The organism is Mameliella sp. CS4, from assembly GCF_019392335.1.
Classification (GTDB): domain Bacteria; phylum Pseudomonadota; class Alphaproteobacteria; order Rhodobacterales; family Rhodobacteraceae; genus Antarctobacter.
On the sequence record NZ_JAHXRQ010000019.1, the window covers coordinates 54582 to 107131 of the forward strand.

At 65.4% G+C, this 52550-nt stretch carries 73 protein-coding genes (2 of these 73 cut by a window edge); 36 read left to right on the plus strand and 37 right to left on the minus strand.

Going from position 1 to position 52550, the window contains the following annotated elements; translation table 11 throughout:
• The 24 genes from KZZ07_RS19640 to KZZ07_RS19755 all read right to left on the minus strand — a co-directional run.
• On the minus strand, positions 1-72 hold the 5' end (the start) of the coding sequence (locus KZZ07_RS19640) for a 3TM-type holin (protein ID WP_219516597.1). It extends 474 nt beyond the left edge of the window; the window shows 72 of its 546 coding nt (coding positions 1-72); its start codon is at positions 70-72; its stop codon lies beyond the left edge, outside the window.
• Positions 63-689: a holin-associated N-acetylmuramidase gene (locus KZZ07_RS19645; protein WP_255564466.1), complete on the minus strand. Its 627-nt coding sequence runs from the start codon at positions 687-689 to the stop codon at positions 63-65. The genes KZZ07_RS19640 and KZZ07_RS19645 overlap by 10 nt, the downstream gene beginning before the upstream one ends.
• A gap of 65 nt (positions 690-754) precedes the next feature.
• Positions 755-1138, minus strand: coding sequence for a hypothetical protein (locus KZZ07_RS19650; RefSeq protein WP_219516598.1), 384 nt, complete (start codon positions 1136-1138; stop codon positions 755-757).
• Complete coding sequence (locus tag KZZ07_RS19655) at positions 1135-1356, minus strand: hypothetical protein (protein WP_219516600.1); 222 nt, start codon at positions 1354-1356, stop codon at positions 1135-1137. Before KZZ07_RS19655 ends, KZZ07_RS19650 begins: the two co-directional genes overlap by 4 nt.
• On the minus strand, positions 1353-1799 hold the full coding sequence (locus tag KZZ07_RS19660; RefSeq protein ID WP_219516602.1) for a gp16 family protein: 447 nt from the start codon (positions 1797-1799) through the stop codon (positions 1353-1355). Before KZZ07_RS19660 ends, KZZ07_RS19655 begins: the two co-directional genes overlap by 4 nt.
• Positions 1796-2032 (minus strand): hypothetical protein, encoded by a 237-nt coding sequence (locus tag KZZ07_RS19665; protein WP_219516604.1) that lies wholly within the window; start codon positions 2030-2032, stop codon positions 1796-1798. The genes KZZ07_RS19660 and KZZ07_RS19665 overlap by 4 nt, the downstream gene beginning before the upstream one ends.
• A complete protein-coding gene (locus KZZ07_RS19670) occupies positions 2029-2169 on the minus strand; it encodes a hypothetical protein (protein ID WP_219516605.1) in 141 nt (46 codons plus the stop codon). The genes KZZ07_RS19665 and KZZ07_RS19670 overlap by 4 nt, the downstream gene beginning before the upstream one ends.
• Before the next feature lie 62 nt (positions 2170-2231).
• Positions 2232-2447 (minus strand): hypothetical protein, encoded by a 216-nt coding sequence (locus KZZ07_RS19675; RefSeq protein WP_219516606.1) that lies wholly within the window; start codon positions 2445-2447, stop codon positions 2232-2234.
• Positions 2447-2671, minus strand: a complete 225-nt coding sequence (locus tag KZZ07_RS19680; RefSeq protein ID WP_219516607.1) for a hypothetical protein — start codon at positions 2669-2671, stop codon at positions 2447-2449. Before KZZ07_RS19680 ends, KZZ07_RS19675 begins: the two co-directional genes overlap by 1 nt.
• Positions 2671-2925, minus strand: coding sequence for a DUF2312 domain-containing protein (locus tag KZZ07_RS19685; protein WP_219516608.1), 255 nt, complete (start codon positions 2923-2925; stop codon positions 2671-2673). Before KZZ07_RS19685 ends, KZZ07_RS19680 begins: the two co-directional genes overlap by 1 nt.
• Positions 2926-2936: 11 nt before the next feature.
• On the minus strand, positions 2937-3575 hold the full coding sequence (locus tag KZZ07_RS19690) for a DUF3164 family protein (RefSeq protein WP_219516609.1): 639 nt from the start codon (positions 3573-3575) through the stop codon (positions 2937-2939).
• Positions 3572-3781, minus strand: a complete 210-nt coding sequence (locus KZZ07_RS19695) for a hypothetical protein (protein ID WP_219516610.1) — start codon at positions 3779-3781, stop codon at positions 3572-3574. Before KZZ07_RS19695 ends, KZZ07_RS19690 begins: the two co-directional genes overlap by 4 nt.
• Positions 3778-4008 carry a hypothetical protein gene (locus KZZ07_RS19700; RefSeq protein WP_219516611.1) on the minus strand — a complete coding sequence of 77 codons (231 nt, stop codon included), beginning with the start codon at positions 4006-4008 and terminating at the stop codon, positions 3778-3780. Before KZZ07_RS19700 ends, KZZ07_RS19695 begins: the two co-directional genes overlap by 4 nt.
• Complete coding sequence (locus KZZ07_RS19705; RefSeq protein WP_219516612.1) at positions 4001-4369, minus strand: hypothetical protein; 369 nt, start codon at positions 4367-4369, stop codon at positions 4001-4003. Before KZZ07_RS19705 ends, KZZ07_RS19700 begins: the two co-directional genes overlap by 8 nt.
• A complete protein-coding gene (locus KZZ07_RS19710; protein WP_219516613.1) occupies positions 4366-4908 on the minus strand; it encodes a hypothetical protein in 543 nt (180 codons plus the stop codon). The genes KZZ07_RS19705 and KZZ07_RS19710 overlap by 4 nt, the downstream gene beginning before the upstream one ends.
• The gene (locus tag KZZ07_RS19715; protein ID WP_219516614.1) at positions 4905-5672 is read right to left on the minus strand and encodes an AAA family ATPase; all 768 of its coding nucleotides are present in this window, start codon (positions 5670-5672) and stop codon (positions 4905-4907) included. Before KZZ07_RS19715 ends, KZZ07_RS19710 begins: the two co-directional genes overlap by 4 nt.
• Positions 5669-7780, minus strand: a complete 2112-nt coding sequence (locus tag KZZ07_RS19720) for a transposase domain-containing protein (RefSeq protein WP_219516615.1) — start codon at positions 7778-7780, stop codon at positions 5669-5671. The genes KZZ07_RS19715 and KZZ07_RS19720 overlap by 4 nt, the downstream gene beginning before the upstream one ends.
• Entirely contained in the window at positions 7781-7996 is a 216-nt protein-coding gene (locus tag KZZ07_RS19725; protein WP_219516616.1) for a helix-turn-helix domain-containing protein, read from the minus strand. It lies immediately after the preceding gene.
• Positions 7993-8868, minus strand: coding sequence for a ParB/RepB/Spo0J family partition protein (locus KZZ07_RS19730; RefSeq protein WP_219516617.1), 876 nt, complete (start codon positions 8866-8868; stop codon positions 7993-7995). The genes KZZ07_RS19725 and KZZ07_RS19730 overlap by 4 nt, the downstream gene beginning before the upstream one ends.
• On the minus strand, positions 8861-9100 hold the full coding sequence (locus KZZ07_RS19735; RefSeq protein ID WP_219516618.1) for a hypothetical protein: 240 nt from the start codon (positions 9098-9100) through the stop codon (positions 8861-8863). Before KZZ07_RS19735 ends, KZZ07_RS19730 begins: the two co-directional genes overlap by 8 nt.
• On the minus strand, positions 9097-9363 hold the full coding sequence (locus KZZ07_RS19740; RefSeq protein WP_219516620.1) for a hypothetical protein: 267 nt from the start codon (positions 9361-9363) through the stop codon (positions 9097-9099). Before KZZ07_RS19740 ends, KZZ07_RS19735 begins: the two co-directional genes overlap by 4 nt.
• A complete protein-coding gene (locus tag KZZ07_RS19745) occupies positions 9356-9613 on the minus strand; it encodes a hypothetical protein (RefSeq protein ID WP_219516621.1) in 258 nt (85 codons plus the stop codon). Before KZZ07_RS19745 ends, KZZ07_RS19740 begins: the two co-directional genes overlap by 8 nt.
• Before the next feature lie 10 nt (positions 9614-9623).
• A complete protein-coding gene (locus tag KZZ07_RS19750) occupies positions 9624-10070 on the minus strand; it encodes a hypothetical protein (RefSeq protein WP_219516622.1) in 447 nt (148 codons plus the stop codon).
• An 85-nt stretch (positions 10071-10155) separates the two neighbouring features.
• A complete protein-coding gene (locus KZZ07_RS19755; protein WP_219516623.1) occupies positions 10156-10407 on the minus strand; it encodes a hypothetical protein in 252 nt (83 codons plus the stop codon).
• An 86-nt stretch (positions 10408-10493) separates the two neighbouring features.
• Between KZZ07_RS19755 and KZZ07_RS19760 the strand changes: the two genes are divergently transcribed.
• From KZZ07_RS19760 to KZZ07_RS19775, 4 genes are all read left to right on the plus strand, one after another.
• On the plus strand, positions 10494-11240 hold the full coding sequence (locus KZZ07_RS19760) for a S24 family peptidase (protein ID WP_219516624.1): 747 nt from the start codon (positions 10494-10496) through the stop codon (positions 11238-11240).
• 68 nt (positions 11241-11308) lie between these two features.
• On the plus strand, positions 11309-11728 hold the full coding sequence (locus KZZ07_RS19765) for a hypothetical protein (protein ID WP_219516625.1): 420 nt from the start codon (positions 11309-11311) through the stop codon (positions 11726-11728).
• Positions 11729-11918: 190 nt separating this feature from the next.
• Positions 11919-12203, plus strand: a complete 285-nt coding sequence (locus KZZ07_RS19770) for a hypothetical protein (protein WP_219516626.1) — start codon at positions 11919-11921, stop codon at positions 12201-12203.
• 260 nt (positions 12204-12463) lie between these two features.
• Positions 12464-12748 (plus strand): hypothetical protein, encoded by a 285-nt coding sequence (locus tag KZZ07_RS19775; RefSeq protein WP_219516627.1) that lies wholly within the window; start codon positions 12464-12466, stop codon positions 12746-12748.
• A gap of 533 nt (positions 12749-13281) precedes the next feature.
• On the opposite strand, the gene KZZ07_RS19780 is transcribed toward KZZ07_RS19775, so the two are convergent.
• Positions 13282-13734 (minus strand): hypothetical protein, encoded by a 453-nt coding sequence (locus KZZ07_RS19780; protein ID WP_219516629.1) that lies wholly within the window; start codon positions 13732-13734, stop codon positions 13282-13284.
• 41 nt (positions 13735-13775) lie between these two features.
• Positions 13776-13952 carry a hypothetical protein gene (locus tag KZZ07_RS19785; RefSeq protein ID WP_219516630.1) on the minus strand — a complete coding sequence of 59 codons (177 nt, stop codon included), beginning with the start codon at positions 13950-13952 and terminating at the stop codon, positions 13776-13778.
• A gap of 187 nt (positions 13953-14139) precedes the next feature.
• Here KZZ07_RS19785 and KZZ07_RS19790 point away from each other — a divergent pair, with 187 nt between their 5' ends.
• The 8 genes from KZZ07_RS19790 to KZZ07_RS19825 all read left to right on the plus strand — a co-directional run bounded on the left by KZZ07_RS19790 (position 14140) and on the right by KZZ07_RS19825 (position 20587).
• Positions 14140-14802: a MotA/TolQ/ExbB proton channel family protein gene (locus KZZ07_RS19790; RefSeq protein WP_255564469.1), complete on the plus strand. Its 663-nt coding sequence runs from the start codon at positions 14140-14142 to the stop codon at positions 14800-14802.
• Positions 14803-14804: 2 nt separating this feature from the next.
• The gene (locus KZZ07_RS19795; RefSeq protein ID WP_219516631.1) at positions 14805-15182 is read left to right on the plus strand and encodes an ExbD/TolR family protein; all 378 of its coding nucleotides are present in this window, start codon (positions 14805-14807) and stop codon (positions 15180-15182) included.
• Positions 15183-15186: 4 nt separating this feature from the next.
• The gene (locus KZZ07_RS19800; RefSeq protein WP_219516632.1) at positions 15187-15588 is read left to right on the plus strand and encodes a biopolymer transporter ExbD; all 402 of its coding nucleotides are present in this window, start codon (positions 15187-15189) and stop codon (positions 15586-15588) included.
• Entirely contained in the window at positions 15585-16463 is an 879-nt protein-coding gene (locus KZZ07_RS19805) for a hypothetical protein (protein WP_219516633.1), read from the plus strand. The genes KZZ07_RS19800 and KZZ07_RS19805 overlap by 4 nt, the downstream gene beginning before the upstream one ends.
• A gap of 64 nt (positions 16464-16527) precedes the next feature.
• The gene (locus tag KZZ07_RS19810) at positions 16528-17331 is read left to right on the plus strand and encodes a TatD family hydrolase (protein ID WP_219516634.1); all 804 of its coding nucleotides are present in this window, start codon (positions 16528-16530) and stop codon (positions 17329-17331) included.
• Positions 17328-18128, plus strand: a complete 801-nt coding sequence (locus KZZ07_RS19815) for an MBL fold metallo-hydrolase (RefSeq protein WP_219516635.1) — start codon at positions 17328-17330, stop codon at positions 18126-18128. Before KZZ07_RS19810 ends, KZZ07_RS19815 begins: the two co-directional genes overlap by 4 nt.
• Before the next feature lie 481 nt (positions 18129-18609).
• The gene (locus KZZ07_RS19820) at positions 18610-19545 is read left to right on the plus strand and encodes an AEC family transporter (protein ID WP_219516636.1); all 936 of its coding nucleotides are present in this window, start codon (positions 18610-18612) and stop codon (positions 19543-19545) included.
• 106 nt (positions 19546-19651) lie between these two features.
• Positions 19652-20587, plus strand: coding sequence for a DMT family transporter (locus KZZ07_RS19825; protein ID WP_255564470.1), 936 nt, complete (start codon positions 19652-19654; stop codon positions 20585-20587).
• Positions 20588-20591: 4 nt separating this feature from the next.
• Here the strand turns inward: KZZ07_RS19825 and KZZ07_RS19830 are convergent, their stop codons facing one another.
• Both KZZ07_RS19830 and mgtE read right to left on the minus strand, forming a co-directional pair.
• Positions 20592-21155, minus strand: a complete 564-nt coding sequence (locus KZZ07_RS19830) for a 5-formyltetrahydrofolate cyclo-ligase (RefSeq protein WP_219516638.1) — start codon at positions 21153-21155, stop codon at positions 20592-20594.
• Positions 21152-22537 (minus strand): magnesium transporter, encoded by a 1386-nt coding sequence (gene mgtE, locus KZZ07_RS19835; RefSeq protein WP_219516639.1) that lies wholly within the window; start codon positions 22535-22537, stop codon positions 21152-21154. The genes KZZ07_RS19830 and mgtE overlap by 4 nt, the downstream gene beginning before the upstream one ends.
• Positions 22538-22645: 108 nt before the next feature.
• Here mgtE and guaD point away from each other — a divergent pair, with 108 nt between their 5' ends.
• A complete protein-coding gene (gene guaD / locus KZZ07_RS19840) occupies positions 22646-23932 on the plus strand; it encodes a guanine deaminase (protein ID WP_219516640.1) in 1287 nt (428 codons plus the stop codon).
• 3 nt (positions 23933-23935) lie between these two features.
• Here the strand turns inward: guaD and KZZ07_RS19845 are convergent, their stop codons facing one another.
• Genes KZZ07_RS19845 through nthA form a run of 3 tightly spaced genes read right to left on the minus strand, consistent with a single transcriptional unit; the run spans position 23936 to position 25529 of the window.
• Entirely contained in the window at positions 23936-24241 is a 306-nt protein-coding gene (locus tag KZZ07_RS19845; protein WP_300439252.1) for a nitrile hydratase accessory protein, read from the minus strand.
• Entirely contained in the window at positions 24238-24912 is a 675-nt protein-coding gene (nthB, locus tag KZZ07_RS19850) for a nitrile hydratase subunit beta (protein ID WP_219516641.1), read from the minus strand. The genes KZZ07_RS19845 and nthB overlap by 4 nt, the downstream gene beginning before the upstream one ends.
• The gene (gene nthA, locus KZZ07_RS19855) at positions 24909-25529 is read right to left on the minus strand and encodes a nitrile hydratase subunit alpha (protein ID WP_219516642.1); all 621 of its coding nucleotides are present in this window, start codon (positions 25527-25529) and stop codon (positions 24909-24911) included. The genes nthB and nthA overlap by 4 nt, the downstream gene beginning before the upstream one ends.
• 129 nt (positions 25530-25658) lie before the next feature.
• Here nthA and KZZ07_RS19860 point away from each other — a divergent pair, with 129 nt between their 5' ends.
• Positions 25659-25943 carry a hypothetical protein gene (locus KZZ07_RS19860; protein ID WP_219516643.1) on the plus strand — a complete coding sequence of 95 codons (285 nt, stop codon included), beginning with the start codon at positions 25659-25661 and terminating at the stop codon, positions 25941-25943.
• Between the two features lie 96 nt (positions 25944-26039).
• Positions 26040-26423 carry a preprotein translocase subunit SecG gene (gene secG, locus KZZ07_RS19865; protein WP_219516644.1) on the plus strand — a complete coding sequence of 128 codons (384 nt, stop codon included), beginning with the start codon at positions 26040-26042 and terminating at the stop codon, positions 26421-26423.
• A 79-nt stretch (positions 26424-26502) separates the two neighbouring features.
• Here secG and KZZ07_RS19870 read toward each other — a convergent pair whose 3' ends face one another.
• Positions 26503-26904, minus strand: coding sequence for a phage tail protein (locus KZZ07_RS19870; RefSeq protein WP_219516645.1), 402 nt, complete (start codon positions 26902-26904; stop codon positions 26503-26505).
• 333 nt (positions 26905-27237) lie between these two features.
• Between KZZ07_RS19870 and pyrG the strand changes: the two genes are divergently transcribed.
• The 3 genes from pyrG (at position 27238) to KZZ07_RS19885 (ending at position 30562) form a co-directional block, all read left to right on the plus strand.
• Entirely contained in the window at positions 27238-28881 is a 1644-nt protein-coding gene (gene pyrG, locus KZZ07_RS19875) for a CTP synthase (RefSeq protein WP_219516646.1), read from the plus strand.
• 7 nt (positions 28882-28888) lie between these two features.
• Positions 28889-29632: a hypothetical protein gene (locus KZZ07_RS19880; protein WP_219516647.1), complete on the plus strand. Its 744-nt coding sequence runs from the start codon at positions 28889-28891 to the stop codon at positions 29630-29632.
• Between the two features lie 270 nt (positions 29633-29902).
• Positions 29903-30562, plus strand: a complete 660-nt coding sequence (locus KZZ07_RS19885) for a DUF2306 domain-containing protein (RefSeq protein ID WP_219516648.1) — start codon at positions 29903-29905, stop codon at positions 30560-30562.
• Here KZZ07_RS19885 and KZZ07_RS19890 read toward each other — a convergent pair.
• Positions 30543-31034: a hypothetical protein gene (locus tag KZZ07_RS19890; RefSeq protein ID WP_219516649.1), complete on the minus strand. Its 492-nt coding sequence runs from the start codon at positions 31032-31034 to the stop codon at positions 30543-30545. The two genes, KZZ07_RS19885 and KZZ07_RS19890, sit on opposite strands and share 20 nt — an antisense overlap.
• Before the next feature lie 125 nt (positions 31035-31159).
• On the opposite strand from KZZ07_RS19890, the gene KZZ07_RS19895 reads away from it, so the two are divergent.
• From KZZ07_RS19895 to KZZ07_RS19920, 6 genes are all read left to right on the plus strand, one after another.
• Positions 31160-31951, plus strand: coding sequence for a 23S rRNA (adenine(2030)-N(6))-methyltransferase RlmJ (locus KZZ07_RS19895; RefSeq protein ID WP_219516650.1), 792 nt, complete (start codon positions 31160-31162; stop codon positions 31949-31951).
• Between the two features lie 52 nt (positions 31952-32003).
• Positions 32004-32447, plus strand: a complete 444-nt coding sequence (locus KZZ07_RS19900) for a tellurite resistance TerB family protein (protein WP_219516651.1) — start codon at positions 32004-32006, stop codon at positions 32445-32447.
• Between the two features lie 40 nt (positions 32448-32487).
• On the plus strand, positions 32488-32928 hold the full coding sequence (locus KZZ07_RS19905; protein WP_219516652.1) for a tellurite resistance TerB family protein: 441 nt from the start codon (positions 32488-32490) through the stop codon (positions 32926-32928).
• A complete protein-coding gene (locus KZZ07_RS19910) occupies positions 32925-33695 on the plus strand; it encodes a phosphate/phosphite/phosphonate ABC transporter substrate-binding protein (RefSeq protein ID WP_219516654.1) in 771 nt (256 codons plus the stop codon). The genes KZZ07_RS19905 and KZZ07_RS19910 overlap by 4 nt, the downstream gene beginning before the upstream one ends.
• A gap of 98 nt (positions 33696-33793) precedes the next feature.
• Positions 33794-34567 carry an ABC transporter ATP-binding protein gene (locus tag KZZ07_RS19915; RefSeq protein WP_219516655.1) on the plus strand — a complete coding sequence of 258 codons (774 nt, stop codon included), beginning with the start codon at positions 33794-33796 and terminating at the stop codon, positions 34565-34567.
• A 65-nt stretch (positions 34568-34632) separates the two neighbouring features.
• Entirely contained in the window at positions 34633-35358 is a 726-nt protein-coding gene (locus tag KZZ07_RS19920) for a transporter substrate-binding domain-containing protein (protein ID WP_219516656.1), read from the plus strand.
• Between the two features lie 39 nt (positions 35359-35397).
• On the opposite strand, the gene KZZ07_RS19925 is transcribed toward KZZ07_RS19920, so the two are convergent.
• Positions 35398-35640, minus strand: coding sequence for a hypothetical protein (locus tag KZZ07_RS19925; protein ID WP_219516657.1), 243 nt, complete (start codon positions 35638-35640; stop codon positions 35398-35400).
• A 135-nt stretch (positions 35641-35775) separates the two neighbouring features.
• On the opposite strand from KZZ07_RS19925, the gene KZZ07_RS19930 reads away from it, so the two are divergent.
• From KZZ07_RS19930 to KZZ07_RS19965, 8 genes are all read left to right on the plus strand, one after another.
• Complete coding sequence (locus KZZ07_RS19930) at positions 35776-36657, plus strand: ABC transporter permease (RefSeq protein ID WP_219516658.1); 882 nt, start codon at positions 35776-35778, stop codon at positions 36655-36657.
• On the plus strand, positions 36654-37460 hold the full coding sequence (locus tag KZZ07_RS19935) for an ABC transporter permease (protein WP_219516659.1): 807 nt from the start codon (positions 36654-36656) through the stop codon (positions 37458-37460). The genes KZZ07_RS19930 and KZZ07_RS19935 overlap by 4 nt, the downstream gene beginning before the upstream one ends.
• 41 nt (positions 37461-37501) lie before the next feature.
• Positions 37502-37921, plus strand: a complete 420-nt coding sequence (locus tag KZZ07_RS19940) for an acyl-CoA thioesterase (protein WP_219516660.1) — start codon at positions 37502-37504, stop codon at positions 37919-37921.
• Between the two features lie 220 nt (positions 37922-38141).
• Positions 38142-39488 (plus strand): glutamine synthetase family protein, encoded by a 1347-nt coding sequence (locus tag KZZ07_RS19945; RefSeq protein WP_219516662.1) that lies wholly within the window; start codon positions 38142-38144, stop codon positions 39486-39488.
• A 55-nt stretch (positions 39489-39543) separates the two neighbouring features.
• Complete coding sequence (locus tag KZZ07_RS19950; protein ID WP_219516664.1) at positions 39544-40242, plus strand: type 1 glutamine amidotransferase; 699 nt, start codon at positions 39544-39546, stop codon at positions 40240-40242.
• Between the two features lie 17 nt (positions 40243-40259).
• Positions 40260-41633 carry a glutamine synthetase family protein gene (locus tag KZZ07_RS19955; RefSeq protein ID WP_219516665.1) on the plus strand — a complete coding sequence of 458 codons (1374 nt, stop codon included), beginning with the start codon at positions 40260-40262 and terminating at the stop codon, positions 41631-41633.
• 111 nt (positions 41634-41744) lie between these two features.
• Entirely contained in the window at positions 41745-43046 is a 1302-nt protein-coding gene (locus tag KZZ07_RS19960; RefSeq protein WP_219516666.1) for an NAD(P)/FAD-dependent oxidoreductase, read from the plus strand.
• Between the two features lie 173 nt (positions 43047-43219).
• A complete protein-coding gene (locus tag KZZ07_RS19965; protein WP_255564472.1) occupies positions 43220-44425 on the plus strand; it encodes a DegT/DnrJ/EryC1/StrS family aminotransferase in 1206 nt (401 codons plus the stop codon).
• A 63-nt stretch (positions 44426-44488) separates the two neighbouring features.
• On the opposite strand, the gene phaR is transcribed toward KZZ07_RS19965, so the two are convergent.
• Both phaR and xseA read right to left on the minus strand, forming a co-directional pair.
• Positions 44489-45025, minus strand: coding sequence for a polyhydroxyalkanoate synthesis repressor PhaR (gene phaR, locus KZZ07_RS19970; protein ID WP_219516667.1), 537 nt, complete (start codon positions 45023-45025; stop codon positions 44489-44491).
• 101 nt (positions 45026-45126) lie between these two features.
• Positions 45127-46668 (minus strand): exodeoxyribonuclease VII large subunit, encoded by a 1542-nt coding sequence (gene xseA, locus KZZ07_RS19975; RefSeq protein WP_219516668.1) that lies wholly within the window; start codon positions 46666-46668, stop codon positions 45127-45129.
• 140 nt (positions 46669-46808) lie between these two features.
• On the opposite strand from xseA, the gene purD reads away from it, so the two are divergent.
• The 3 genes from purD to KZZ07_RS19990 are packed head-to-tail and all read left to right on the plus strand — an operon-like array spanning position 46809 to position 49643.
• Positions 46809-48074 carry a phosphoribosylamine--glycine ligase gene (gene purD / locus KZZ07_RS19980; RefSeq protein ID WP_219516669.1) on the plus strand — a complete coding sequence of 422 codons (1266 nt, stop codon included), beginning with the start codon at positions 46809-46811 and terminating at the stop codon, positions 48072-48074.
• The gene (locus tag KZZ07_RS19985; protein WP_219516670.1) at positions 48067-48645 is read left to right on the plus strand and encodes a hypothetical protein; all 579 of its coding nucleotides are present in this window, start codon (positions 48067-48069) and stop codon (positions 48643-48645) included. Before purD ends, KZZ07_RS19985 begins: the two co-directional genes overlap by 8 nt.
• 47 nt (positions 48646-48692) lie before the next feature.
• On the plus strand, positions 48693-49643 hold the full coding sequence (locus KZZ07_RS19990) for a DMT family transporter (protein ID WP_219516671.1): 951 nt from the start codon (positions 48693-48695) through the stop codon (positions 49641-49643).
• Here KZZ07_RS19990 and KZZ07_RS19995 read toward each other — a convergent pair.
• Entirely contained in the window at positions 49564-50250 is a 687-nt protein-coding gene (locus KZZ07_RS19995) for a thiamine diphosphokinase (protein ID WP_219516672.1), read from the minus strand. The genes KZZ07_RS19990 and KZZ07_RS19995 overlap by 80 nt on opposite strands.
• A 139-nt stretch (positions 50251-50389) precedes the next feature.
• On the opposite strand from KZZ07_RS19995, the gene KZZ07_RS20000 reads away from it, so the two are divergent.
• Positions 50390-52550, plus strand: partial view of a hypothetical protein gene (locus tag KZZ07_RS20000; protein WP_219516675.1) — the 5' portion only. It continues 38 nt past the right edge of the window; the window shows 2161 of its 2199 coding nt (coding positions 1-2161); the start codon lies at positions 50390-50392; the stop codon falls past the right edge of the window.

Here is a 52550-nt window from a genome sequence, read left to right on the forward strand (position 1 = left end):
CTCGGCCATCTCGCGCACCGCGTTGCGGTCACCACCGAAGAGCGTGGAGAGGATCTGGCCGATCAGCCCCATGCCGCCACCCGCGCCTGAAACTCGGCATCGGTCATGTGGTACTCGGGCGAGATGAACTCCTCGGCGCGCTTGATCCAACCACCCTTGCCGCCGGCGCGGGTGCGGGCGTATTTGCGGCTGGCCCGGCGCCGGTCGGCGATGCGGAAATAGAAGTTGCGCCGCTCGATCCCGTAGGCATCGACCAGGTGCTGCCCGGCCCGCTCCCAGGCACGGTTGGCGGCGGAGATGGTCTGGGGACCGATCACGCCATCGATGGCGATCGCGGGCGGGGCCATCTCGCACAGCAGCCGCTGGAGGAGCTTCACCGCGTTGGCGCCGGCATTGACGTACATGTCGAAGACGGTGGCCTGCAGCGGCTCGGGCAGCTCGTCGATGCGCGGCCCGAAGAAATAGCGCTCCTCGAAGATCAGGATCGCGTGATCCTGCGACAGCGCACGCACATCCATCACGTCGATGTCGCCGTCACCATCCAGGTCGCCCCAGGGGATGTTGCGCAGCGTGTGGATGGTGACGCCGTACTTGGTCGCGCCACCCGGATCGTCGGGATCGTTCACGAACGCGCCCTCGCGGGCGACGATCTCCTCGGCCATTCGGCGCACGTCATGTTTCGTGGACATCTGATACCCCCGTTGAACGGGGTCAGAATGCCGGGTTGAAACGGGTGCCTACATTGGGAAGGTTGTCAGAACAGAGACAGCTGATCGGGATCGGCTGGAGGCTTGTCGCCACCGGCCTCGCGCAGGGTCCGCTTGACGTTTGTGCTGCTGGTTTTCAGGGCGCGGCAAATCTGCCCGACCGACAGGCCCTCCGCGTGCAGCGCGCGGATCAGCCAGTTTTTTGGCATCGGGATCTCGGTCAGGTTCGACCGCATGCGCGCGCCGAGCGCCCGCATCTTGTCGGCGCCGATCAGATGCTCGGCCGCACTGCGGCCACGGGGGTCGTCCGGAAACCAGAGAGGCGAGCCGCCGAACATGACCAGGAAGCTGACCGCCATGCGCGGCCCCAGGACCTCGATATAGGGATCCAGGTGCGCCGGGTGGCGAGGATATGCCACCGGGTCGGTCATTCCCGCGCGTTCTTCGCTCTGACGCCACAGACAGTGCCGCCGGACGCATAGAAGCGGAGATCCTCGGATGCCAGTTCATACATGCCTGCATTGGCGGTACCGGCAGCATCCGCACGGGCGGCGATGACTTGGCGCAAGGCTTCGACCTCTACGCCTGTGACGGTCTCGATGTACTGCAGGAGTGCATAGTCCGAGACCCTGTGGCGCGGCTTCTTCATTTTCCGATCCTCGACCAGTCAAAGTCGATCCGGGAGCGCTTGCCCCATTGGATCAGCGCTTGCAGCACCGCGTCGATCTTGTCGTGATCGCGCAGCCCGTCGATGTCGGCCGGGACAAAGCCCCAGGCCTCGCCGAAGCGTTTCTGGATGAACTTGTTCAGCCCCTTGCGCGTCGGGTCCTTCAGCTCGCCCGCATGGCCCAACTTGGCCCAGAGGACGTGGACCAGGCGCAGGTCCGCGCGGGGCGCCTTGGCGCGCTTGCCGGAAGAGGGCCGGAACCCGCGCGCCTTCAACTCGTCCAGGACACGCTGCCGCTCATCGTCGGACATATCCGAGAGGCTGGTCTTGCCCACCAGGCGCAACTGCAGATCATGTCGGGTGTCTGCGTCGATCCCGAGCTGGCGGCAACCGACGTGGATGGCGCGGATCATATTGGCGGTCATGGATACACCTCGTCTTCGAAACAGACATCCAGCGGGTGCCAGTCCCAGGCGAGCCTGAGCAGCGCTTCAAGGTACTTCGGTTCCGGCCCCGCGACCTGGAAGCCGCAGGCCGGGCAGCGGATGATCACGCCGTCGGCCAGGTCGTCGCTCGTGAACTCGCCGACCAGCATCAAGGGTTCGTCATCGCAGGCCGGGCAGTTTAGCTCATCCTGATTGATCTGCTCGGCGGTCATTGCTTTTCCTCCGGCGCAGGAAGTGCGAGCCGCCTCTGGCGTTTTGGCGGGGTCTTCGCATTCGCGATCATCTCGTCGAGCTCCTTCATGTCGAAGCCCATGTGCGAGGGGTCCTGGTACTCCAGCTCGATCTTCAAAACGTGCTTTCCGGACCTGCTGGTGGAGCTGTAGGATCGGACCTTGGCCCAGTGAGAAATCATCATTGGCGGGCTCCGATCATGCGTTGGACCTCGGCGGTCACGGCGCGGCCGTGAACCGGGCACAAGGGATCGAACAGGTGGCCACCGCAGGACAGCACGACAGCGGGGAACGTCGGGCTGCCACAGTCTTCTGGTGACGGGCAAACACAGCCGCGATCACGGGCATCTTCCGACGCCGGGACGATGACGCTGAGATCGATTGCCGCAACAGCCATCACGCCCGCTCCTTCGCCCTGTCGACCTCATCGTCCATCGACGCCTTGAGTGCCGTGAAGCCTTGGCCGAGATCGTCCAGCAAGCGGTCGATATCGGCACTGACCGGCCCTTCCTCGAAGAACCCGGCGATCTCGTAGAGCGTGCTCCTGGCCCGCTTCTCCAGCGCCTTCAGCTTGCGAAGCGACCGGGCGCGGGCGTCCTTTTCACTGCGAGGGTATGCCATCACCCCATCCCCAGCGCAGCTTTGTACATGTCCAGCACCGCCTCTTCCTCGGCGATGTCGTCGGCCTCGCGCTTGCGCAGGGCGATCACCTTGCGCATGACCTTGGTGTCGTAGCCGCGCCCCTTGGCCTCGGCCATCAACTCCTTCTGCTGCTCGCCGATCTCGCGCTTTTCTTCTTCGAGGCGCTCATAGCGTTCGATGAGCTGTTTGAGCTCTCCTGCGGCAATGCCGTAGCTGTCGGTCTGGTCCTGCATCACATCCTCCCTCACGCCTTGGCCAGATCGATGGTGATGGCTTCCCAGGGCGCCTCGCCGTGGTCACGCTGGTAGCAGCGGACATAGGTCTTGGAGCCGACGACGCGCATGGCATCCCGGATCGCTTCCATCGCCCGTTTCCAGCGCTCGTCCGCAATCTCCAGGCGCAGCAGCATGAAGATCTCGGCGCGGTTGATCTGGCCCGCCTTGTCGGTGTTGAAGGCGCGGGTCACGACAGCGCGCAACTCGTCGCCGGCATCCGCCGCCCATTCGTTCAGGCACTCGTCGATCAGGTCTTTCGCGATCTGCAGCTCGGGGCCGAAGTCGATCTGATCGGCCACCTGGACCTGCACCTTCATGCATCCGTCAAAGCTCATGAAGGTCTTGTTGCCTTTCGCGCCGCCCTTGGTTTCACCGTACTCCTGCGCCAGCAGCGCCTCGAAGCCGGAGAGGTCCTCGAAGGTGTGGTTCTTGAACCGGCTGACCTGGCAGCTCAGTTCCTTTGCGTACCCAATCACCTTGCGGACCACCTCGTCCTGCAGTTGGTCCTGGGCCTTGACGGTCGTGAGCGGCTGCAGCCGCCCCTTGGCGTCCTTCATGTGCGGGGTGCCATCGATGTCGATGACGCCGGGTTTGCTGAAAGCGTTCATTGGTCGGTTTCCTCTTCTTCTGCTTCGATCAGCGAGCAATGGCACGCTGGCTCCATTTCGACGGTGCAGCGGATCGGGCGGTCGCAGGTCGGGCAGACATGTTCGCCCTCCCCAACGTCGCCGAGGTCGGAGTAGCAACCGGGACAGGTCCAGTAGTCGTAGCGGTTCGGGTTGCTGCAGTGGGTTGCGATGGGTTTGCTGGTCACAGCGCTACTCCCGCCGCCCGCGCGGCATCGACGGTGTCGATCTGACCCTCGTGATAAGCCCGCTGGCAGATCGGGCCTGCGCCCAGGCATTCGATCAGCGCGGCCATCGCGATGGTCTCCGCCATCGTCACCATCGAGGCGCCACGCATTCCACTGCGGTCGATCTTGGCGATGGCCGAGCCAGCCTTGGCCAGCATCTCGGCCTCGGTCATGGGGGGGTTAGGCATTCCGGGTCTCCTTGTTCATGGAGCAGCGATTGCAGGCGCGGAACATCTGGACCGCGCGGGTGTTGCGCGACGAGAAGGCGGTCGAGCGCCCGCGCCAGTCGCGACAGACCTTCTTGTCGATCTCGCCCAGGACCGGGCAGACCAGCGTCTCGCCCATAAGGGCGCCGCGCACCCGCTCCTCGACCGCCGCCATGTCGCCGGAGTAGGTCCGGGACAGGACGGTCGAGACCAGGGAGGCACTACGCCCGATCCGGAGCGCCGCCTTGTTCTGGCTGGTGCGGTCGCACTCCTCGGCCAGTTCGCGGATCCATGCGGGCATCTCCACGCCCCAGCCGATGCGGGCTTTCTCCAGCGCGCTCATGACGCCCCCCCGTTCAACGGCAGGAATTCGCCCTCGTTCGGATCCACCAAGCCCTTGACTCGACGCACCACGGGTGCTTGCGGACCTGTGTTCCGGATCAACTGGTAGCGGGGCTGACGCCGTCCCGGGATCGCCGTCTCCCGCACCTTCAGGTAGCCAGCCGCCAGCAGCGATCGGCAGTAGGAACGGGCTAACTCGACGGTGACATCAACGCCCCCGGCATTGGCGTGCGCCGCCAAGTCGGTCGGGGTGAAGTTCGGCATCCGGCGCATGGCCCGCCACATGTTCCCCTCGGGGGTCGGGTCGGCCTTGACCGACGGCACAACGGGGATTGCCCGGGCTGCGTTGACGTAGATCTTGCGATGGCCGTCCTTGCGGGACACCCGGATCCAGCCCAGGCGCGCCCAGCGGCGCATGAACTTCTGCGCGGTCTCGGCGCACATGTTCATCGCCTCAAGATCGGTCCAATGGAACTCGGCCAGCCCTTCGACTTTACGCCAGGCATCGCGCTCCATCGGGCTGCGGAAGTCCTGGCTCATGCCGCCCCCCGCTTGCGCTGGTTGCCCAACTGGGCGCTGATCGCGCCGCCGATCCCGTGGAGCTTCACCAGCGGCAGGAAGTCTGTGTCGACCTGGCGCTGCCCCCGCCGTCGCGCGGCTTCACGGATCCTCTCGAAGTTGACGCTCAGCTTGCGCGCGCTGCCATCGGTCAGGCGCAGCAACTCGTCCAGGGCGTCGGGCGAGACCTCGACCCCGGCGCAGTAGATGCGTGCCAGGTGGCCTGCATCGGTGGCGTTGCAGGGCAGTGTCTCGGTGCTGACCAGGACACGGTCGTAGATGTTCGGCCACTTGGTCAGGTTCGCTTCGAAGTCCGGCTCCCCCACGAAGATCAGCGGCGTGAAACAGCCCTCGTAGATGTCTCGGGCCACGTCCATCATGCCACTCTTCATGAGGTACTGTGCGTCGTCGATGATCAGCGGGCGGTCGGAGAGCGCCAAGGCGCGGCTGATCGCGTCGGCCTTGCGGGGCAGCGTGCCCTTCACGCCCTTGAGTTCCAGCTCCTCCAGCAGCACGTCGGCCATGTGCTGGCGGGTCCAGGTGCTTTTGGCCTGTACGATATGCGCGTTGTACTCGTTCGCGGCGAGCGTCGTTGCCGAGGTCTTCCCAGCGCCATGCCGCCCGAAGAAAACACCGATCCCAGGAAGGGTAACGCTGCGGTGCTGTAGTTGATCGACCATTTCCAACAGGGCCGCGACGTTACGGAGGGGGGCCAGATCGCCTTGCATGTTCTGCTCCTTTTTCATTCGTTGTTCTTGCCCAGCGCCCGGTGCATCCGCACACGGGAGCGGTATTCCGACGTGGTCTGGTACTGCGCGAGCCAGTCCGCCTGCTCTGCCGTCATGGGCTGGCCGTCGACCTGCATCTGCTCCAGCTCCAGCGCTCGTGCGAAATCCTCATCCGGATCGCGCTCGTCCGGTTTAGGTGAGGCGCGGCGCTGTTCCAGCTTCGTGACCCGGGCCGTCAGGCGCTCTTCCTCCTCGGGAACCTCGGCACGGCGCCGCCCGCCCTTGGGCGCAGCCGGATGGATCTTCGGCAGGCGGATCACGCCCGCATCCGGCAACCCATCGCCCGGCGCATCCTGTCGCGCTGCTGCCAGCCGCTTGGCCGCGGCCGCATCCGTCATCTTCTTTTCGATCCGGGCCTGTTCCCGCGTGATCCGCTTGAATGCTTTCTTGTCGCGCGCGTGCTCCTTGGCATCCGCCACCGAGAAGAAGTCGCCGGGCTTCAGGACCGGTGCGTCGCCCAGGAAGGTGCCGTCCATCTCGTAGACAGACAGGCCCGCTTGCAGATCGTCCGGATCGAACCGGACGGTGACGTCCTTGCCCGCGATCTGCCACATCCACTCGGCCCAGTAACGCGAGCCGTAGATCGAGACTTCGCCATTCTTGCGATCTGCCCGGACGCCCTCGGCACGCATCAGCCAGAGGCGCTGTTGTTCCTCGGTCGCCTTGGTAATCGGCGAGGCCGCGTAGCTCTCGTTGAACACCTCGTTGAAGGACCGTTGATTGGCCACTTCCGACCGCCGTCCCCGCCGTGCGTTGTGCGCCGCGATCTCGCGCTCCAGGACCGCGCGGAACTCTTCAAGGGTGACCGCCCGAGCGCCGTGGTTCTCCGGCTTCTCGACCGTGTTGCGCCCGGTGTAGGCCCCGACAAAGGCCGGGTTCTTGGCCACGCGGTCGCAAAGGTCGCGGAAGGCGCGCTCGATCGGCTTTGCCTGGCCCCAGCCCGGCTGCGCAAAATGCAACCCGATCCCCAGCAGCGGGAACAGGCCCAACACCTCGCCCTGCACCAGCTTGAACCGCTTCCGATGCTCGGTCTGGCCGGTCATCACCTTGTTGACGAATTCGTGCCCGTTATCCATCAGGCAGTGCTGCGGGATGCCATAGCGGCGCACCAGGTCGCCGAACGCCAGCTGCACCGTGTGCCCGTTCGCCGTCTCCGACAGACGGTAGGCCAGGAACTTGCCGCTGTAGATGTCCGAGATCGCGATCATCTGGATCCGCCCCGGCTTCTTGCGGTCCGGGAATTGGATGAAGACGTCGAACTTGTGATAGTCGGTCTGCACCGCCTCCATCGCGTGCATATAGGTCTTGTCGCGGGTCTGGTGCGGGAAGTAGCGGCTCAGCGCATGGGCGCCCTTCCGCAGGTAGACCTGCACATGCTCTGGCACGGTCTCGGCAATGGTGCGGCGCACCTTCCAGAGCGGCGCAACGGCGATCCCCTCTTTCCGCGCCACCTCCTCGGCCCAGTCATAAGCGGCGGTCAAAGGCGGCTGCGACTTGGTCAGGAAATACTCTTTGACGAGGTCGAGGAACTTTTCATCCGGCTGGGTCTGGGATCCGCGCGGCCTGCCGGAGGACGGCGCCAGGTAGGGCAGCCAATCCTCGGGCGCGATGCCCTCGATCAGGGCCAGCCAGTTCCAGATCGTCTTTTCCGATTTGCCGGTCTGCCGGACCACGGCGCGGACCGCCTCGGTGCGGGTCATGCCCGCGCGTTCCAGCGCATCGACCTCGCGCAGCGCCGCAAGGCGCGTCTCGGCGATGCCCTTTGCCTTCGCCTTCAACTTGTCGAACTCCGCCCAGGCCTGGTCGCGGGACCGCTTGGGCGCCTCCGCCCGGGCCTCCTGTCCAAGCCGCGTGAGCGCCACCTTGGCCCGCGTCGGGAACAGGCTGACGTGATATTCCAGGCCCCCGCCCTGACCCTTGCGGCGGCGCACCTTGCCGGGCTGGCTGGCCCAGCCTTGACGACGGGCGAGATCATTCACGCGCCGCTTGGTCGTGGGCATGTCGGGCAGCCGGGCCTCGGCAATCTCGGCGGCGGTCCACCAGGTCTGGGTGGGGGTGGTCGTCATTCAGAGAGCCCCCAAAATGGGAACCGTCACACAGACCCTTGCTTCTATCTCGAAGAGGGCGCGCGCGTATCGCAATGCGTCTTCAGGCACGGACTCTCGCGAGCGCCACGAGCTGACAGTCTGCTTCGAAACGAAAAGAGCCTCGGCGAGATCGCTGTCCGTCGTGACGCCGAAGCGGTTCTTCATTTTTGAAATTGCGCCTTCTACGTCCATCATGCGCCCCCCTCGATCTCGTCCAGCAGGGCACGCAGGTCTTCGGCGAAATCCTCGACAAAGCGACGGCGCGCCGCCTTGTTGGCGCGCGTCCAGGCATCGGCCAGGCGGGTGTGAGCGGCGTCGGTGGCGTCCTTCGGCGCAGGGCCTTCGCCGCGCGCAGCCTTCACCTGGCGGACAGCGTCGGCGGCGCTCTTGGCCTCGCCTTTCGACATGAGATCGACCACGTCGTAGCGCTCGGTCACCTCTGAGATCTTCGACAGCTCCATCAAATCGGCCAGCGCGACCGGTTTCGGCGCGCTCCGCAGCAGTTGAATGTCGCGCGGGTCCAGCACCGTCCCGGCACGCACGAGGCGGCGCACATGGCGGTCAGATACGCCCATTGTCTGTGCCACAGCGGCGGCAAAGGATACGACGGACATCGTGTCCGCCGTATCCCAGCGCTTGGCCACCAGGCCCGCCCCGATCTGGGCCTTGGCCTCCGGGTGCATCCGCTCATAAACCGCCTTGCGGCGCGCCAGGAAGACAGCGGTATCCAGGGCCGACAGTTCCGCGCCCGCCAGGTTGTCGTCGATCTCCATCAGCTGGGCGAAGTCGTCGGTGCAGCTCCAGCAGGTGACCTTGATCGTCTCGTAGCCCTCGACCCCTTCGTCGCGCAGCTCGCGCGCGGCGGTCAGCCGGTGCCCGCCCGCCAAAAGGACGATCTTGCCGCCCTTCTTCAGTTTGCGGACATGGATCGGGTCCTTGATCACCCCCAACTCGCGGATAGAGGTCTTGAGCGCCTCGACCCCGGCGGCGCTGACCGGTCGCAACCGGCTGCCCATTTTGATCTCGTCCACCGGCAGTTCGGTGATCGTTGTGAGGATCTTACCCATCGGCGCGCGGCCCTTTCGTCATCTTGTAGTACCAGCGGGGCTCACCGTTCGGCCCGTCGTGGCGGCGGGTGCAGTCGATCCGGGCGCCGATGCACCGCAGCTCGGAAATGATCGCGCTGACGGCGGGCGCGCTGGCCCGTGTCATGATCTCCAGCGTGGAATGCTCCCGCTTGTCGCTCAGCACCTCGAGGACACGCTGCAACCGCGCCGACTTGATCGTGGCGTGCTTCATGCAGACAGCCCCTGGCGGCGGTCGAATGGATCGGCTCCGCGCCGACATCTGTCGCACATGCGGTTGTGCGGTCCTTCGCTGAGGAAGGGCGAGCCGCAGCAAAGACAGGGGCGGAGACGCCGCCGCGCCTCGCGGTTCAAATCCCTGCAGAAATCCTCGGCGGCGCGGAGCGAACTGACCTGAGGGCTGACTTTATTGCGCGTCCGGCGGTCGAACACCGCCCAGCCGTAACCGGACTTCTTGACTTCAAACGGATCAGACATGGCGCCGCTCCCTTGCATAGCTGGTGGCGCTCGCCACCAGGGCCTCGATGGCGATCAGGGTGCCGCTGGCTTCCAGCGCGTCCAGCCGGTCGAGGGCCTCGCGCTCCAGCGCCAGGGCAAGGCCCATGTGGCAGGCGGCGGTGGCCATCCGGTCCAGGGCGCGGGCCTCGTCCGACTTGCGGCGGTTGGCACGCGCCCTGGACATCAACAAGCGCAGGGTGATCAGGTCCGTCCGGGTTTCAGGGGGCATGAACACTCCTTCAAACGGGCAGGAACAGCGGCGCGAAGAGCGCGGCGAAGAGCAAGATCACCAGGCAAAATCCGCCGATCCCGTGACCCAGCGGGTGGTCATCCATCCGCGAGGCGGCCTCGAAAATCTGGTCCCGCACCGCGCGCCGCCGGGAGGAGATGGCGGCACGCGGGGCGGGCTGCGGCACCGGGGCACCGCAGGATCCGGACAGGCCCATCTGCTCGTGATTGGTGGCCTTGCCTGTGCCAGGCCCATCCGGTGTTTCGAGGTCAAAGAACGCATCCCGCTGCGCCTCGGCATGGTCGCGCAGATGCGTGACCGTGTAGGCAAGCTCGGGGTGATAGCGGGGGTCGATCACCGTCTCGATCAGCGTCGCACCCAGGGCGATCCGCTCGCGGTCGGTGAGGCCCGCGCCGATCATGTGCGCGCGCAGGACGATGTCGGCACGGGTCAGCATCACAGCACCCCCGTCAGCTTGAGAAAGGCCAGCCACAGGCAAAGCCCGGCAATGGCCAAGGGGATGATCCACCAGCCGTGGGACATCACGCGGCTCCTTTTGTTGAGGGCTGGGCCATAGGACGCGGAATGTCCGACGGCCATTCGAGATCGGACGGCCAGTTCTCCGAGAACCAGCGCAACACGCGCTGATAGCGCTTTAGTGTGCAGCTCGATCCCGCCTGGATGTTCTTGAAGAAGACGCCTGCATCTGCGGCGTAGGTGGACACCGTAGCCAAAGTCAGTCCGGTGTGTCCTGAGTAGACGCTTGCCAGCTTTAGAAGGTGTTCGGTTGCCATGACTGCTCTCGGATTACTTTCCGACTATACAGCCGGAAAGTTTTCCGATAGTCAAGGGGCATTGTATTCGGATAATTCTCCGACAAATGTCTAGTGCAGAAGATCTCTTTAAGGCCGCGATCAAGGCCAGCCTCGGCCCCTACGGCGACAAGCCGTTCGCCGCTGAGAAGGCTTTGGGTATGCCGCAAGACTCGATCCGCAGCCTCTTTCGAGGTGAACGGAAAGCTGGAACTTCTTTGAATCGTGCCAAAGAGCTGTGTGACGCATTGGGCTTGGAGTTTTACATCGGTCCGCCTCGCCCCCAGCCAAGCGCGAGCGGATTCGCCGAAGCAGCTAAGGCGTACCTCACCGTGGATGGCGACAAGTCAGTCTTTGATCAGGGCTTCATTCCGATTCCCTATCACCGTGCCGACTATGCCCATCGGGATCTGTCACACGTCGCCCTCTCACGCTCCTGGCTGGAGGCGGAAGGCCTCGACCCGGACACCCTCTATGCCATTGGTATGCCAAATGACGATATGCATCCGGCGATTTCTCAGGGCGCCCTGCTCCTCGTCGATACAAGGGCCAAGCCCGACCCTGAGGCGGATCTTATGGCCTGCACCATCGACGGCCACCTTGGGGTCGGCTGGGTCGTGCTGCCAAAGGCCGGCAGCCTGGTCATGTTTGCGAACCGTCCGTACAGCCCTCCAGCCGTCATGAACGGCACAAAGGGCGCGCGGATCGAGCCACTGGGCCGCATCGCCGCCCGGCTCGACCTTGACCCCGCCCCCTGGATAGACCGCGAAGAGAAGTCGCGCCTGTTCAAGATTGCCAAGGACCTGACGTCATGAACGCGATCTCGCAGAACATCCTGGGAGAGGTTGTGTGGTCAGGGCATTTGTGGAAGTGAGGAAAGAACGTGAAGCTCTCCGCCACTATAATTGGAACATCTGCGATCCTTGCGGCTGCCGTCGCCGTCGCAGCACTTGGAGAACTGAAACCAGAAGCGCCAACCCGCGCACCCGGGAATTTTGAGCCGACCAGGGCCGAAAAACGCACAATTGAGAAAGCTCTGGCCGAACGATTTTACTATCCGCGCGGCGTGGAACTTGGCTCTGTAACGGGGCGGTTTGAGGCAGGCAAACCACCGTACTTCTGCGGCTTTGTCAAATCGGAGAACGAGCACGGTGGCAATCGCCGCACGTCAATCTTCCACGGCTTCATCTCATCTAAGAACTTCATCCCCATGCAGATCGCCAGTGGCGGAACAGCAGCAGATGAGGCTTTGACAATATGCTGCCTGAGAGGCCTGTTTGAGGGCGATATATGCAGCAGGTAAGCCAACCAGAGAACGCTTTCGTCACCGCAAAACACCCAAAAATCGCGTCTCACCTATGTCGAAGGCAGCCTATGCGGCAAGTAGCCCGGCACGGTGTCACATCTATTTATCGGTTGACAGCTAGGGCCATTGGCCCTACCTTGATCCCGTCAGTAGGGCAATGGTGCCCGCCTAGATAGGAGACGCTGAAATGACCCGAACCCCCGAACAGATCACCGCCGAAATCAAATCTTGGAACACCAAGCATGTCTCCGTCCTGCGAGACTTGATCTCCGAGCTTAACCGCTGCCGTGACGATCTCGGAAATGCCATCGACCCGCAGGCATTTATCGACATGTCTGCCCTGCCTACGGCTGATATCCCCGGCGATATCGACACGAGCTACCCTGTTTGGGCCGTGGACCGGAACGGCTATGCGCTGGTCGGCGATGACGCGACTGATATTGAAACGCTCGATGAGGTGCGCGGAGAATGACGCCAGAAGAACTGCACGAGGCCCATCGCAAGATGGGTCTATCTGCCGCAGCCGCAGCCCGTCTTTTTGAGGTTTCAGATGGGCGTACGGTGCGACGTTGGTGGAGTGGGGAGCGAGACATACCCGGCCCCGTTGTAGTGCTGACGCGCGCCCTTCTCGCCAGCAAAGCGGTCCGAAATTTTTTCGGTCTCGATCTGGCCGAATAAACCACCAATTTCGGATACCCGTCAGGAAGAACCCATTCCAATCCAGAGATCAACATGAAATTCGCACAAGCACTTTTGGTCATCGCGGCCTCGACGCTACCTGTTTCCGCCCAGTCCCCAGATGAGGTGAAGGAGGTTGCCGGGCTTATCATCGAACAGGCCGAATGCCGCAGCATGATCATCCACTGGAATGCCGGCATCCGCGGCGACATCGAGCGCAGGTATGGCAGGTTGGCAGAAGATTACGTCCAGCTTTGCTGGCTTGGGTTGCCGTCCCGCAAGTTCCAGATTGACGAATATCTGGAGAAGTATCCAGATGCCTTAAACTCGCTCAAATAAGCTTGTATCCGCCAAAATCGCGTCCCACTTAACCCAAAGGCCTGGCAGGGCACAAATCCTGTCAGGCCTTTGTTTTTGCGCCCATAATCGCTATCTGGGACGTTGATAGAGAACTGGGCGCCCACCGTCCCAGTTCCCGGCGCTCAGAACGCCTGCTCAATGCCGGTTTACAGCCCCCTGAAACGCCGATTAAACCAGTATTGAAAGGGGTTTGCGCGTTCCGGCCTTCCACCACCCTGGTTTCGGCCCCTGATGCCTGGATCCGCCCGATTTGCCCGTTTTCAGGGGTTACTGAAAAACTCCGGTGCGGCGCGCTGGGTCACTCTCTATCCCTGTGAAAGTCCTTATTTTATTGGCCGATCCGGCTTCTGCCGCCTTCATCGAGCCTCTTCCGCCTTCACTGTAAGAATAAGTGTCACCTAACAACCAGGTTTTACAGCGACGCAATTTCGATGACCCTCCCCGGCCTAAGCCGGCTTTCCGCCGGGGACGCCCTCTTCAACACCCTTTTCACGCCCCGATGGTGATGCCCCTCACGCCTGCCGCAAACGCCACCAGCCCTGCAGCGTAGTTGGACAGGTCGGCGTCGCTGATCGAGACGTTGTGGGCCGAGAGTAAGGCGAACTCGCCATAGAGTGAGAAGGCGTCGCTGGTGCGCCCGACGACGGGGACGTGATGGCGGCGGGCGTGGCCGAGTAGTCGACCCAGTTGACGGCCCGGATGGCGCCGCCGTTGTGGACCAGGCGCAGCCCGGTGTCGTCCTCGATCACGACCACGCTGTTCCAGACATTGGGCGCGATCGAACTGACGTCCACGTTCTGGTTGGCGCCGTCGTTGAAGTTCAGCGTCAGGCTGTCGCTGGACAGCAGGTTGACTCCGTTCGATGTGCCGAAGATGGTCTGCGCCCGGCTGGTGTCCGCCAGCGTGGCAATCCCGTCCGCCCAGGTGGCGACATTGCCGCCGGTTACGGTGGACTGGTCGGTCATGACGGGGCCGCCCGTGACGCTGTTCGCGGTGATGTCGGCCGTCATCTTGATGCTGTCGATCCGGTCGGGGTGCGGGTCAGCGCCTCGCTCCAGCTCACGCCATCCCAGCCGGGCGCGTCGCGCTGCATCAGGGCGCTGAGCTGGTCGAGCCTGCCGGAGAGCCGGTAAGCCGCATTCATTCGGATCGCGCGAAGAGCCAGCAGCACGCACAGGCTCACTGTTGCCGCCCCTCGCCAACCCTGTGGCCTTTCGCTTATCCGCGGTCGACAGGCAACCTAGACCCGCTTCCGCCTTCCGCTGTAAGAATAAGTGCTCTTTAAAAGGGGAACGGCAGGTCTCGCCCCGCGGGCGGTTTCGTGAGAACACTGTCACAGGCCCCGATCGTTGCGCCAGAAAGACCAGACCATGATGTCCAGCCTGAGCAGCCTCACACAGCTTCTTGATCGCGGCGGCCCCGCACTCTGGGCCATCGCGATCCTGTCGGTGTTGACGCTTACCCTCATCCTTTGGAAACTCTGGCAACTCCTGCGTCTGGGCACCTGGAAACGCGCCGGGGCCGAAACTGCCCTGCGCTTTTGGGGCCAGGGGCAGACCACCCTGGCAATGAGCCACATTTCCTTTGATCCGGCGCCGCGGTCCCGCGTGGCCCAGGCCGCCATGCAGGCGCGCCTGTCGATCCCCGAGGAAGACGCCCGTGAAGAGGCCGCACGCCAGGCGCGCGCGGTTCTGAACGAAACCCGGCTGGGCCTGCGCATGCTTGATCTGGTCGTGACCATCGCGCCCCTGATCGGGTTGTTGGGCACGGTGCTGGGCATGATCGACGCCTTCCAGGCGCTGCAGGACAGCGGCCAGCAGGCCGACCCGGCGGCGCTGGCCGGCGGTATCTGGGAGGCTCTTCTGACAACCGCTGCCGGCATGGCCGTTGCCATTCCAACCAGCGTCATGCTCTCGGTCTTTGACGGCATGGCGGATCGGCTGGCCCATGATCTCGAGGACATCGTGACCCGTGTCTTCACCACCCCCTGGGCCTATGCCGAGGAAGAAGAGGAAGAGCCGGACACCGCCTGACCATGCCGAACCTTCCCACTTCACCGCGCCGCCGCCGCCCCAGCCTGACGCCGATGATCGACGTGGTCTTTCTGCTGCTGGTCTTTTTCATGCTGGTGGCCCGGTTCGGCGGGACCGAGGGGCTGTCGCTGTTGCTGTCCAGCCCCGATGGCGGCAACGCCTATGGCGGGCCGCCACGCCTGGTCAGCGTTTTGCCCGAGGGCGTTACACTCAACGGCCAGCCCATCACGGACCTGCCCGCCGCACTCCGCCCCCTGATGACCTCTCCGCAGGACATCGTCGTGCTGCGCCCGGCCTCCGGCACCGGGGTCGCGCGGCTGGTCGAGGTGCTGGAGACATTGCGCAAGGCCGGGCTGACCGGGCTGACGGTGGTGGAATAGCGCCATGTTCCCTTCGCGTCTCAGCACCCCACGCCGCTTCTGGCCCGGCCCACCGAAACCCAGCCGCGAACCCGTGGTGCCGATGATCAACGTGGTCTTCCTGCTGCTCATCTTCTTTCTTCTGGCGGCGCAGTTCGGCGATCCCGGCAGCGCAGGACGCAGCCAGTTGGCCGTCGATGAGCCCGCAGAGATGCGGCCTGTTCTGATCCTCGCGCCGTCGGGCATGGTCACATTCGGCACAATGCGCGGGGAAGAGGCCATTCGCGCAGCTGCCTCGGAAGGCATGGTGCGCCTGCAGACCGGACCAGAAACACAGGCAGCCCTGCTGGCCCGTCTCCTGACCCGCCTGGCCGAGGCCGGGGCGGGACGGGTCGATCTTGTGACCACAGAGGAGGCTGAGGAATGACAGGGCGGCGCGTCTTCGAGGCCCTGCTCTGCCTGGGGCTGGCGCTGATCGTGCATGCCGGGGTGCTTGCCCTGATTGCCCTGCCCGACGGGGACTCCTCCGATCCGGCCTTGAAGCTGGTCCCGGTCTCTCCGGAACTGGGAGAGCTTGTCGCCGCCTGGGATCGACCGCCGGACACCGACGTGCCGGAAACGCCCGATGCGCCCCCGGACGAGGCCGCGCCCGTGGCGCCCGCCAACGGCCCGCTGACGCCCACACGCACGCCGGTGCCCCGGGCACCCGGCATGCCGTCTGTCCCGCGCGCGCCGCCCGAGGCCGATCCGACACCCCGGCCACGGCCCGTCTCGAGCGGCCCGGCGCCCGAAGCTCCGCGCTTGCCCACGCCCTTTGCCGCGACAGAGTTGCAGACCTCGCGCGCGGCCCTGCGCGGTGCGCCCGCCGCCCCGCGTACACCCGGCACAGGGATCGTGGCCCCAACCACCGGCGCCCTGCCGCGGATCGACACGCAGCCCGCCGCGCCGCCCCCGGCAGAGCCGGTCCGCGAAGCGGCCCCCGCGATCACACCCGATCCCCAGCCAACACCGGAAACACCCCCAGACCCGTCCCCCCAACCCGCGCCAGAGCCGGAACCGGCCCGACGCCCCGCACCCGAACCTGATCCGCAACCCGAACCCGAGCCAAGACCGGACCCGCAACCGTCAGACCCTGCGCCGTCCCTCGCCGCACCGGATCCGCAGGTCCCGGACCCGGAGCTTGGTCCGCCCACGGCACAGGCACCCGTGACCACGCTGCGTCCGATCGCACGCCCCTTTGTCCGGCCCGATCCGTTCCTGCCGCGCCCGGTTGCGCGACCCCAGGGACTGGGCGCCCCCTGACCGGCGCCCCCACCTTGACCCTCCCGGCGGCATCCTAGATACCACCCTCAACCAAGGAGCCGTAATGACCGTTCCCGCCATTACCGACAGCCATTGCCACCTCGATTTCCCCGACTTCGACCAGGAGCGCCCCGAGGTGATCGACCGCGCCCTGCGCGCGGGCGTGCATCGCATGGTGACCATCTGCACCCGCCTCAGGAACGAACCCCAGGTCCGGGCCATCGCCGAGGCGCACGCGCCGGTCTTTTATGCGGCCGGGACACATCCGATGTCCGCCGCCGAAGAGCCCCTCGCCACGGTGGACGAACTGGTTGCGCTGTCGAAGCATCCGAAATTCGTCGGCATCGGCGAAACCGGGCTGGACTATCACTACACCGCCGAAAGCGCCGAGGTGCAGAAGACCAGCCTGCGTATCCATATCGAGGCGGCGCAGGAAACCGGCCTGCCGCTCATCATCCACGCCCGCGACGCCGATGACGACATGGCCCGCATCCTGACCGAAGGCTACAAGGCGCAGGAATACAGCTGCGTGATGCACTGTTTCTCATCCAGTGCCGCTCTGGGGAAGGCCGCGCTGGACCTCGGATTCTACCTGTCCATGTCGGGCATCGCCGCTTTCCCCAAGTCGCAGGACCTGCGCGACATCTTTGCCAGCGCGCCGCTTGACCGTATCCTCGTGGAAACCGACAGCCCCTATCTTGCGCCGCCGCCCCATCGTGGCAAGCGCAATGAACCGGCCTATGTCGCCCATACCGCGCAGAAGGGCGCCGAGGTCTTTGGCCTGCCCTACGAGGAATTCGCGCGCCGGACAGAGTCGAATTTCGACGCGCTCTTTGCCAAGGCCGCCCGCTGGGAGCGCGCTGCATGACAGGTGAGCTGCGTTTCACGATCCTTGGCTGCGGATCTTCCGGCGGCGTGCCCCGGCTGGGCGGCAACTGGGGCGCCTGCGATCCGCAGAACCCGAAAAACCGCCGCCGCCGCTGTTCCATGCTGGTGGAACGCGAAACCGCGGAGGGCACCACAACGGTGCTGATCGACACCACGCCCGACATGCGCGCCCAGCTGCTGGACGCCGGGATCGGGCGGCTGGACGCGGTGCTCTGGACCCATGCCCACGCGGATCACACCCACGGGCTGGACGACCTGCGCCAGATCGTCTTCAACACGCGCGAGCGGCTGAACGTCTGGGCCGATGGCGACACGCAGGACGACCTTCTGTCCCGCTTCGCCTACGCCTTTGTCCAGCCCGAAGGCTCTCCCTATCCGCCGATCCTGAACCTGCATACGATCAATGGCCCCGTCACGATCGAGGGCGCCGGTGGCGCCGTGACCCTGAGCCCCTTCGATGTCAACCACGGCAGCATCGACGCGCTGGGGTTCCGCATCGGTGACCTGGCCTACCTGCCTGACGTGGCCACCATTCCCGACGACGCCTGGCCGCACCTCGAAAACCTCGATTGCTGGGTGCTGGACGCGCTGCGCCGCACCCCGCACCCGACGCATGCCCATCTTGACCTTGCGCTGGAATGGATTGCCCGTGCCGCGCCCCGTCATGCGGTGCTGACCAACATGCACATCGACCTCGACTATGCCGAGGTGAAGGCCGAGACCGCAGACCACATCACCCCCGCCTACGACGGCATGGTAATCCGCTACCCTCTGTAACCACTTTCTCTGGCAAGACTGGCCGCCCCGGCCTATTCCCAGCAAGAATGCTCGGGGATGGCGGACTGCCTGCAGGCGGCGCTGCCGCCAACGGACGCACGATCGTCGGCACGGGCAAGGGAGACGGGCTGACGACGCGAAAACTGAGAGACGAGGGCGGCGCCGAGAAATACAGGCTGACGCGCAAGGAAATGCCCATCCACACTGCCATTCCATCAGGCTGGTGCAAAAAAACCAACCAAGGACCGGACAATCGCGTGCGGCACGCGGCCCCTTACGGGGGCAGTCATTGGCCCTGCTTGACGACCAAAGGAGGGGACAAGCCGCACAACAACAGGCCGCCCTTCCTCGCGCTGACCTGTTGCGAACGCATGTAGCGTCACAGCCCGGGGACCAGCAGTTGCACCTTGGGGCAAGCTATGTGAGGTTGCCCGCGCGCATTCCGCGCCTCTGACGCATTCATTCCCCAAGGCTTCCCGACATGCAGGCGCTGCTCGACGTGATCCTGCCGGTCTTTCTGGTGATCGGCGCCGGCTATGCCGCGGTCTGGAAAGGCTGGTTCTCCGAGGGCGGCGTCGACGGGCTGATGAGCTTTACCCAGACCTTCGCCATCCCCTGCCTGCTGTTCCGGGCCATCTGGACGCTGGAGCTGGGACCGGACTTCAATCCCTGGCTGCTGGTCAGCTTCTATACCGGGTCGGCCACGGGCTTTGTCGCCGGGCTGCTGGGGGCGCGCTATTTCTTCAATCGCGACTGGGAAGATGCGGTGGCCATCGGGTTCTGCTGCCTCTTCGCCAACTCGCTGATGATGGGGCTTGCCATCACCGAACGCGCCTATGGCAGCGATGCCCTGCAGGCCAACTACGTGATCGTCGCGATGCATTCGCCCTTTTGCTACGGCATCGGCATCACCGCGATGGAGATTGCCCGCGCAAGAACCGCCGGGACGTCAAACCGCGCCTTGCCGGCCAAGGTGGCCCGGGCGATGTTCCGCAACGCGCTGGTGATCGGCATCGGACTGGGGGTGATCGCGAACCTCCTGAACCTCTCGCTGCCCGCCGTCGCCACCGACGCGCTGGACATGATCATCCGCACCGCCCTGCCCGCTGCCCTCTTTGGCATGGGCGGCGTGCTCTGCCGCTACAAGCCGCAGGGCGACGGGCGGGTGATCGCCTATATCTGCGCGATCTCGCTGCTGCTGCACCCGGCGATCACCTGGACGTTGGGGACGATCACAGACCTGTCGACCTCGGCCTTCCGCTCGGCGGTGCTGACTGCGGCGATGGCGCCCGGGATCAATTCCTACGTCTTCGCCAATCTCTACGGTCGCGCCCGGCGCGTGGCCGCCTCGGCGGTGCTGATCGCCACCGCGCTCTCTGTGCTGACCGCCTGGATATGGCTGTCGATCCTGCCATGACCTTGCCCCTCACCCGTTGCCCGGCCGCGACCACCTGTCGCCGTCGCATTTCGACAAGACCCGATTGCAAGGCGCGCCGATCCTGCCGCCAGTTCTGCGAGGCCCCATGACCACCCAGACCCAACAAAGCGTCGACCGAACGACCATCGGCATCCTCTTCATGCTGGCCTTCTGCACCTTTGCGCCAATGATGGACGCATTGGCCAAGGCCACCCCGGCAGAGGTGCCCGTGCCGCAGATCCTGGCCTTTCGCTTTGCGATCCAGGTGGCGATCCTGATGCCGCTTGCCGTGGTTCTGGGCCACAGCCACCGGGTCACACTGGGCGATCTTGCCCGCCACGTCGCCCGCGCCGCCGCGCTGCTGGCGGCCACGGGCTGTTTCTTTACCGCGCTGCGCTACATGCCCATCGCCGATGCGATCTCGATCTTCTTTGTCGAGCCTTTCGTGCTGATCCTCATGGGCGCCGTCTTTCTCGGAGAGCCGGTCGGCTGGCGCCGGCTCAGCGCCTGTGCCGTGGGTTTCGGCGGCGCGCTGCTGGTGATCCGGCCCAGCTTTTCCGACCTCGGGCTCGTCGCGTTCCTGCCGCTGGTGACTGCGGCTCTGTTCGCCATCTACATGCTGATGACGCGCGCTATGGCCCGGCGCCTGCACCCGCTTGTCCTGCAGGGGCACACCGCCCTGGCCGCGACCGTGCTGATCGTGCCGCCCCTGCTGCTGATGGAGGGCACGGGCAACGCTCTGTTCGATCCGGTGTGGCCCCAAGGCCTTGCGATCTGGACGCTTGCCGGAGTCGGCGTGGTCGCGACGATCTCTCACCTCTTCCTGACCTATGCCCTGCGCCTGGCCCCTGCCGGGACCATCGCGCCGCTGCAATACCTGGAAATCGTCGGCGCCACGGTGATCGGCTACTTCGCCTTTGGCGATTTCCCGACCCCGCTGACATGGGTCGGCATCGCGGTGATCGTCGCCTCCGGGCTATACGTGTTTGAACGCGAACGGCGGCTGGAGCTGCGCACCAAGACACCCCCGCCGCCGGTCTGAGACCCTAGCGCGCGGGAGTGATGACCTCGGCCTCTGTCACGATCAGGTCCAGCGGCTGGTCGGTTTCCTCCAGCGGCAGATCGACATCCTCCTGCGCGCCAAAGGCAAAGCCGATCGCCAGCGTCGGCCGCCGCGACCGGAGGATTTCCAGCGTCCGGTCATAGAACCCGCCGCCATAGCCCAACCGCCCGCCATCGCGGGAAAAGGCGACCAGCGGCACGATCAGGACCTCCGGTTCGAAATAGATCTGCGTTTCCGGGATCTGCGCCCCGAACGGCCCGTCGACCAGCGTGCACTCCGGCTCCCAGCGGGCGAATTTCAGCGGCTGGCCATTCGCCTCGATCACCGGCACGCCGACGGGGCCGTGCGCCGAAGCCTCGGCCATCGCGGGCACCGGGTCGATTTCCGTGCGGATCGGCAGAAAGCCGGACAGAGGCGCCCCGCGATACCCCGCGAGCACCTCGCTCAACTTGCCTGCTGCACCGGGTGCCTGCCTGGCAAAGGCCTCTTTGCGGCGGGCAAAGGCCGCCTTGCGCGCCGCCGCCTTGCGGTCTTCCAAAATCGTCATAGCAACACCATCACTGCCAGTCCCAGAAAGGCGAAAAAGCCGACCACATCCGTCACCGTGGTCACAAAGGCCCCGGAGGCCAGCGCCGGGTCCACACCGACCTTTTCCAGGATCACGGGAATAACGATCCCGGCCAGACCCGCGATCACCAGGTTGATCACCATCGCCGTGGCGATCACCCCGCCCAGCTGCGGCGACCCGAACCAGAGGATACCCACGATCCCCATGATGACGGCAAAAGCCAGCCCGTTGATCAGCCCCACCGCCACCTCGCGCCGGATCACCCGCCAGAGGTTGGCGCCGGTAAGGTCCTTGGTCGCCAATGCGCGCACCGCGACGGTCAGCGACTGGGTGCCCGCGTTGCCGCCCATCGAGGCCACGATGGGCATCAGGACGGCCAGTGCGACCACCTGCGCGATGGCCGCCTCGAACTGCGCGATCACCAGCGAGGCCAGCACCGCCGTCACCAGGTTGACCGCCAGCCAAGGGAATCGACGCTTCGTCGTCTCGATCACCCGGTCGGAAAGGCGGCTTTCGCCATCGACACCGGCCAGGCGCAGGATGTCTTCCTCGTTTTCCTCGTCCAGCACCGCCATCGCGTCGTCGATGGTGATCACGCCCACCAGCCGCTCGTTGTCGTCCACGACAGGCGCCGAGATCAGGTGGTACTGGTTGAAGGCATAGGCCACCTCGCCCTCGTCCCGCGTGACAGGGATGGTGTGAAAGGTCTCTTCGACGATGGATTTCAGCAGCACATCGCGTCGCGACGACATGATCTTGCCCAGCGTCACGTTGCCCACGGGGCGCAACCGGGGGTCCACCAGAACGACGTGATAGAACTGCTCCGGCAGCCGGTCGGAGCTGCGCATGTAGTCGATGGCGTCACCCACGCTCCAGTGTTCGGGCGCCATGACTACCTCGCGCTGCATCAAGCGCCCGGCGGAGAATTCGGGATAGCTCAGCGACTGTCGCACCGCCGCCGCGTCACCGGCTTCCAGCGCGTCGAGGATCGCGTCCTGCTGGTCGCTTTCCAGATCCTCGACAAGGTCTACGACGTCGTCGGTGTCCAGCTCGCGCACGGCATCGGCCAGGACCGAGGGCGTCAGCGCGGCAAAGACCTCTTCGCGCAGCGTCTCGTCCAGTTCCGACAGGATCTCGCCGTCGAATTCCTTGTCGTAGAGCCGGATCAGCCGGCCGCGATCATAGGCGTTGATCTGTTCCAGCAAGTCGGCGATGTCGGCCGCGTGCAGCGGCTCCATCAGCTCGACAAGCTGGTCCCTGTCCTCGACATCCACCGCGTAGAGAATCGCCGCGACGGCCTTGCGGTCGAGCGCATAGGCGTCGTCGGTCTCGGTGGTTTCTGCCTCCAGCTCTTCGGCCATGCCCTGCCCTCCACCTGTCGTCGCCCGACCCTATGACAAGCTGTTGGCGGGCGACAGGGGGGACTATGGCGATTTACCTTTCTTCGCGACCTGCCTAGGATTTTCTGCATGAGCAAACGTCACCTGCACCTGGGTCAGACACTGACATTCACCGCCGATCCCTTTGTCGAGGGGCCGGGTGCGGCCCGGCACGACACGCAAGGCGCGCTGGTGGTCGAGGATGGCCTCATCACGCAAGTCGGAGAGGCCGAGGCGCTGCGGCAGGGCGAATTTGCCAGCGTCACCGACCACGGGCAGGCCCTGCTGCTCCCCGGCTTCATCGACGCGCATGCGCATTACCCGCAGACCGCCATGATCGCCAGCTGGGGCAAGCGGCTGATCGACTGGCTGAACACCTATACCTTCCCCGAGGAAATGCGCTTTGGCGACCCGGACTATGCCGCCGAGATCGCGGGTCGATACCTCGACCTGCTGCTGGCGCAGGGCACGACCACGGTTTGCAGCTATTGCACCATCCACCCGACGTCGGTCACCGCCTTCTTCGAGGCCGCCGAGACACGGGGAATGCGCGTGCTGGCGGGCAAGACCTGCATGGATCGCAACGCACCCGAGGGGCTGCGCGACACGGCGCAAAGCGCCTATGACGACAGCAAGGCGCTGCTGGGCCGTTGGCACGGGCAAGGCCGCGCCTCTTACGTCATCACGCCGCGCTTTTCACCCACCTCGACGCCGGATCAGCTGTCCGCCCTCGGCGCGCTCTGGGCCGAACATCCCGATTGCCTGATGCAGACGCATCTCAGCGAACAGACCGACGAGATCGCCTGGGTCAAATCGCTATATCCGCAGGCGCGCGATTACCTCGACACCTACGAAGCGCATGGCCTGCTGGGCGCAAATGGCCTCTACGGCCATGCCATCCACCTTGAGCCGCGCGAAAAGGATCGCCTGCGCGAGGTCGATGCCGCGCTGATCCATTGCCCGACCTCGAACACCTTTATCGGGTCCGGTCTTTTCGACATGGACGGGCTGACGCGCGCGGGCCACCGCGTCGGTCTCGCCACCGATACCGGAGGCGGCTCGTCCTTTTCCATGTTGCGCAGCATGGCCGCCGCCTACGAGATCGCCCAGTTGCGCGGGCGCGCCCTGCACCCGGCGGAACTCATCTGGCTGGCCACCACCGGCTCTGCCCGTGCCTTGCGGCTGGATGACCGCATCGGCAGCCTCGCGCCGGGGATGGAGGCGGATTTCATCGCGCTCGACCTCGCCTCGACCACCGCCATCGCCCAGCGCAGCGCGCAGGCCAATGACCTCTGGGAGGCGCTGTTTCCGACCATCATGATGGGGGACGACCGCGCCATCGCCGCAACCTATGTCGCCGGGCGGCGCGTGGCCTGAGGCTCAGCCGATCCGCACAGGCGCCCCGTGCGGCGTGCTCAGGTAGGCCGCTTCCCAGGCGTCGCGCAGCGCGCGCAGGTCTTCAGCCCCGGCGATGCCCTTTTCGGCACAGATCCGTTCCAGCGCCGCAACCCACGCGTTGAAATAGTCATCGCCACCGTCCAGCTCCCTGGACAGGCCATGTTCGGCCAGAACCCCGCCAAATATCCGCGTCCATTCCGGCCATGTGAAGGCGCCCCGCGCCTCCAGCGAGACGGCAAGGGCAAAGGCCTGCGCGTGCCAGGGCGCCTCAAAGACCGGCTCTGTCACGTCTCTGCCTCCAGGTAGCTTTCCCAGAGATCGCAGCTGACCGTGTCCCCCGGCGCCTCCGCCGCGCCCCAGACCTCTCCTGCATCGAAAACCACGGTGTACAGCGGTTCCGGCTGTTCGCCCAATCCATGCGCGTTGGCATCGGCAAAGACGTGACAGCCATGCACCCGCTCGACCACGCCGCGCAGCCCGGCGGCATAGCCCGGCAGACGCGTGTGCCCGCCATTGACGGCCAGGTTGCGCGCGGGCCGCCGCGTGCGCACCCGATCCCCGGGCGCAAAGCGCGACGCGGGACCGTCGCGCAGGACCGGCCCGCCACGCGCCAGCGCCCCGGCAACCGCATCGGCCTGCAACCGGCGCCCGGCCAGGGGCGATGGCCCAGGCTCTGCCCCGCTCAGCTCGGCCCGGGTAACAACGCCATGCGCAACCAGAAGATCGGCCAAGCCGGCCAACCATTTCTCATAATAGGAAAACGCCAGGTAATCAGCGGGGGCGAGGCATTCGCGCGCATGGCGCGACGCGTCCAGCGTCCATTGCCCCAGCGCCCCGGACGCAAGCGTCACCGCAAGCGCCCGCGCGTGCCACTCCTCGGCAAAGACCGGGGCATCCTCGGGCCCGGGCACCACCGACCCATCACCGAAACGTCCGCCCATGTCATGCACCCGGCTCATCGGGGCGCCTCCACCAGCGCCGTGCCGATCATCGCGTCGCGACTGACCAGCGCCGCCAGCGCGCTTTCGTCCAGCCCGTCCGTCCCCACCGGCCGCATGGGCAGCACCAGATACCGCACCTCGGCGGTCGAATCCCAGACCCGCACGCGCTGCCCCTCTGGCAAGGTCACACCGAACTCTGCCAGCACCTTGCGCGGCTCGCGGACCGCCCGCGCCCGGTAGGCGTCGGACTTGTACCAGCCGGGCGGGATACCCAGCAGGGGCCACGGGTAGCAACTGCACAGGGTACAGACGACCATGTTGTGCTGTTCCGCTGTGTTCTCCACCGCCACCACATGTTCCCCTTGGCGCCCGGTAAAGCCCATCTCGGCCACCGCCGCCGTCGCATCCTCCAGCAGCCGCCTGCGGAACTCCGGATCGGCCCAGGCCCGCGCCACGACCGCCGCGCCGTTCCTTGGCCCGACCTTGTGGGCATAGGTCTCGATGATCTCGTCCAGCGCGGCAGGGTCGATCAGCCCCTTGCGTGTCAGAAGCGTTTCCAGCGCCCTGACCCGCAAGGCGGGTTCGGGCGACAAGAGGCTATGCGGCGGGGCATCATCGGCGTGATCGTGAGGCATGGGAGAACCCTGCCCTGATGGGCCCGCCCGCGCAAGCACCCCGGGCGGGCGCGGCTACGCGTGACAGCTGTTGCCTCCTGTGTCAGGGTCGCCAAAGCAACAGGCCATTTTGAAGGACAGTCGCATTTCATGATCCATGCATTCCACGCGCCCGCACTCTTTCTTGCCCTTACACTGGGCGCCGGCCCGGCCTCTGCGGTCGTCACGTTCGACCTCACGGATACGCGCGCCGCGGAACTGATTGCCATATGCGAGGCCGAGGATGGCGCCCCCTGGACACACTCGGACAGCCCGGCGGTGGTGAACTGCTGCATCCCCGGCCAGGACTGGTGCGTGGTCTGCACGGCCGGCACTCCAGAAGACCCAACCGGCTGCATGTCTCTTGGCGTCCCGCCCGTCAAACCCGCAGAGTGACCGACTGGGTGCCGGGCAGCTTACGGTTTCATTGCTTGCACCGGGGCAGCGCTTCGCCTACATGACCCCGAAACCGACCCAACAGGCGCAGGCCCCATGGAAAACGTCATCCTCATTGTCCACCTTCTTCTGGCTCTCGGCCTGATCGGCGTCGTGCTGCTTCAGCGCAGCGAAGGCGGCGGCCTGGGGATCGGCGGTGGCGGCGGCGCCATGAGCCAGCGGGCCCCGCTGAGCGCGCTCGGCAAGCTGACCTGGATCCTTGCGGTCGGATTTATCATCACCTCGATCACGCTGACGATCATCGCCGCCCAGAACGCCTCGGGCAGCTCGATCCTGGATCGCCTCGGCACGCAGGAGCCTGCCACCGATGCACCGGCCCCCGCCCCCGGCCTTGACGGGATCGACCCGAACGCGCTGGTCCCGCCGCCCTCGGCGGACGGCGGCGACCCCGACGCGCCGCTGGTGCCGCGCGCCGACTGAACCGGACTGTGACATTCTTGGAAAGGCGGCCTTCGAGGCCGCCTTTTTCGTTTCTGGATCGATTTCGCCTCCGGACCGATCAGAACAACCCATCGTCCCAGGCAAGCCCAAGATCCGTCTCGCTGTCTTCGGCAAACCGCCGGACCGGCACATAGCGCCATTCGGGATCGGAACTGACCGGGCTCCCGCCCGGGTCGCCGGAGTTCAGGTCGCGCCACTCCGATGTATGCTCCGGAGTATGCGCGGTGCCGTCACGATACTCGGCCACCGTCACCTCTACCCCCAGACCGGAGACATCGGAGAACCCACCCAGGGGCGCCTTCCCGCCGCTGGAAAAGACAAACGCATCCGTCTCGGAGATGTCGCGCACTGCCTGCACCAACTCTCCGTCCGAACGCAGCCCTGCGCCGCCTTGCTTCGCCTCCCTCTCGGCAAGAGCCTCGCCGTTCAGGGTCCCCTCAAGGTAAATTTCCAGTGCCATATCCTGTCTCCTGCATGATGGCGCGCACCGGGTTCAGCTGCCCAGGACAAAGCCGTCACAGGCACCGCGCGCGGTTCCGAATTCCGTGCCAAGAATACCAGTTGCGCCCCGGAAACCCGCAGTCAGGAATACCCCGACAAGGCGGCAGACCGCCTACAATCCCTTGCAGATCGCCCATGCTGCGCAACAGCATCTAGCGGTCATCTGGACAAATCCGCGCGAATCCACTATGTCTCAAATCCCGTGTTGCAGCTGGTGCCACATCCGGTACAAGCCGCGTCTGAACTTGCAGGAACGCAGGCAATTGCCTGCAAAAATCACGGGGTTACCCAGATGGCGCGCTTCATCTTCATCACCGGCGGTGTGGTCTCTTCGCTTGGCAAGGGCCTTGCCTCTGCCGCTCTTGGCGCTCTTCTCCAGGCGCGCGGTTTTTCCGTCCGCCTGCGCAAGCTGGACCCCTATCTGAACGTCGATCCCGGCACCATGTCGCCCTTTGAGCATGGCGAGGTCTTTGTCACCGACGACGGCGCCGAGACCGATCTGGACCTGGGCCATTACGAACGTTTCACCGGCGTGCCTGCGCGCAAGACCGATTCCATCTCTTCGGGGCGGGTCTACACCAACGTGCTGGAGAAAGAGCGGCGGGGCGACTACCTGGGCAAGACGATCCAAGTCATTCCGCACGTCACTGACGAGATCAAGAACTTCATCTCGATCGGTGAGGACGAGGTCGACTTCATGTTGTGCGAGATCGGCGGCACCGTCGGCGACATCGAGGGCCTGCCCTTCTTCGAGGCGATCCGCCAGTTTTCCCAGGACAAGCCGCGCGGCCAGTGCGTCTTCATGCACCTCACCCTGCTGCCCTGGATCAAGGCCAGCGGTGAGCTCAAGACCAAGCCGACCCAGCACTCGGTCAAGGAGCTGCGCAGCATCGGCCTTGCGCCGGACATCCTCGTCTGCCGGTCCGAGGGGCCGATCCCGCAGAAAGAGCGCGAGAAACTGGCGCTCTTCTGCAACGTCCGCCCCGATGCCGTGATTGCCGCACAGGACCTGTCGTCGATTTACGACGCGCCGCTGGCCTATCACCGCGAGGGGATGGACCAGGCGGTTCTGGACGCCTTCCAGATCAGCCCGGCGCCCAAGCCCGACCTGTCGAAATGGGAGGACGTCAGCGACCGCATCCACAACCCCGAGGGCGAGGTCAACGTCGCCATCGTCGGCAAATACGTCCAGCTTGAAGACGCCTACAAGTCCATCGCCGAGGCGCTGACCCACGGCGGCATGGCCAACCGGGTCAAGGTCAAGGTCGAATGGGTCGATGCCGAGATCTTTGACCGCGAGGACCCGGCGCCGCATCTGGAGAAGTTCGATGCCATCCTTGTCCCCGGCGGCTTTGGCGAGCGCGGGACCGAGGGCAAGATCAAGGCGGCGCAATTCGCCCGCGAACACAAGGTGCCGTATCTGGGCATTTGCCTGGGCATGCAGATGGCGGTGATCGAGGCCGCGCGCAACGTGGCCGGCGTGAAAAAGGCCGGGTCCGAGGAATTCGACCACGAGGCCGGGGAAAAGCGGTTCGAACCCGTTGTTTATCACCTGAAAGAATGGGTGCAGGGCAACGAGAAGGTCAACCGCCGCCCGGACGACGCCAAGGGCGGCACCATGCGGCTGGGCGCCTATGACGCGGTGCTCAAGGAGGGGTCAAAGGTGGCGCAGGTCTATGGCAAGACGGCCATCGACGAACGCCACCGCCACCGCTACGAGGTCGACATCAAGTACCGCGACCAGCTGGAAACCTGCGGGTTGGTCTTCTCCGGCATGTCCCCGGACGGCCGCCTGCCCGAGATCGTGGAATGGCCGGACCATCCGTGGTTCATCGGCGTCCAGTTCCACCCCGAGCTGAAGTCGAAACCCTTTGACCCGCATCCTCTTTTCAGGGATTTTGTGCGGGCGGCGAAAGAGGTGTCGCGGTTGGTTTGAGGGGAAAATGACTACTTCAGCACAACAATTGAGTTTCGTTCTGTCGAAGATAAATATCAGACAGCGCCTTAAGGACCGGTTTCTGACAGTAGTCGCTGATCTTCTGGACATCGAGGGCGCAGATAGGGAATTGGTCGTCCTCAGTCGTTTGCATGCGCTAGTCAAAGAGACCAAAGCCGATATCGACAAGCTGGAATATGATCAGCACCTGCAGAAACAGCTATACAGTTATATCAATCCTTTCAGCGGCCTTGAAAATTTCAGCCATGTGCACCTCACGATTGAAGGGGCAAGCAAGAACTTTCTCAAGCCTGAGAATATTGTGAACTTAAACAATATTCACTTTGCTCTCGATGGGAAGATTAATCGTCAACCTGCACCGCCAAACACGGAAGAAGCAGTGACAAAGTTTCGCTCCCTGAAGGAAGATTTGGCAAATATTGATATACCTTTAGATATTCGCCGAAACATTGCACAAAGAATAGACCATATAGTATCAATATTGGAGAACGCGGCGCTATTTGGAGCTGAGGATTTACGCTATGAGACGGAAGCTCTGGTAGGCGCGATTGTTCTCAACGCCCCAAGAACCGGGAATGATACGGCCGGATTTTGGCAAAAAGCTGCCAAAGCCGCCTCTTTGGCTTTGACTGCATTGGGATGGAGTGACAATGCGGTAAAGAAAGTCCTTTCGATTGCAGGCAACACCATGAAACTTCTGGAACATCTTCCAAGCAACGACGACGAATAGTTGCGTAAACCGCGCGAGCGCCGGCTGGCGAGTAGGCGCTCCAACGGTTGATCGGGTGCGCTTTATCACGACACGTCCTTTGGACCCCGATAGTCATCCCCCAGTTCTACCAAAGCGGCGGGCGGGTCATGCCCGAGGCATGCTTTCAGCATGACGCTCGCGCGGCGCCCTCCGGGCTTGAGTCCGCGCCCGGGCGCTTCGCGCTCGTTTCCAACACAGTGAGAGTGCTCCCCCCTTCCCGCCCCACACAATCCGCCCTACCCTTCCGCCATGTTCCGCCGCGTCCTGCCCTCCGTCCTGCTGATCCTTCTGGCCCTGATGGTGCTGCCCTTTGCCTGGCACGCGTTCACCCGGCCCGTGCTGGCGCTGCAAGGCGTGCCCGAGGCGCTGGGGCGGCTGTTTCATCCCGGCGCGCCGCTCTCGAACCTGGCCATCTATGCCCATATGATCACCGGCGCCGTCATCACCGCCACCGTGCCGCTGCAGCTCTTGCCGGTGATCCGGCGCCGCGCGCCGCGCCTGCATCGGGTTTCGGGCTATACTTTGGCCACGACCGCCGTGTTCACCGGCTTCGCGGGGCTGCTCTATATCGCGCTGCAGGGCACGGTCGGTGGCCCCTGGATGTCGGGCTGGTTCGCGCTGTACGGCGCGCTGATGATCCTCGCCGCCGCCAGTTCGGTCTATTATGCCATCGACAAGGATTTCACCCGGCACCGCCGCTGGGCGCTGCGCCTGATGGTGCTGGCGGTCGGCTCCTACCTCTACCGGCTGCACTACGGGCTATGGTTCGCCACGACGGGTGGCATCGGGGTGGAGGATTTCCAAGGCCCCTTCGACCGCGCGATGGTCTGGGCCTTCTACCTGCCCTACCTCGCCTTGCTGGAACTCTGGTTCGCAGGCGAACGGCGCCTCAGCCGAAGACCAGCGTAAAGACGCAGTTCCAGCCGCCCTCTGCCGTGCCGGGCGCACAAAAGCCGGTGCCAATCCGCCCCACCATCATGTAGAGCATCCCGCCGAAGGCCGCGCCATGCGTGAGCCAGACCAGCCGGGGGCGTTTGTCATGCGCGGTGCGGGTCAGGGCACCGTTGATGTCCGGGAAAGAGCGGTTGAGGCGCCGGAACTCGCGGCTCATGGTGATCGCAAGGTCATAGTGCTGCCGCAACGCCTGCCCGTTCACATAGGTAAAGATCGCGATGGCCAGCACGAACATCCCGGCGAAACTGCCCCCCATCTCGCCCTGGTAGAAATGCAGAAAGCCGAAGAGCGGAATGTAGGAGGTCAGGAACATGCCCCAGATGAAGTCGATCTTTTGCCAGATCATGACGTAGACGCGCAGGTACTCCAGCAGCTCCTTTTCCCGCGCCTCGCGGTCAATCACGCCCTGCACGCCGCCCTGTGCCATCAATCCGCCTCGCCAAGTTCCTTTGGGTCTGCAATACCGCATGAGATACCGGGTTGCGGGCGATGCGCAAGCGGCCAGCGCCGCAGGCCCTTGCCAGCCCCGCCGCAAACTCTTAGGCCGCTCACATGCTGTCCTATCAACACGCCTATCATGCCGGGAACCTTGCCGACGTGCACAAGCACGCCGCCCTGGCCTGGATGCTGGACTATCTGACCCGCAAGCCGAAACCGCTGAGCTATATCGAAACGCACTCGGGGCGCGGGCTCTATGACCTGGCGGGGGCCGAGGCGGTCAAGACCGGCGAGGCGGCACAGGGGATCGCCCGGGCCGAAAGCTGGTTCGGCGCCGATCATCCCTATGCCCGGGCGCTGACCCGGGTGCGCGCTGAGCGGGGACCGACGGCCTATCCCGGTTCGCCCCTGATCGCGCAAAGCCTGTTGCGCGAGGACGACCGGCTGCACCTGGCAGAACTGCATCCCCAGGAACACGAGGCGCTGGCCCGTGCGGTGCGGGCGCCCAATACGCGGGTCTACAAGCAGGACGGGTACGAGATGGCGCAAAGCCTCTGCCCGCCCGATCCCCGCCGCGGGCTGATGCTGATCGACCCAAGCTGGGAAGTGAAGGCGGATTACGCCAGTGTGCCCCGGACCATGCAGGCGCTCGCCCGCAAATGGAACGTGGGCGTCCTGGCACTGTGGTATCCACTGCTGCGGGACGGGACACATGCGCCCATGCTGCGCCAGTTGGAGGCCGCGTTTCCCGAGGCCCTGCGCCATGAAGTCCGTTTTCCGCCCGCCCGTGACGGGCACCGGATGATCGGTTCCGGACTGTTCGTGGTGAACCCGCCCTGGGGGTTGGACGCTGCACTGAAACCACTCTCGGCCCAATTCGCGAAGACCGCAACACCAGGCAGGTGACGTGGCCTCTGGCGCCGTGCTACGCCTTTGCCGAACCATCAGGAGGCCGACCATGTTCGAGCGGTTGAAAGCCTTTTTCCACCACGGTCCGCGCCAGCCCGCGCCGCTGCCGGAGCCGGATGCCAAGCTGGCGCTTGGCACGCTTCTGGTCCGCGTGGCGCGGGCGGACGATACCTATCTCTTCGAGGAAATCAGCCAGATCGACCGGACGCTGTCGGCGGCTTTCGGGTTGAACCCCGTCGAGGCCGCCAAGATGCGCGCCACCTGTGAAAGACTGGCCCGCGAGATCAAGGATGACGCGAAGATGATGGCTCTGATCCGCGAAAACGTGGACTATGCCCACCGCGTCGAAACCGTTCAGGCGCTCTGGCAGGTGGCCTGGGCCGATGGGATCACCGACGCCCGCGAGGCGGCGCTGGTGCAACTGGTCGAAGAGGCGCTTGGCGTCGCGCCGCATGACAACGAAGCGGCGCGCAGCGCGGCCGTCATCCCCTGAGGAATTGTGTCCGCCCAAAACCGGGCCTATATCGCAGATCATGTTCGCAGATTTCCTCAAGCGCCTGACGGCGACCGACCCCGCCCCCTTGCCCGACGAAGACGCCCGACTTGCGCTGACCGCGCTCTTGGTCAGGGTCGCCCGCTCCGATGGTTCCTTCGACGACAGCGAGCGGGACCGCATCGACCGCATCATCGCCACGCGCTATGGGCTGTCCCCCTTCGAGGCCGCGCGCCTGCGTGGCGAAGCCGAGGGGCTGGAGGCAGAGGCACCCGACACCGTGCGCTTTACCCGCGCGATCAAGGATGCCGTCCCGTACGAGCACCGCATCGCGGTGATCGAGGCGCTCTGGCAGGTGGTTCTGGCCGATGGCGTGCGCGAGGCCGAGGAGGACGCGCTCTTGCGGCTGGTTTCGAACCTCCTGGGGATCAACGACCGGGACAGCGCGCTGGCGCGGCAACGGGTCGAGCAAAAGAAATGATCGCCAGCCTGCCGATGTACTGGCGGGAAGAGAACGCGCGGTCCTGGCGCGACTTCTGGTCGTGCGTGCAATCGGCGGGCGGCCGCCACGGGTTGGAGTTGCCGGACCTGACACCGCCGGACGCGATCCCCGAACCGTGGAGCGATCACTGGTTGCGGGACGATCTGGCCGTGTCGATGACCTGCGGCTTGCCTTTTCGGACGGTGCTGAAGAACAGGGTGACCTACGTGGGAACGCTCGGCTTCGGCCTGAACTGCACGCCGGGACACTATTACTCGCGCGTCTTGAGGCACCTTGGTCGCCATGATCCGCGTGACGTGAAGGGGATCGACGGCCTGCGCCTCGCCTACAATTCCTCCGACAGCCAGTCCGGTTGGGCGGCTTCGCAAGGGGGCACGCCCTTTGCCAGGGTGCCGACTTACAGTGCATTCGTCCAAACCGGCTCCCATGCCGGTTCGCTTGATGCGGTGGCTCAGGGACACGCGGATATCGCATTTGTCGATGCGGTGACCTGGCGTCTGCTCAAGCGTTTTGAGCCAGCCTCCGCCAAGGTCCATGTTGCCGGCCATACAGCGGCCACACCGGGATTGCCCTTGATAGCCTCCCGAGGCACTGATCCTGCGCCGCTTCGGGCGGCGCTGCTTGACGCGGTCGTTGACTTTGTTCCGCAAGGCGACCCTTACGAGATGGGCGGCCCGCTTTCCTTCCACGTCTTCGACCCCCAACGCTATTTCGACCTGCCTGTCCCGGCATCACCGCCCACCTGACCCGAGGTCACGCAGGGCTTTTTGCGACCCTCCCCCTTGCCAAGCCCGCACGATTGCGTGTTGATACCGGGCATCCCGCGATCTGTCCGAGGCTCCGCTTGTCCGAAACGCCCGTCATCGAAATCCGAAACCTGCACAAGGCCTATGGGTCGCTCGAAGTGCTCAAGGGCGTGGATATCACGGCGCGCAAGGGCGATGTCGTCTCGCTGATCGGTTCGTCGGGATCCGGCAAGTCGACGCTGCTGCGCTGCTGCAACCTGCTTGAAGACAGCCAGCAAGGAGAGATCCTGTTCAAGGGTGAGCCGGTCCGCTGGAAGGGCGACGGCCACAACCGCCGCCCGGCGGACGCCAAGCAGGTCCTGCGCATCCGCACGAACCTGTCGATGGTGTTCCAGCAGTTCAACCTTTGGGCTCATATGACCATCCTGCAGAACGTCATGGAGGCACCGGTCACGGTGCTTGGCCGCGACCGGGCGCAGGTGGAAGAGGCCGCGCGCGGCTACCTGGACAAGGTGGGCATCGGCGACAAGTGCGACGCCTACCCGGCCCAGTTGTCCGGCGGCCAGCAACAGCGCGCCGCCATTGCCCGCGCGCTCTGCATGGAGCCAGAGGCGCTCCTCTTCGACGAGCCGACCAGCGCGCTGGACCCGGAACTGGAGCAGGAGGTCGTACGGGTGATCAAGTCGCTCGCACAAGAGGGGCGCACGATGCTGATCGTGACCCATGACATGAAGATGGCCTCTGATGTCAGCGACCACGTGGTGTTCCTGCACCAGGGGCTGATCGAGGAACAGGGCCCGCCGGAGACACTCTTCGGCGCGCCGAAATCGGAGCGGCTTCGGGGGTTCCTGAAGTCGACCGTCCATGCCTAGGCCCCCAGGGCCAGCAACCAAAAATCGGCGGGACAGCCGCCGGAAGACCAACAGGGAGTAACGAAATGAAGACGTTTTTGATCGGCACCGTGGCGCTGACGATGTTCGCCGGTGCGGCCTTCGCGGAAAGCCATTCGGTGGTCCGTCTCGGCACCGAGGGCGCCTACCCTCCGTACAACTACATCGACGATGACGGCGAAGTGGCCGGCTTTGAACGCGAGCTTGGCGACGAATTGTGCAAGCGCGCCGAGCTGACCTGCGAATGGGTCACGAACGAGTGGGATTCGATCATCCCCAACCTCGTCTCCGGCAACTACGACACGATCATCGCGGGCATGTCGATCACGGATGAACGGGACGAGGTCATCGACTTTACCCAGAACTACACCCAGCCCGACCCCTCCGCCTTCCTGGCAATGGACGGGATGGACCTGGACATGGAAGGCGGCATCTTTGCCGCGCAGGCGGGCACAATTCAGGCCTCCTACATCGCCGAGATGGGCGCCACGCTGGTCGAATTCGCAACGCCGGATGAAACCATCGCCGCCGTGCGCAATGGCGAAGCCGACGCGGTGCTGGCCGACAAGGCCTACCTGGCGCCCATCGCCGAGGAAAGCGCCGATCTGGCCTTTGTCGGTGACGACGTCCTGATCGGCGGTGGCATCGGCATGGGCCTGCGCGAAAGCGACGGCGAGCTGCGCGCCAAGTTCGACGCGGCCATCCAGTCGATGAAGGACGACGGCACGCTGAACGCGCTGATCGAGAAATGGGAAGTCGGCGAGACTTTCTGAAGTTTCGGGCCGCGCGGTGCGTGCCGCGCGGCCATTCCCTCAGCCTAGCAACGGGTCTTCAAAAGCCGGCGGCACAAAACCCTCATCGGTAAAGGATTCGCCCGCAATGTCGGGAATCTTGAGATAGGCGTAGGGGGTGAATGCGCCCTCCTGAAAGACCGGCGGACCGGACTTGCCCAGCAGCGGGTCTTCGAAGGTATCGATTGCGGGGGGCTGGAACATGCCCGATCCATTGTCGACGACAGCGGGGATCGGCTTTTTGAACACGAATTCGTCCGGCATTTTGGCCTCCTGAAAAAAATGAGTTGAATGGACACATCGTGCCGGGGAACTCTGCGACGGTCAACAAAGAAGGCGAAACAGGTGGACCTGACCGGGACGGAGAAAAGGTGACAGTGGGGACGCACAGGGGGCACGATGTTCGGTTTCTGCACTGATCCCGAAACGCTCTCGGACATCGCATGGATGGCTTGCTACCTGACCACGGGCAAGCACATGGCCATCTACTTTTCGGTGGGTACGGTCCTGCTGCTCCTTGCGATCACGGCCCCCGCCGCGCTGGCTTTCGGCTTTGCCGGGGCCTCGGCGGCCCGGTCGCGCATCCTGCCGATCAGCTGGCTGGGACGTGGGTACATCGCCGTGGTGCGCGGCGTCCCGGACATCGCCTTTTTCCTGTTCTTCGTGATCGCGCTCGACCAGTTCTTTGAATGGATCCGGCACGAGGTGAAATGCCCCGACTGGGATCAGCCGATCCGGCAGGGCAATGATTTCGTTGTCTGCGCCGCGGCCAAGCTGCCACAGGGCAACGCGGCACAATGGGTACACGAAACCTATGGATTCTTCTTGGCGGTGCTGACTTTTGCCATTGTTTTCGGGGCCTTCGCGGCCAATGTCCTTTATGGCGCGATGCGGGCCGTGCCCCGCGCCCAGATGGAAACCGCCGAGGCCTATGGCATGAGCCCGCGCCAATGTTACTGGCGCATCCTGGTGCCGCAGATGTGGGTCTTTGCCCTGCCCGGCCTGTCGAACCTCTGGATGGTGCTGATCAAGGCGACACCGCTGCTGTTTCTCCTCGGCGTCGAGGATATCGTCTACTGGGCGCGCGAACTGGGCGGGACCAAGACAGCCCGGTTCACCGACTATCCACATGGCGACTGGCGCATGTGGTATTTCCTGGCCCTGCTGGTTTTCTACCTGCTGTTCACGCGGGCGTCGGAGATCGTACTCGACCGGATCATGAAGCGGTTGACCCACGGCCAGGCGACCTCCGGCGGCGAAGCGCAGAGGAAAGCGGCATGAGCTGTTTGCAGACCATCGCCGACTATGGCTTGCGCTCCATCGGCATCGGCGAGCGGTTGTTGCCGCGCGAGGATTTCACGCTCTGCCAGCAGTTTACGCTGATCGGCTCGGGGATGATCTGGAACGTCTACTTCGGGTTGATCGCCCTCTTGACCGGGTTCTTCCTGGCGACGGTGGTGGCGCTGGGAAAGGCGTCCTCGAACCCGCTGGCGCGCAAACCCTCGGAATGGTTCATCTTTGTTTTCCGTGGTAGCCCGCTGTTTATCCAGTTCTTCTTTGCCTATTTCGCCTTCCTCAGCCTGAAATCCGTCTCGCCCGTCTTCGACCCCTTCACCTCGGCCTGGTTGGGGGCGGCGATCGTGCTGTTCCTGAACACCGCCGCCTATTCCGGTGAAATCTTCTATGGCGCGCTGCTCTCGATCCCCAAGGGCGACACGGAGGCGGCGGATGCCTATGGATTCTCGGGGCTGACCAAGTTCCGCAAGATCACCTGGCCCACCATGTTGCGGCTGGCCTGGCCCGCCTACACGAACGAAGCGATCTTTCTCTTTCACGCCACGACGCTGGTCTATTTCTCGGGCTTTCCGGCGTGGCGACAAAAGGGCGACGCGCTCTACTACGCCAATTACTTCGCTGACAAGACCTTCAACCCCTTTGTCCCATACCCGATCCTGGCGGGGTATTTCATCCTGGTGACGCTGGTTATCATCACCTGTTTCGGGCTGGTGAACCGGCGGCTGAACCGGCACCTGCCGCAAGAGGTGCGGGGGCGGTTGAAGATGCGGATGAACCTGATCCGCTGAAATTCCCCAAAGGGGGGCTGCAGCTAGATAAGGAAATCACGATGACCGCCACGATCACTTTTCGCTCTGTCGTAGATCCGTCCGACTGCGACTTCCTGGGGCACATGAATGTCTCGCGCTACTTCGCCGCCTGTTCGGACGGGGTCATTGCAATCCAGTCCGAAATGGGCCTGACCGCCGAGGACATGCGCCGCGGGCGACAACTATCCTTTGCGGTGGTCCATGCTGAGAGCGACTTTCTTGCCGAACTGGAGGCGGGCGACAGCATTCGACTGGAAAGCGAAGTGCTGGCGATCGGGAGCAAGTCGATGACCTTCCGGCATCGGCTGATCCGCTGCGGCGATGAAAAACTGGCCTTTGAAACACTGTTCAAGTGCGTAATGCTCTCTCTGGAAGCCCGGCGGGCGATGGATGTGCCCGACGATGTGCGGGAGAAGGCGCGGGCCTTCATGCCGGAGTAACCAGACCCGGCGGCAGGTGGTGCGCCCTGTACGTTTTGTACAAAACGTACGTCGATTCCGGCAAAACGTACAAACCGGCAAGGAACGGTTAACCCGGGCCAAACTGTGCCCGCAAAAGGGGCGGCCAGCCGCGTCCCGCGACGTAGCGGACACGCCCCCCTTGCCCAACGGCGCGGGCTCGCCTATGAATTTGATCAAATTCTGAAAGCACGAGATCCCCATGCCCGCCCCCAGCGCCGACTGGCTGCACGACCGCCCGCAAATCCGCACCATCCGAGCCGCCGCCTGTGACGTGAATGGCGTCGCCCGGGGCAAACGCATGCCCATCCCCAGCGCCGTCAAGATGCTCACGGGCGGCACGCGCTTTCCCTTCTCGGCGCTGAACGTCGACATCTGGGGCGAGGACATCGCCGACAGCCCGCTGGTCTTTGACAGTGGCGACCGTGATGCGATCCTGTTCCCGACCGAACGCGGCTTTGTCCCCATGCCCTGGCTGGAGGCGCCGACCGCCCTGCTGCCGATCTGGATGTTCCACGAGGACGGCCGCCCCTACGAGGGCGATCCGCGCCACGCGCTGTCCTTCGTGCAGAAACGCTTTGCCGAAAAGGGGCTGACTCCGGTTGTCGCGGTCGAGCTGGAATTCTACCTGATCGACGACAGCACGCGGCGCCTGCAGGTGCCGATCAGTCCCCGCTCGGGCAAGCGGCGGGACGCGGCGGAGGTGCTGTCGATCCGGGCGCTGGATGCCTTCGACATCTTCTTTACCGACCTCTACGAGGCCTGCGAGGTCATGGACATTCCCGCCGACACGCTGATTTCCGAGGCGGGAATCGGCCAGTTCGAGGTCAACCTGATGCACCAGGCGGACCCGTTGAAAGCCGCCGACGATGCCTGGCTGTTCAAGCAGCTGGTCAAGGGGCTGGCCCGGAAACACGGCTTTGCCGCCAGCTTCATGGCGAAACCCTATGAGGATTATTCGGGCAACGGGATGCATGCGCATTTCTCGGTGCTGGACAAGGACGGCAAGAACATCTTCGACAACGGCGGGCCTGAGGGCACGGATGCGCTGCGCCATGCCATCGGCGGCTGTCTTGCGGCGCTGTCGGACAGCGCGCTGGTCTATGCCCCGCATCTGAACAGCTATGAGCGCATCGTGCCCGGCTCTCACGCGCCCTCGGCGATCTGCTGGGCCTATGACAACCGCACGGCGGCGGTGCGCGTGCCCTCTGGCCCGCCGGCGGCACGCCGGATCGAACACAGGGTCGCGGGCGGTGACGTGAACCCCTACCTGGCACTGGCGGCCATCCTGGGTGCCGCGCTGATGGGCATGGAAGACGGCACAGAGCCGCCCGAGCGCATCACCGGCAACGCCTACGACCAGGACCTGCCGCATATCCCGCGTGACTGGGGCAGCGCCATCGAGGCCTTTGCCGACAGCAAGGTGATCCCCCGAATCTTTCCGCAGGAGCTGATCCGCAATTTTGTCCTGACCAAGCGGCAGGAGTTGCGCGACCTGGCCGAGTTGACCAAGCACGAACAGATGGACCTTTACCTGGATACGGTCTGAGCTTGCAGGGCGCGCGGCGCGCGCCTAGCTTGCGGGCCAGGAACATGGGTGTTTCATGAAAATCGGCATATTGCAGACGGGCATCGTGGTGCCGGAACTGGCGCAGGACCACGGCCAGTACCCGGAAATGTTCATGGATCGCCTGTCCCACGCCGGGTTCGCGTTCGAGACCTGGTCCGTGGTCAACGGGGAATTTCCGCCGGGACCGGAGGCCGCCGACGGCTGGCTGATCACCGGCTCGCGCCACGGGGTCTATGAGGATCACGCCTGGCTGCCGCCGCTCGAAGAGTTGATCCGGCAGATCGTCGCGGCGGGCAAGCCGCTGGTGGGGATCTGTTTCGGTCACCAGGTCATCGCGCAAGCGCTGGGGGGCCGGGCCGTGAAATATCCCGGCGGCTGGGCCGTGGGGCCGCAGACCTATGACTTTGCGGGACGCGGGCCGAAAACGGTCATGGCTTGGCACCAGGACCAGGTGACGGAGCCGCCAAAGGGCGCGGTGACGCTGGCCAGCAATGAGTTCTGCAGACATGCGGCCCTGCTCTATCCCGGCAAGGCCTACACGGTGCAGCCCCACCCCGAGTTCGACCGCGCCTTTACCAAGGGCCTGATCGACAAGCGCGGTCGCGGCGTGGTGCCCGACGAGATCCTGCAAGAGGCCGAGGCCGGGCTGGATGCGCCCCTGGACAGTGCCGAACTGATCGACGACCTGATTTTCTTCCTGAAACACAAGCGGCTGCCAGAGCGCGCCGCCTGAAACGCAAAGGACATTCCGTGGACACGAGCGCCCCGAAAGATTGGACCGAAAGCCTGCCCGAACCGGCCCGCGCCTACCTGGAGGGGCGCCGCCTGGACGAGGTCGAATGCATCGTCTCGGACCTGCCCGGGATCGCGCGGGGCAAGGCGGTGCCGGCCTCGAAATTCGCCCGGATGGACTATTTCCACCTGCCGGATTCGATCTTCTTCCAGACCATCACCGGCGACTGGGGCGAGGCCGCGGGAGAGGACGGGTTCATCGAACGGGACATGATCCTGAAGCCCGACATGAGCACCGCGACCGCCGCGCCCTGGACCGGCGACTGGACCCTGCAGGTGATCCACGACGCCTATGACCGGCACGACGTGCCGGTGCCCTTTTCCCCGCGCAACATCCTGAAACGGGTGATGGGGCTCTACGAGGCGCAGGGCTGGAAACCCGTGGTGGCGCCGGAAATGGAGTTTTACCTGGTGGCGCGCAACGTCGACCCGGCCAAGGACATCGAGCCGATGATGGGCCGCTCCGGCCGCCCTGCCGCCGCGCGCCAGGCCTATTCGATGACCGCCGTGGACGAGTTCGGCCCGGTGATCGACGATATCTATGACTTCGCCGAGGCGCAGGGATTCGAGATCGACGGCATCACCCAGGAAGGCGGCGCCGGGCAGTTGGAGATCAACCTGCGGCATGGCTCGCCCGTCAAGCTGGCGGACGAAGTGTTCTACTTCAAGCGGCTGATCCGCGAGGCGGCGCTGCGGCACGATTGTTTCGCCACTTTCATGGCCAAGCCCATCGCCGACGAACCGGGCAGCGCGATGCACATCCACCACTCGGTGCTGGACCTCGAAACCGGGAAGAACCTGTTTTCCGGCCCGCAGGGCGGTGAAACGGATGCCTTTTTCCATTTCATCGGCGGGCTGCAGGCGTATCTGCCCTCGGCCATCGCGGTGCTGGCGCCTTACGTGAACAGCTATCGACGCTACGTGAAGGACCACGCGGCGCCGATCAACCTGGAATGGGGACGCGACAACCGCACGACAGGCATCCGCATCCCGCTGTCCGGCCCAGAGGCGCGGCGGGTGGAGAACCGGCTGGCGGGCATGGACTGCAACCCCTACCTCGGCATCGCGGCCTCGCTGGCCTGCGGCTATCTCGGCCTGATGGAAGAGCGGCGCCCGTCGAAGCAATTTCGCGGCGATGCCTACGAGGGCGAGGGCGACATTCCCCGGGTTCTGGGCCAGGCGCTGGACATCTTCGACGGAGCCGACGCGCTGCACGAGGTGCTGGGGCCGGAGTTTGCGAGGGTCTATTCCATCGTCAAGCGTACGGAATACGAGGAATTCCTGCAGGTGATCTCTCCGTGGGAGCGAGAGCACCTGTTGTTGAACGTGTAATCCAGCGGTGCGCGCTGACGCGCGCGCAGGTGGTGGGATGGGGGCTCTGCCCCCGGCTCTGCGAGCCTCCCCCGGAGGTATTTTCAGCCAAAAGAAACCGGGAGTTGTCCTGTGAATCTTCTGTTTTCCAATGACCGGCGCGGGGCCTATCCCGAGAGTTGGTATGCGGCGGTGACCCCGGAATTGCCGCCCTACCCGGTGCTGAAGGGCGAGGTGCGGGCCGATGTCTGCGTCGTGGGCGGTGGGTTCACCGGGCTGTCGGCGGCGCTGCATCTGGCCGAAGCCGGGTTGGAAGTCGTGCTGGTCGAGGCGCATCGGGTGGGCTTTGGCGCCTCGGGACGCAACGGCGGGCAGCTGGGCAGCGGCCAGCGGCAGGACCAGGTCAAACTGGAGAAGATGGTGGGGCGCGAAGAGGCGCGCCGGTTCTGGGACCTGGGTGAGGCGGCCAAGGCGCTGGTGCGGGACCTGGCGGCCCGGCATGGGATCGACTGTGATCTGCGCGACGGCATCGCTTGGGCCGGGTCCTCGGACGGATCGGTGCGCGAGCTGCACGACTATGCCGCGCATATGGACCGTCACTATGGCTATGCGCTGGAGGTGCTGGACATGGAGGCCTTTGCGGCGCTCTGCCCCTCTCCGGCCTATCGCGGCGGGGTGCTGGACCGGGGGGCGGCGCATCTGAACCCGCTGAAACTGGCGTTGGGGCTGGCACGGGCAGCAGAAGGCGCCGGGGCGCGGATTTTCGAGCGCAGCCATGTGCATCACATCCGGCATGGCAAGACGGTGACCGTGCAGACCGACGCTGGGCGCGTGGTGGCCGATCACCTGGTTCTGGGCTGCAACGGCTACCTGGGCGGGTTGGACCGGCAGGTGGCGGCGCGGGTCATGCCGATCAACAATTTCGTGGTGGCGACGGAACCGCTGGGGGCAGAGGCCGGACGCGTGCTGCGTGAGGAAATCGCGGTGTCGGACGACCGCTTTGTCGTCAATTACTTCCGGCTGTCGCCGGAGGGGCGGCTGCTGTTCGGCGGCGGCGAGAGCTATGGCTATCGCTTCCCCGCGGACATCCGCGCGACGGTGCGCAAGCCGATGCTGGAGATCTTTCCGCATCTGCGCGACGTGGAACTGACGCATGCCTGGGGCGGGACGCTGGCGATCACCATGAAACGCCTGCCGCATCTGGCCCGGCTTGCGCCTAATGTGCTGAGCGCCTCGGGCTATTCCGGGCACGGGGTGGGCAACGCGGTGCAGGCCGGCCTGTTGATGGCCGAGGCGGTGCGCGGGCAATCGTCAGGCTTCGACGCCTTCGCCGCCCTGCCCAGCCCCGCCTTTCCGGGCGGCGCCGCGTTCCGGTCGCCCCTGCTGGTGCTGGCGATGACCTGGTACGCGATGCGCGACCGACTGGGCCTGTAGCCTGCACTCACTCCGACAATTGGGACAACTGGATCGGATCCGTGGAGCGGATCCAATGCCGTGCCCGCGACCAAACGCACTGCTTGCCGGAAGGGCCTGCGACGCTTTGGGGCTTCCCTCACACCCTTAACTGTTTTACATTTTCGAAAACCGAACTTCAGGATTTTGAAAACATGCTTCCGAACATGCACGATGCCGAGCCGATCCCGGCCGAGGCCCGCGCCGAGATCGACCGCCTTTTGCAGTCCGGCGACCTGTTCCGGTACACCGCCCCCGAAGATGCCCCCGTTGCCCTGCTGGAACGCGAGTTCGCCGAGTTCATGGGCGTGAAATACGCCCTTGCGGTGTCGAGCTGTTCGGCGGCCCTGTTCCTGTCGCTGGAGGCGCTGGACCTGCCCAGGGGCGCGCGCGTCATGATCCCCGGCTTTACCTTTGCCGCCGTGCCCTCGTCGATCGTGCACGCGGGGCTGGTGCCGGTGCTCTGCGAGGTGGGCGAGGATTACCGCATCGACATGAAGGATTTCGCCGCCCGCCTGCCCGGCGTGCAGGCGGTTATCGTCAGCCACATGCGCGGCCATACCTCGGACATGGACGCGATCCTGGCGCTTTGCGCCGAGGCGGATGTGCCGGTGATCGAGGATGCGGCACACAGCCTGGGCACCACCTGGCACGGGCGCAAGATCGGCACGCTGGGCCGTGTCGGCTGTTTCAGTTTCCAGAGCTACAAGCTGGTGAATGCCGGCGAAGGCGGCATCCTGGTGACAGACGACGCCGAGATCGTGGCCCGCGCCGTGATCCTGTCGGGCGCCTATGAGCACGCCTGGAAAAAGCACCTGCGCCCCGGCGACAATACCGCCGAGCTGGAAGAGGCCTTTGCCCGCTGGCAGAACAAGCTGCCGCTCTACAACCTGCGCATGTCGAACCTCTCGGCAGCGGTGATCCGGCCGCAACTGCCGCATATCGACCGTCGGGTAACGGACGGGCGCCGCAACCATGACCATGTCGCGGCGCAGATCGACCGCAGCCCCTGGATCGCGGTCCCGGCAAAGCTGGCGCCCGAGGAACGCGCGCCGGATTCGCTGCAGTTCAACCTGTGCGGCATGAGTGACGCCGAGGTGCGCGCCTTTGTCGAGTCCGCCGGGGCCGAGGGCGTCAAGGTGCAGGTCTTTGGCCTGAGCCGCGACAATGCCCGCGCCTATTGGAACTGGCAGTTCCTGCCCGAAATGCCCGAGTTGCCGCGGACCCGCGCGATGCTGATGCGTGCCTGCGACACCCGCCTGCCCGCCCGCCTCTCACTCACGGACTGTGACGCCGTGGCCGCGGTGCTGACACGCGCCGCAGAACAGGCCATGACGCCGCAACGCGCCTACGGCACCTGAGGCGGTCAGGCCGCGCCCCTGTCGCCGCAACGAGGGCGGCCGGGGCGCCCCCGGCCGGATAGATCACTTGTCGAGCTTGGACAGCTTGTTCTGCAGGTCGGACAGCTGTTTCTTGATGGTCTCGAGGTCTTCCTTGCTTTCCTGCGCGGGCTTGTCGCCCTCTTCACCGGGAAGCTGACCGCCCATCGCCTTGAGGAAAGCCTCTTGCTGGGCCTGCATCGCCTCGAACCCCTTGGCCATCGGGTTCATGGAATTGACGTTTTCGAACCACTTGGACTGGCTGTCGCGGAACATCTCGAAACTGGCGGCCAGGAACTGCGGCACGGCGCTGGTGGCCTGGGTGGTATAGCTGCGCACCAGGTCGGTCAGCACGTTGATGGGCAGGACGCTCTGGCCCTTGCTTTCGTGCTCGGCCACGATCTGCAACAGGTACTGGCGGGTCAGGTCGTCGCCGGATTTCAGGTCGACAATCTTGACGTCGCGCCCGTCGCGGATGAACCCGGCGATGTCCTCGAGCGTGACATAGTCGGAGGTCTCGGTGTTATAGAGCCGCCGGCTGGCATATCGCTTGATCAGCAGCGGTTTTTCACTCTCGGCCACAGGCGCCCTCCCCGGCATTGGTGCAATGCAGCGAATCCTATGCGAGTGCAGAAGAAAAGGAAAGCCTGCGGGCGGTTGTGACGCAGAATGAAGGTTCGGAGCTAGAACAGGCTGCCCTGTTCCGGCGGTTTCGGCTTGGCCGATTTTCGGGGTGAGGAACGCCCGCCAAGTTTGAGCGTGCCATCGGCAAATTCGATTTCGAGCCCCGTGGCGCCCTCGGCGGCGGCCCTGGTCGTGACCACATGCCCGTCGCCACGCACCACGGCGTAGCCGCGCCGCAGCGTTTCGCGGTAGCCCAGCGTCTCGTGCAGGCGCATCAGCGCATCCAGTTTGCGGCGCTTTTCGCCCTGGCGGGCGGTCATCGCCTCGTCCAGCCGGCGGGTCAGGCCCGCCAGCCGTTCCTGCCCCACCGCGATCTCGCGCGTGACCTGGCGCGGGCTGAGCCGGTCGGCGCGGCGGCCCAGCGCCTCGCGTCGGGCCGCGACCAGACGGGCCAGCGCCGGAGCAAGGCGTGCGGCGCGATCCTCCAGCCGCCGCTGCTCCACGGCGATGGCGCGGGTCAGGACGCCGGGGCGCAGGCTACCGGCGGTCTCTGACAGATGCAGCTTGCGCCGTTCCACCGACCGCGACAGGGCCAGCGGCAGGCGTTCGCCGTGCAGGTCCAGCCGTTGGCGCGGCCCATCCAGCAGTTCCTCGGGGCGCGGCAGAGCACGAGAGAGATCGCGTAGCCGTTGGCCCCGGACCTCCAGCCGCTGCGACATGGCGCGTTCCATCCGGGTGCCGAAATCGCGCACCGCGCCGATCAGCTCCATGCGCACGGGCACCGCCAGTTCCGCCGCCGCTGTGGGCGTCGGCGCCCGCCGGTCGGACACGAAGTCGATCAGGGTGGTATCGGTTTCATGCCCCACCGCCGAGATCAGCGGGATGTCAGAGGCCGCCGCCGCCCGCGCCACCACTTCCTCGTTGAAGCCCCAGAGATCCTCGACCGAGCCACCGCCGCGCGCGACAATCAGCAGGTCGGGGCGCGGCAAGGCGCCGCCGGGGGTCAGCCGGTTGAACCCCTCGATGGCGCGGGCCACCTCGGGGGCGCATTTCGCGCCCTGCACCGCCACCGGCCAGATCAGCACCTTGCGCGGGAACCGGTCGCGCAGACGGTGCAGGATATCGCGGATCACGGCGCCGCTGGGCGAGGTCACGACGCCGATGATTGCCGGCAGGTACGGCAAGCGTTTCTTGCGTTCGGGCGCAAACAGCCCCTCGGCCTGAAGGGCGGCCTTGCGCTTTTCCAGCATCGCCATGAGCGCGCCTGCGCCCGCCGGGCGGATGTCCTCGATCACGATCTGGTACTTGGACTGGCCGGGGAAGGTTGTCAGGCGCCCGGTGGCGATGACTTCCATCCCCTCTTCGGGCTGGGTCTGCAGACGGGCGGCGACCCCTTTCCACATCACGCCCGAGATCACCGAACGGTCGTCCTTGAGGTCAAGGTAGACATGCCCCGAGCGCGGCCGCGACACGCGTCCAACCTCTCCCCGCACCCGGACAAAGCCGAATTCGCCCTCGATCACGCGCTTGACCGCGCCCGACAGTTCGCTGACGCTGAATTCCGGCGTGTTGCCCTCTGGTCCGTCGTCAATCAGGTCCATGCCGCCTCGCTTGCTCTTGCCTGCCGCTGACCTTAAACGACGGCCAACCGCCCGAAAAGACGCCCCCGGCGTCTTCTTGGTCCAAATCCCCGGGGAAGCGACGGGTCCGCCTGCCCCCCGGCCAGCATAGGAGTGCGCCCGTGAACATCCTCATCCTCGGCAGCGGCGGCCGCGAACACAGCCTCGCCTGGGCCACCTTGCAGAACCCGAAATGCGACAAGCTGATCGTTGCCCCGGGCAACGCCGGGATCGCGCAGATCGCCGAATGCGCGCGGCTGAATATCGAGGACCCGGGCGCAGTGACGGAATTCGCAGGCGAAAACGCCATCGACCTTGTCATCATCGGCCCCGAGGCGCCGCTGGCCGCAGGTGTGGCCGACCGCCTGCGCGAGTCGGGCATCCTTGTCTTCGGGCCCTCGGCGGCGGCGGCCCAACTGGAGTCGTCGAAGAAATTCACCAAGGAAATCTGCGACGCGGCGGATGCGCCGCAGGCCAGCTGGGTGGCCTTCAATGGCCCGTCGGGTGCGCATCACTACATCGAAGCGGTGGGCGCGCCGATCGTGGTCAAGGCCGACGGGCTGGCGGCCGGCAAGGGCGTCGTTGTGGCGATGGACGAGGAAACCGCCAAAGCCGCCGTGGACGAGATGTTCGGCGGGGCCTTTGGCGAGGCCGGGGCCGAAATCGTCATCGAGGATTTCATGCAGGGCGAAGAGGCGAGTTTCTTCGTTCTGGTCGACGGCGAGACCTGCCTGCCCATCGGCACCGCGCAGGATCACAAGCGCATCGGTGAAGGCGACACCGGCCCCAACACCGGCGGCATGGGGGCCTATTCGCCCGCGCCCGTCATGACAGACGAGGTCACGCAAAAGGCGCTGGAGGAAATCGTGCGCCCGACGATGGCCGAGATGGCCCGGCGCGGGATGCCCTACCAGGGTGTGCTTTACGTTGGCTTGATGATCGAGAACGGCCAGCCCCGGCTTGTGGAATACAACGTCCGTTTCGGCGACCCCGAGTGCCAGGTGCTGATGCTGCGGCTGGGCGCGCAGGCGCTGGACCTGATGCATGCCTGTGCGGATGGACGTCTGGCCGAAGCGCAGGTCACCTGGGCCGAAGATCACGCGATGACCGTGGTCCTGGCCGCCGAGGGCTATCCCGGCGATTATGCCAAGGGCACCGAAATCCGCGGGCTGGACGCCCTGCCCGAGGACAGTTTCCACATGATGTTCCACGCCGGGACAAAGGCGGAGGGCGGCAAGGTGCTGGCCAATGGCGGGCGGGTGCTGAATGCCACCGCGCGCGGCGCAACGCTGCAAGAGGCGCGCGACCGCGCCTATAGGCTGGTGGATGCGGTCGACTGGCCCGAGGGCGTACATCGCCGTGACATCGGCTGGCGCGCGCTTGGCTGAGACCTATCGCTTTTGTCCCGCGCCGCTGCGCGGGCCGCAGGATTGGCAGCTGGACGGAGACATTCTGACCGGGCCGCAGGGGCCCCTTGATTTGTCGACGGTCGATCAGGCCACCCTTGTCGACTCGAAGGTCCAGCTGATGCGGTTGCGGCGGCTGGACCTGACAGCACCATCGGGCCTGATCCGGATTACCATCAACAGCCGCCTCGGCCTGCCCGCCGACCACCCGGATCGGGCCGCCCACCGCGCGCTCTGCAGCGCCGTGGCCGAGCGGCTGGCCCGTCATGCCCCGGACCTGCCGGAGCGGATCGGCGAAACCGGCAGGCTGCGCATGGTCTGGTTCGGGATCGGGGTCCTGGCGCTGGTGATGGGGCTGGGCATCGGGATCGCGGCGCTGGCCACCGGGGTCGAGACCGACCGGCTGGTCGGCATGGTGGTGCCGGTCGCCGCGCTGACCCTGTTCGGAGCTGTGACCCTGTACAGCTACGCCCCCTGGCGCCGCAGTCCGGAACTGCCCGTCGCCACGCTACCCGCCTTGCTGGAGACCCTGGACCGCCCCGACGGCAGCTAGGCGCTTTTGCCGTTTCGCCCCGGTCACCCCGTCGCTAGGGTCCGCGCATGAGCAGCACCGATCTTGATCGCCCCATGATGGGCATTTCCCTGATGCTGGCGTTTTGCCTGCTGGCGCCCTTTGCCGATGCGCTGGCGAAACTGCTGGGCCCCGAGATGGCGGTGGGCCAACTGGTGACGCTGCGCTTTGCCTTTCAGGCGGCGATCCTGGTGCCTCTGACCGTGGCGACACGCCGGGTCTGGCAGATGGACGGGCGCATCCTGTTCTATGTCACCCTGCGCACACTCTTGCATATCGCCGGGATCTCGCTGGTCTTTACCTCGCTTCTGTACCTGCCGCTGGCCGATGCCATCGCCATCGCCTATGTGATGCCCTTCATCCTGCTGCTGCTGGGGTTCTGGTTCCTGGGAGAAGAAGTGGGCTGGCGGCGGCTGGCGGCCAGCGCGGTGGGGTTCATCGGCACGCTCATGGTGGTGCAGCCGGCCTTTTCCGAGGTTGGCTGGCCCGCGCTTTTGCCGCTGGGCGTGGCGGTGGTCTTTGCGCTCTTCATGCTGGTGACGCGGCGCATCGCCGGAGAGACCGATCCCATCGCGATGCAGGCGGTCTCGGCCATGATCGCGCTGGCGATCATGGTGCCGGTCATGGCGCTGACGCCGCGCGACGCGGTCGAGGAGCTGGCCTGGATCGCGCCCTCTGCCCGCGGATGGGGCCTGATCACGGCGATGGGCGTCGCGGGGACGCTGGCGCACCTGTTGATGACATGGTCGCTGCGCTATGCGCCCGCCTCGACCCTGGCGCCGATGCAGTACCTGGAAATCCCCTTTGCCACCGCCGTGGGCTATGTGATCTTCGGCGACCTGCCGGGGCCGCTGGCGACGCTGGGGATCGGTGTCACCATCGCCGCCGGGCTGTATATCGTCATGCGCGAGCGGGCCATCCACCGGGCGCGGCGGCCAGTCCCGCAAGCAGTGCATTCAGGCATTCCACCGGCAGGATGAGCAGCATCGCGGGCGCATCCATCGACAGGCGTACCGGCCCCGTCACCTCGTTCGAGGTGCCCACCGGGCCGGAGGGCGCAAAGTTCAGCCCGTCGATGGGCCAGCGCAGCCCCTCTGACCGACCCGTGACCGGCGCCATCGGGAACAGCGACAGCCGCGTGCCCGGAGCAAGGTCCAGCACCAGCTCGGGCGGGCAAAGCAGCGTCACGTCCTCGGCCCCGATCAGCACGCAGCGTACATCGGCGCGCGCGGCCAGCACCGTCATGGCCGCCAGCTGATGATCCAGCCGCTTGCCCAGGAACCCGTAGCCAAAGACCAGCGGCGCCGAGATATGGCGCAGGCACTTGTCGAAATCGGTGCTGTCCTGTTCCGCGATGGGCCGCAGCACGCCGGGATCCAGCCGGGCTTGCACCTCTGGCGCCAGCGAATCCATGTCACCATAGACCGCGTCGGGCATCCGCCCCTGCGCCAGCACCACGGCCGCGCCGCTGTCGGCCGCAACGACCACCTCCGCCGCCTGCACCGCCCGGGCCAGCACCGCGTCATCGACCTCGCCGCCGCCCACAAGCAGAACCGGCGCATCGCTATGAACAATTTTAGATTTCATGGCGAATTAATGGCGGTTTGGGAAACAGATCACAATCCGGTCACGAAATGATACCCTTCCGGGCACAGATTCGATCAGCTTTCGTCCCGGTCAGCGTGGTAAACACTCTGTTGCAGAACGAAAGAAAGTGAGCAGCACTATGGTGAGTTCGAGCAAGATCCTGACCGTGTCCTACGGCACCTTCTCCTGCACCGCCGAGGGGTTCGACGATCCGTTGGAGGCGGTCAAGGAAGCCACACAATTCTTTCGCGGTGTCGTGGGAGAGGACCGGTTCTTTGGTGCCGAACCGCCGCAGTTCGATCCCGAACTGGCTTCGGAGTACCTGCGCGACCGCCTGTCGGAGCCGGGCAGCGGCACGCTGTCGCTGGGCAGCCCGCCGCGCGTCATGGCCGCCGCCGCCTCTGCCGGGGCGATGGCCGCCGCGATGTCGGGCCGCGCCGACGAGACCACTGCCGATGACCTGCTGCCCGATGACGATACCATCGAGGCCACCGCCGTTCTGACCGAAAGACCGGAGCCCGCGACCGCCGACCTCGTCCCCGAGGTCGCGCTGGACGACGTGGCCCCCGACGGGCCGGAGGCTGCGCCTGCTCCGCAGACCTCCGCTCCGGACGATATCACCGCCAAGTTGAACCGGATCCGTGCCGTCGTCGCCTCTGTCGAGGAAGAGGATGCGCAAGAGCCGCCGGTGGCAGAGGTGGAAAAGCCTGAAGAGGCGCCCGAAAGCGACGCACTGGAAACGCTGCTGGACGAACTGGTCGTCGAAAGCGGCGACGCCGACGCGCCTGAGCTGGACGACTCCCTGTTTGCCGAAGAGGACGAAGAGGACTCCGATGTGGGTTCGGGCCTGTCCGCCGAGCTTGAGGAACCGGAAGAGGACCACGACAGCGCACTGGATGCCGCCGTGGCCAGCCTGATGGCCGAGGACGACGACGAGGAAAATGAGCGGACCACGGGCGCCTTGCCCCTGGCCGCCACGACCGCCATCGCCGCTGCAATGGCCACCGGGCCGATGCGCCCGGATGCCGGGCCGGACGAGAGCGATGACCTGGCCGAGGCGCCCGAGGATGATGCAGAGACCGCGCTTGACCGGGCCTGGGCGGCAGAGGCCGCGCCGGACCCGGTGGCAGAAGCGCCCGAACCGGCACAGATGGATGACCTGCCCCCCGAGGATCAACCCGAGCCCGCCCCGGTGCGCGCCCGCATCGTCAAGGTCAAGCGCGCCGTCTTTGAACAGGCCATCGACGAAGGCACGCTGGAAGAAGTGCTGGACGACACCGCGCCCGGGGGCTTCACCCCGGACGAGACCAGCAGCCTCAGCCCCGAGGAAGAAGAGGAACTGGCCCGCGAACTGGCCGCCGTGAAGGCGGAACTGGCCAGCGACTTTGGCGCCTGGGACGAGGATGACGATGCCGCCCTGGCGGATGCCACGGACACTGTCGCGGACGCGGACGCGGACGCGGACCTGATGGCCACCGCAGCCGCAACTGCCGCCACGCCCGATGAGGCCTCCGCGCCTCTGCGGCTCGACAACCCGATCACCGCCCCCGAGGCCGAGCCGGCCCGGGACTGGGACGAAGAGGTGGCCGAGGCGGTCCAGGACAGCGCCCGCAAGGCCGTCAAGCTGGCCAGCCCCGCCCGCGCCATGCTGACCGAAGGAGAGGTCGGCGACGGCGACACCTCACGCCTGCTGGACCAGACCAACACCGAGATGGACGAACCCGAGGGCAACCGCCGTCGCACCGCCATTGCCCACCTGCGCGCCGCCGTGGCCGCCACCAAGGCCGACCGGCTGCTGGGCCAGAAGGCGGATGCCGCCGAGGAACAGGAACCCTACCGCGAGGACCTGGCCAACGTGGTGCGCCCGCGCCGCCCGCAAAGCGTGAGCCACCCCAGCCCCCGCCCCGCGGCCCATGACGATGCGCCCACGCCGCTGAAACTGGTTGCAGAACAGCGTGTCGCCGCGGCCTCTGACGCCGCCGAGGCCGGCCCGGTCCGCCCGCGCCGCGTGCGCCGCACAGAGCCGGCGCCGGACACCACCGCAGAGTCCGGCTCCGCGTCCGGCTTTGCCGCCTATGCCCAGGACGTGGGCGCCGCCGACCTGCCAGAGCTCCTGGAGGCCGCCGCCGCCTACATGTCCTACGTCGAGGGCCGCGACCAGTTCTCGCGCCCGCAGCTGATGACGACATTGCGCCAGGCCGAGGTTACCGACAGCTCCCGCGAGGACCGGCTGCGCAGCTTTGGCCAGCTGCTGCGCGAGGGCAAGATCCGCAAGACGTCGGGCGGACGGTTCACCGCCG

Bases quoted from the DNA above. Each gene is read 5' to 3' on its own strand.
- KZZ07_RS19645 (WP_255564466.1), bottom strand. From the start codon at position 689: ATGTCCACGAAACATGACGTGCGCCGAATGGCCGAGGAGATCGTCGCC.
- KZZ07_RS19650 (WP_219516598.1), bottom strand. From the start codon at position 1,138: ATGACCGACCCGGTGGCATATCCTCGCCACCCGGCGCACCTGGATCCC.
- KZZ07_RS19655 (WP_219516600.1), bottom strand. From the start codon at position 1,356: ATGAAGAAGCCGCGCCACAGGGTCTCGGACTATGCACTCCTGCAGTAC.
- KZZ07_RS19660 (WP_219516602.1), bottom strand. From the start codon at position 1,799: ATGACCGCCAATATGATCCGCGCCATCCACGTCGGTTGCCGCCAGCTC.
- KZZ07_RS19665 (WP_219516604.1), bottom strand. From the start codon at position 2,032: ATGACCGCCGAGCAGATCAATCAGGATGAGCTAAACTGCCCGGCCTGC.
- KZZ07_RS19675 (WP_219516606.1), bottom strand. From the start codon at position 2,447: ATGGCTGTTGCGGCAATCGATCTCAGCGTCATCGTCCCGGCGTCGGAA.
- KZZ07_RS19680 (WP_219516607.1), bottom strand. From the start codon at position 2,671: ATGGCATACCCTCGCAGTGAAAAGGACGCCCGCGCCCGGTCGCTTCGC.
- KZZ07_RS19685 (WP_219516608.1), bottom strand. From the start codon at position 2,925: ATGCAGGACCAGACCGACAGCTACGGCATTGCCGCAGGAGAGCTCAAA.
- KZZ07_RS19690 (WP_219516609.1), bottom strand. From the start codon at position 3,575: ATGAACGCTTTCAGCAAACCCGGCGTCATCGACATCGATGGCACCCCG.
- KZZ07_RS19700 (WP_219516611.1), bottom strand. From the start codon at position 4,008: ATGCCTAACCCCCCCATGACCGAGGCCGAGATGCTGGCCAAGGCTGGC.
- KZZ07_RS19705 (WP_219516612.1), bottom strand. From the start codon at position 4,369: ATGAGCGCGCTGGAGAAAGCCCGCATCGGCTGGGGCGTGGAGATGCCC.
- KZZ07_RS19710 (WP_219516613.1), bottom strand. From the start codon at position 4,908: ATGAGCCAGGACTTCCGCAGCCCGATGGAGCGCGATGCCTGGCGTAAA.
- KZZ07_RS19715 (WP_219516614.1), bottom strand. From the start codon at position 5,672: ATGAAAAAGGAGCAGAACATGCAAGGCGATCTGGCCCCCCTCCGTAAC.
- KZZ07_RS19720 (WP_219516615.1), bottom strand. From the start codon at position 7,780: ATGACGACCACCCCCACCCAGACCTGGTGGACCGCCGCCGAGATTGCC.
- KZZ07_RS19725 (WP_219516616.1), bottom strand. From the start codon at position 7,996: ATGATGGACGTAGAAGGCGCAATTTCAAAAATGAAGAACCGCTTCGGC.
- KZZ07_RS19730 (WP_219516617.1), bottom strand. From the start codon at position 8,868: ATGGGTAAGATCCTCACAACGATCACCGAACTGCCGGTGGACGAGATC.
- KZZ07_RS19735 (WP_219516618.1), bottom strand. From the start codon at position 9,100: ATGAAGCACGCCACGATCAAGTCGGCGCGGTTGCAGCGTGTCCTCGAG.
- KZZ07_RS19740 (WP_219516620.1), bottom strand. From the start codon at position 9,363: ATGTCTGATCCGTTTGAAGTCAAGAAGTCCGGTTACGGCTGGGCGGTG.
- KZZ07_RS19745 (WP_219516621.1), bottom strand. From the start codon at position 9,613: ATGCCCCCTGAAACCCGGACGGACCTGATCACCCTGCGCTTGTTGATG.
- KZZ07_RS19750 (WP_219516622.1), bottom strand. From the start codon at position 10,070: ATGCTGACCCGTGCCGACATCGTCCTGCGCGCGCACATGATCGGCGCG.
- KZZ07_RS19755 (WP_219516623.1), bottom strand. From the start codon at position 10,407: ATGGCAACCGAACACCTTCTAAAGCTGGCAAGCGTCTACTCAGGACAC.
- KZZ07_RS19760 (WP_219516624.1), top strand. From the start codon at position 10,494: ATGTCTAGTGCAGAAGATCTCTTTAAGGCCGCGATCAAGGCCAGCCTC.
- KZZ07_RS19770 (WP_219516626.1), top strand. From the start codon at position 11,919: ATGACCCGAACCCCCGAACAGATCACCGCCGAAATCAAATCTTGGAAC.
- KZZ07_RS19775 (WP_219516627.1), top strand. From the start codon at position 12,464: ATGAAATTCGCACAAGCACTTTTGGTCATCGCGGCCTCGACGCTACCT.
- KZZ07_RS19780 (WP_219516629.1), bottom strand. From the start codon at position 13,734: ATGACCGACCAGTCCACCGTAACCGGCGGCAATGTCGCCACCTGGGCG.
- KZZ07_RS19790 (WP_255564469.1), top strand. From the start codon at position 14,140: ATGATGTCCAGCCTGAGCAGCCTCACACAGCTTCTTGATCGCGGCGGC.
- KZZ07_RS19795 (WP_219516631.1), top strand. From the start codon at position 14,805: ATGCCGAACCTTCCCACTTCACCGCGCCGCCGCCGCCCCAGCCTGACG.
- KZZ07_RS19800 (WP_219516632.1), top strand. From the start codon at position 15,187: ATGTTCCCTTCGCGTCTCAGCACCCCACGCCGCTTCTGGCCCGGCCCA.
- KZZ07_RS19805 (WP_219516633.1), top strand. From the start codon at position 15,585: ATGACAGGGCGGCGCGTCTTCGAGGCCCTGCTCTGCCTGGGGCTGGCG.
- KZZ07_RS19810 (WP_219516634.1), top strand. From the start codon at position 16,528: ATGACCGTTCCCGCCATTACCGACAGCCATTGCCACCTCGATTTCCCC.
- KZZ07_RS19815 (WP_219516635.1), top strand. From the start codon at position 17,328: ATGACAGGTGAGCTGCGTTTCACGATCCTTGGCTGCGGATCTTCCGGC.
- KZZ07_RS19820 (WP_219516636.1), top strand. From the start codon at position 18,610: ATGCAGGCGCTGCTCGACGTGATCCTGCCGGTCTTTCTGGTGATCGGC.
- KZZ07_RS19825 (WP_255564470.1), top strand. From the start codon at position 19,652: ATGACCACCCAGACCCAACAAAGCGTCGACCGAACGACCATCGGCATC.
- KZZ07_RS19830 (WP_219516638.1), bottom strand. From the start codon at position 21,155: ATGACGATTTTGGAAGACCGCAAGGCGGCGGCGCGCAAGGCGGCCTTT.
- mgtE (WP_219516639.1), bottom strand. From the start codon at position 22,537: ATGGCCGAAGAGCTGGAGGCAGAAACCACCGAGACCGACGACGCCTAT.
- guaD (WP_219516640.1), top strand. From the start codon at position 22,646: ATGAGCAAACGTCACCTGCACCTGGGTCAGACACTGACATTCACCGCC.
- nthB (WP_219516641.1), bottom strand. From the start codon at position 24,912: ATGAGCCGGGTGCATGACATGGGCGGACGTTTCGGTGATGGGTCGGTG.
- nthA (WP_219516642.1), bottom strand. From the start codon at position 25,529: ATGCCTCACGATCACGCCGATGATGCCCCGCCGCATAGCCTCTTGTCG.
- KZZ07_RS19860 (WP_219516643.1), top strand. From the start codon at position 25,659: ATGATCCATGCATTCCACGCGCCCGCACTCTTTCTTGCCCTTACACTG.
- secG (WP_219516644.1), top strand. From the start codon at position 26,040: ATGGAAAACGTCATCCTCATTGTCCACCTTCTTCTGGCTCTCGGCCTG.
- KZZ07_RS19870 (WP_219516645.1), bottom strand. From the start codon at position 26,904: ATGGCACTGGAAATTTACCTTGAGGGGACCCTGAACGGCGAGGCTCTT.
- pyrG (WP_219516646.1), top strand. From the start codon at position 27,238: ATGGCGCGCTTCATCTTCATCACCGGCGGTGTGGTCTCTTCGCTTGGC.
- KZZ07_RS19880 (WP_219516647.1), top strand. From the start codon at position 28,889: ATGACTACTTCAGCACAACAATTGAGTTTCGTTCTGTCGAAGATAAAT.
- KZZ07_RS19885 (WP_219516648.1), top strand. From the start codon at position 29,903: ATGTTCCGCCGCGTCCTGCCCTCCGTCCTGCTGATCCTTCTGGCCCTG.
- KZZ07_RS19890 (WP_219516649.1), bottom strand. From the start codon at position 31,034: ATGGCACAGGGCGGCGTGCAGGGCGTGATTGACCGCGAGGCGCGGGAA.
- KZZ07_RS19895 (WP_219516650.1), top strand. From the start codon at position 31,160: ATGCTGTCCTATCAACACGCCTATCATGCCGGGAACCTTGCCGACGTG.
- KZZ07_RS19900 (WP_219516651.1), top strand. From the start codon at position 32,004: ATGTTCGAGCGGTTGAAAGCCTTTTTCCACCACGGTCCGCGCCAGCCC.
- KZZ07_RS19905 (WP_219516652.1), top strand. From the start codon at position 32,488: ATGTTCGCAGATTTCCTCAAGCGCCTGACGGCGACCGACCCCGCCCCC.
- KZZ07_RS19910 (WP_219516654.1), top strand. From the start codon at position 32,925: ATGATCGCCAGCCTGCCGATGTACTGGCGGGAAGAGAACGCGCGGTCC.
- KZZ07_RS19920 (WP_219516656.1), top strand. From the start codon at position 34,633: ATGAAGACGTTTTTGATCGGCACCGTGGCGCTGACGATGTTCGCCGGT.
- KZZ07_RS19925 (WP_219516657.1), bottom strand. From the start codon at position 35,640: ATGCCGGACGAATTCGTGTTCAAAAAGCCGATCCCCGCTGTCGTCGAC.
- KZZ07_RS19930 (WP_219516658.1), top strand. From the start codon at position 35,776: ATGTTCGGTTTCTGCACTGATCCCGAAACGCTCTCGGACATCGCATGG.
- KZZ07_RS19935 (WP_219516659.1), top strand. From the start codon at position 36,654: ATGAGCTGTTTGCAGACCATCGCCGACTATGGCTTGCGCTCCATCGGC.
- KZZ07_RS19940 (WP_219516660.1), top strand. From the start codon at position 37,502: ATGACCGCCACGATCACTTTTCGCTCTGTCGTAGATCCGTCCGACTGC.
- KZZ07_RS19945 (WP_219516662.1), top strand. From the start codon at position 38,142: ATGCCCGCCCCCAGCGCCGACTGGCTGCACGACCGCCCGCAAATCCGC.
- KZZ07_RS19950 (WP_219516664.1), top strand. From the start codon at position 39,544: ATGAAAATCGGCATATTGCAGACGGGCATCGTGGTGCCGGAACTGGCG.
- KZZ07_RS19965 (WP_255564472.1), top strand. From the start codon at position 43,220: ATGCTTCCGAACATGCACGATGCCGAGCCGATCCCGGCCGAGGCCCGC.
- xseA (WP_219516668.1), bottom strand. From the start codon at position 46,668: ATGGACCTGATTGACGACGGACCAGAGGGCAACACGCCGGAATTCAGC.
- KZZ07_RS19990 (WP_219516671.1), top strand. From the start codon at position 48,693: ATGAGCAGCACCGATCTTGATCGCCCCATGATGGGCATTTCCCTGATG.
- KZZ07_RS19995 (WP_219516672.1), bottom strand. From the start codon at position 50,250: ATGAAATCTAAAATTGTTCATAGCGATGCGCCGGTTCTGCTTGTGGGC.